Annotated in this window: 55 protein-coding genes and 3 pseudogenes (2 of these 58 running past the window's edge); 33 read left to right on the forward strand and 25 right to left on the reverse strand. The window is 38.5% G+C overall.

The genetic code is table 11. The annotated features are described in order from the left end of the window. From AB1K89_RS00880 to AB1K89_RS00900, 5 genes are all read left to right on the forward strand, one after another. A protein-coding gene (locus AB1K89_RS00880; protein ID WP_413052946.1) for a serine hydrolase domain-containing protein crosses the window boundary here: on the forward strand, positions 1 to 151 show its final stretch. Its footprint begins 872 nt before the window's first position; only the last 151 of its 1,023 coding nucleotides appear in the window; the start codon falls outside the window, past its left edge; its stop codon occupies positions 149 to 151. A gap of 347 nt (positions 152 to 498) precedes the next feature. Beyond that, the gene (locus tag AB1K89_RS00885) at positions 499 to 975 is read left to right on the forward strand and encodes a GNAT family N-acetyltransferase (protein WP_413052947.1); all 477 of its coding nucleotides are present in this window, start codon (positions 499 to 501) and stop codon (positions 973 to 975) included. Positions 976 to 1,243: 268 nt separating this feature from the next. Further along, the gene (locus AB1K89_RS00890; protein ID WP_413052948.1) at positions 1,244 to 2,041 is read left to right on the forward strand and encodes an abortive infection family protein; all 798 of its coding nucleotides are present in this window, start codon (positions 1,244 to 1,246) and stop codon (positions 2,039 to 2,041) included. Between the two features lie 694 nt (positions 2,042 to 2,735). Next, positions 2,736 to 2,951, forward strand: a complete 216-nt coding sequence (locus AB1K89_RS00895) for a DUF7695 domain-containing protein (RefSeq protein ID WP_413052949.1) — start codon at positions 2,736 to 2,738, stop codon at positions 2,949 to 2,951. 107 nt (positions 2,952 to 3,058) lie between these two features. Further along, positions 3,059 to 3,256, forward strand: coding sequence for a hypothetical protein (locus AB1K89_RS00900; RefSeq protein WP_413052950.1), 198 nt, complete (start codon positions 3,059 to 3,061; stop codon positions 3,254 to 3,256). 588 nt (positions 3,257 to 3,844) lie between these two features. On the opposite strand, the gene AB1K89_RS00905 is transcribed toward AB1K89_RS00900, so the two are convergent. Then, a complete protein-coding gene (locus AB1K89_RS00905) occupies positions 3,845 to 4,060 on the reverse strand; it encodes a hypothetical protein (protein ID WP_413052951.1) in 216 nt (71 codons plus the stop codon). A 183-nt stretch (positions 4,061 to 4,243) separates the two neighbouring features. Continuing rightward, positions 4,244 to 4,543 (reverse strand): hypothetical protein, encoded by a 300-nt coding sequence (locus AB1K89_RS00910; protein ID WP_413052952.1) that lies wholly within the window; start codon positions 4,541 to 4,543, stop codon positions 4,244 to 4,246. Between the two features lie 597 nt (positions 4,544 to 5,140). Between AB1K89_RS00910 and AB1K89_RS00915 the strand changes: the two genes are divergently transcribed. The 16 genes and pseudogenes from AB1K89_RS00915 (at position 5,141) to AB1K89_RS00990 (ending at position 18,601) form a co-directional block, all read left to right on the forward strand. Then, entirely contained in the window at positions 5,141 to 5,767 is a 627-nt protein-coding gene (locus AB1K89_RS00915; RefSeq protein ID WP_413052953.1) for a hypothetical protein, read from the forward strand. Between the two features lie 41 nt (positions 5,768 to 5,808). Then, entirely contained in the window at positions 5,809 to 6,726 is a 918-nt protein-coding gene (locus AB1K89_RS00920) for a ParB/RepB/Spo0J family partition protein (protein WP_413052954.1), read from the forward strand. Positions 6,727 to 6,738: 12 nt separating this feature from the next. After that, complete coding sequence (locus AB1K89_RS00925; RefSeq protein ID WP_413052955.1) at positions 6,739 to 7,659, forward strand: ParB/RepB/Spo0J family partition protein; 921 nt, start codon at positions 6,739 to 6,741, stop codon at positions 7,657 to 7,659. 1,014 nt (positions 7,660 to 8,673) lie between these two features. Continuing rightward, positions 8,674 to 8,898, forward strand: a pseudogene (locus AB1K89_RS00930) (YolD-like family protein); the annotation flags it as partial. A 163-nt stretch (positions 8,899 to 9,061) separates the two neighbouring features. Continuing rightward, positions 9,062 to 9,211 (forward strand): hypothetical protein, encoded by a 150-nt coding sequence (locus AB1K89_RS00935; RefSeq protein WP_413052956.1) that lies wholly within the window; start codon positions 9,062 to 9,064, stop codon positions 9,209 to 9,211. Positions 9,212 to 9,594: 383 nt separating this feature from the next. Then, positions 9,595 to 10,038: a GNAT family N-acetyltransferase gene (locus AB1K89_RS00940; RefSeq protein ID WP_413052957.1), complete on the forward strand. Its 444-nt coding sequence runs from the start codon at positions 9,595 to 9,597 to the stop codon at positions 10,036 to 10,038. Between the two features lie 279 nt (positions 10,039 to 10,317). After that, a complete protein-coding gene (locus tag AB1K89_RS00945; RefSeq protein ID WP_413052958.1) occupies positions 10,318 to 11,046 on the forward strand; it encodes a peptide arginase family protein in 729 nt (242 codons plus the stop codon). A 121-nt stretch (positions 11,047 to 11,167) separates the two neighbouring features. Then, on the forward strand, positions 11,168 to 11,815 hold the full coding sequence (locus tag AB1K89_RS00950) for a hypothetical protein (protein ID WP_413052959.1): 648 nt from the start codon (positions 11,168 to 11,170) through the stop codon (positions 11,813 to 11,815). A 320-nt stretch (positions 11,816 to 12,135) separates the two neighbouring features. After that, a complete protein-coding gene (locus tag AB1K89_RS00955) occupies positions 12,136 to 13,338 on the forward strand; it encodes an IS110 family RNA-guided transposase (RefSeq protein WP_413052960.1) in 1,203 nt (400 codons plus the stop codon). 387 nt (positions 13,339 to 13,725) lie between these two features. Then, the gene (locus AB1K89_RS00960; protein WP_413052961.1) at positions 13,726 to 14,226 is read left to right on the forward strand and encodes a GNAT family N-acetyltransferase; all 501 of its coding nucleotides are present in this window, start codon (positions 13,726 to 13,728) and stop codon (positions 14,224 to 14,226) included. A 372-nt stretch (positions 14,227 to 14,598) separates the two neighbouring features. Further along, positions 14,599 to 15,000: a nucleoside 2-deoxyribosyltransferase gene (locus tag AB1K89_RS00965; RefSeq protein WP_251701117.1), complete on the forward strand. Its 402-nt coding sequence runs from the start codon at positions 14,599 to 14,601 to the stop codon at positions 14,998 to 15,000. Positions 15,001 to 15,193: 193 nt separating this feature from the next. Further along, positions 15,194 to 15,664, forward strand: coding sequence for a GNAT family N-acetyltransferase (locus tag AB1K89_RS00970; RefSeq protein WP_413052962.1), 471 nt, complete (start codon positions 15,194 to 15,196; stop codon positions 15,662 to 15,664). A gap of 448 nt (positions 15,665 to 16,112) precedes the next feature. Beyond that, complete coding sequence (locus tag AB1K89_RS00975) at positions 16,113 to 17,069, forward strand: DUF2971 domain-containing protein (protein ID WP_413052963.1); 957 nt, start codon at positions 16,113 to 16,115, stop codon at positions 17,067 to 17,069. Between the two features lie 137 nt (positions 17,070 to 17,206). Beyond that, on the forward strand, positions 17,207 to 17,563 hold the full coding sequence (locus AB1K89_RS00980; RefSeq protein WP_413053423.1) for a cell division protein FtsK: 357 nt from the start codon (positions 17,207 to 17,209) through the stop codon (positions 17,561 to 17,563). Between the two features lie 340 nt (positions 17,564 to 17,903). Beyond that, positions 17,904 to 18,065, forward strand: coding sequence for a hypothetical protein (locus AB1K89_RS00985; RefSeq protein ID WP_413052964.1), 162 nt, complete (start codon positions 17,904 to 17,906; stop codon positions 18,063 to 18,065). Beyond that, the gene (locus AB1K89_RS00990; protein ID WP_413052965.1) at positions 18,062 to 18,601 is read left to right on the forward strand and encodes a GNAT family N-acetyltransferase; all 540 of its coding nucleotides are present in this window, start codon (positions 18,062 to 18,064) and stop codon (positions 18,599 to 18,601) included. Before AB1K89_RS00985 ends, AB1K89_RS00990 begins: the two co-directional genes overlap by 4 nt. Positions 18,602 to 18,938: 337 nt before the next feature. Here the strand turns inward: AB1K89_RS00990 and AB1K89_RS00995 are convergent, their stop codons facing one another. After that, entirely contained in the window at positions 18,939 to 19,181 is a 243-nt protein-coding gene (locus AB1K89_RS00995) for a helix-turn-helix domain-containing protein (RefSeq protein WP_413052966.1), read from the reverse strand. A gap of 164 nt (positions 19,182 to 19,345) precedes the next feature. Between AB1K89_RS00995 and AB1K89_RS01000 the strand changes: the two genes are divergently transcribed. From AB1K89_RS01000 to AB1K89_RS01035, 8 genes and pseudogenes are all read left to right on the forward strand, one after another. Next, on the forward strand, positions 19,346 to 19,648 hold the full coding sequence (locus AB1K89_RS01000) for a hypothetical protein (protein ID WP_413052967.1): 303 nt from the start codon (positions 19,346 to 19,348) through the stop codon (positions 19,646 to 19,648). Between the two features lie 889 nt (positions 19,649 to 20,537). Continuing rightward, complete coding sequence (locus AB1K89_RS01005) at positions 20,538 to 20,984, forward strand: ribbon-helix-helix domain-containing protein (RefSeq protein WP_413052968.1); 447 nt, start codon at positions 20,538 to 20,540, stop codon at positions 20,982 to 20,984. Between the two features lie 427 nt (positions 20,985 to 21,411). After that, complete coding sequence (locus tag AB1K89_RS01010) at positions 21,412 to 22,533, forward strand: ABC-three component system protein (RefSeq protein WP_413052969.1); 1,122 nt, start codon at positions 21,412 to 21,414, stop codon at positions 22,531 to 22,533. Next, the gene (locus tag AB1K89_RS01015) at positions 22,526 to 23,011 is read left to right on the forward strand and encodes an ABC-three component system middle component 2 (protein WP_413052970.1); all 486 of its coding nucleotides are present in this window, start codon (positions 22,526 to 22,528) and stop codon (positions 23,009 to 23,011) included. The genes AB1K89_RS01010 and AB1K89_RS01015 overlap by 8 nt, the downstream gene beginning before the upstream one ends. Next, positions 23,011 to 24,888 carry an AAA family ATPase gene (locus tag AB1K89_RS01020; RefSeq protein WP_413052971.1) on the forward strand — a complete coding sequence of 626 codons (1,878 nt, stop codon included), beginning with the start codon at positions 23,011 to 23,013 and terminating at the stop codon, positions 24,886 to 24,888. The genes AB1K89_RS01015 and AB1K89_RS01020 overlap by 1 nt, the downstream gene beginning before the upstream one ends. 298 nt (positions 24,889 to 25,186) lie before the next feature. Beyond that, positions 25,187 to 25,427: pseudogene (gene groEL / locus AB1K89_RS01025) on the forward strand (chaperonin GroEL); the annotation flags it as partial. Between the two features lie 998 nt (positions 25,428 to 26,425). Continuing rightward, positions 26,426 to 26,779, forward strand: coding sequence for a site-specific integrase (locus AB1K89_RS01030; protein ID WP_413052972.1), 354 nt, complete (start codon positions 26,426 to 26,428; stop codon positions 26,777 to 26,779). Between the two features lie 30 nt (positions 26,780 to 26,809). Next, positions 26,810 to 27,799 (forward strand): tyrosine-type recombinase/integrase, encoded by a 990-nt coding sequence (locus tag AB1K89_RS01035; protein ID WP_413052973.1) that lies wholly within the window; start codon positions 26,810 to 26,812, stop codon positions 27,797 to 27,799. Between the two features lie 160 nt (positions 27,800 to 27,959). Here AB1K89_RS01035 and AB1K89_RS01040 read toward each other — a convergent pair whose 3' ends face one another. The 5 genes from AB1K89_RS01040 to parE form a co-directional block, all read right to left on the reverse strand. Continuing rightward, the gene (locus AB1K89_RS01040; protein WP_413052974.1) at positions 27,960 to 28,400 is read right to left on the reverse strand and encodes a tyrosine-type recombinase/integrase; all 441 of its coding nucleotides are present in this window, start codon (positions 28,398 to 28,400) and stop codon (positions 27,960 to 27,962) included. After that, complete coding sequence (locus tag AB1K89_RS01045) at positions 28,367 to 28,744, reverse strand: site-specific integrase (protein ID WP_413052975.1); 378 nt, start codon at positions 28,742 to 28,744, stop codon at positions 28,367 to 28,369. The genes AB1K89_RS01040 and AB1K89_RS01045 overlap by 34 nt, the downstream gene beginning before the upstream one ends. A gap of 390 nt (positions 28,745 to 29,134) precedes the next feature. Beyond that, complete coding sequence (locus AB1K89_RS01050; RefSeq protein WP_413052976.1) at positions 29,135 to 30,361, reverse strand: MFS transporter; 1,227 nt, start codon at positions 30,359 to 30,361, stop codon at positions 29,135 to 29,137. A gap of 131 nt (positions 30,362 to 30,492) precedes the next feature. Beyond that, positions 30,493 to 32,925 carry a DNA topoisomerase IV subunit A gene (gene parC, locus AB1K89_RS01055; protein ID WP_413052977.1) on the reverse strand — a complete coding sequence of 811 codons (2,433 nt, stop codon included), beginning with the start codon at positions 32,923 to 32,925 and terminating at the stop codon, positions 30,493 to 30,495. Then, positions 32,922 to 34,892 carry a DNA topoisomerase IV subunit B gene (gene parE, locus AB1K89_RS01060; RefSeq protein ID WP_413052978.1) on the reverse strand — a complete coding sequence of 657 codons (1,971 nt, stop codon included), beginning with the start codon at positions 34,890 to 34,892 and terminating at the stop codon, positions 32,922 to 32,924. Before parE ends, parC begins: the two co-directional genes overlap by 4 nt. Positions 34,893 to 35,146: 254 nt before the next feature. On the opposite strand from parE, the gene plsY reads away from it, so the two are divergent. From plsY to AB1K89_RS01075, 3 genes are all read left to right on the forward strand, one after another. After that, positions 35,147 to 35,749: a glycerol-3-phosphate 1-O-acyltransferase PlsY gene (gene plsY, locus AB1K89_RS01065; RefSeq protein ID WP_413052979.1), complete on the forward strand. Its 603-nt coding sequence runs from the start codon at positions 35,147 to 35,149 to the stop codon at positions 35,747 to 35,749. A gap of 37 nt (positions 35,750 to 35,786) precedes the next feature. Further along, entirely contained in the window at positions 35,787 to 36,080 is a 294-nt protein-coding gene (locus AB1K89_RS01070) for a HesB/YadR/YfhF family protein (RefSeq protein WP_413052980.1), read from the forward strand. 451 nt (positions 36,081 to 36,531) lie between these two features. Further along, the gene (locus AB1K89_RS01075) at positions 36,532 to 37,935 is read left to right on the forward strand and encodes a C40 family peptidase (protein ID WP_413052981.1); all 1,404 of its coding nucleotides are present in this window, start codon (positions 36,532 to 36,534) and stop codon (positions 37,933 to 37,935) included. Positions 37,936 to 37,989: 54 nt separating this feature from the next. Here the strand turns inward: AB1K89_RS01075 and AB1K89_RS01080 are convergent, their stop codons facing one another. The 4 genes from AB1K89_RS01080 to AB1K89_RS01095 form a co-directional block, all read right to left on the reverse strand. Then, a complete protein-coding gene (locus AB1K89_RS01080) occupies positions 37,990 to 39,372 on the reverse strand; it encodes a UDP-N-acetylmuramoyl-tripeptide--D-alanyl-D-alanine ligase (RefSeq protein WP_413052982.1) in 1,383 nt (460 codons plus the stop codon). Between the two features lie 29 nt (positions 39,373 to 39,401). After that, positions 39,402 to 40,700 carry a YheC/YheD family protein gene (locus AB1K89_RS01085; protein WP_413052983.1) on the reverse strand — a complete coding sequence of 433 codons (1,299 nt, stop codon included), beginning with the start codon at positions 40,698 to 40,700 and terminating at the stop codon, positions 39,402 to 39,404. 72 nt (positions 40,701 to 40,772) lie between these two features. Beyond that, positions 40,773 to 41,216: a hypothetical protein gene (locus tag AB1K89_RS01090; RefSeq protein ID WP_413052984.1), complete on the reverse strand. Its 444-nt coding sequence runs from the start codon at positions 41,214 to 41,216 to the stop codon at positions 40,773 to 40,775. Positions 41,217 to 41,337: 121 nt separating this feature from the next. Beyond that, positions 41,338 to 42,711: a Mur ligase family protein gene (locus tag AB1K89_RS01095; RefSeq protein WP_413053424.1), complete on the reverse strand. Its 1,374-nt coding sequence runs from the start codon at positions 42,709 to 42,711 to the stop codon at positions 41,338 to 41,340. A 178-nt stretch (positions 42,712 to 42,889) separates the two neighbouring features. Between AB1K89_RS01095 and AB1K89_RS01100 the strand changes: the two genes are divergently transcribed. Next, complete coding sequence (locus AB1K89_RS01100; protein WP_413052985.1) at positions 42,890 to 44,107, forward strand: ATP-grasp domain-containing protein; 1,218 nt, start codon at positions 42,890 to 42,892, stop codon at positions 44,105 to 44,107. A gap of 38 nt (positions 44,108 to 44,145) precedes the next feature. Here AB1K89_RS01100 and AB1K89_RS01105 read toward each other — a convergent pair whose 3' ends face one another. The 13 genes and pseudogenes from AB1K89_RS01105 to AB1K89_RS01155 form a co-directional block, all read right to left on the reverse strand. Then, positions 44,146 to 46,311: a YheC/YheD family protein gene (locus tag AB1K89_RS01105; RefSeq protein ID WP_413052986.1), complete on the reverse strand. Its 2,166-nt coding sequence runs from the start codon at positions 46,309 to 46,311 to the stop codon at positions 44,146 to 44,148. Positions 46,312 to 46,415: 104 nt separating this feature from the next. Next, positions 46,416 to 46,820: a CotY/CotZ family spore coat protein gene (locus AB1K89_RS01110; protein WP_413053425.1), complete on the reverse strand. Its 405-nt coding sequence runs from the start codon at positions 46,818 to 46,820 to the stop codon at positions 46,416 to 46,418. 41 nt (positions 46,821 to 46,861) lie between these two features. Further along, positions 46,862 to 48,058, reverse strand: a complete 1,197-nt coding sequence (locus AB1K89_RS01115; RefSeq protein WP_413052987.1) for an ATP-grasp domain-containing protein — start codon at positions 48,056 to 48,058, stop codon at positions 46,862 to 46,864. Between the two features lie 90 nt (positions 48,059 to 48,148). Continuing rightward, on the reverse strand, positions 48,149 to 48,466 hold the full coding sequence (locus tag AB1K89_RS01120) for a hypothetical protein (RefSeq protein WP_413052988.1): 318 nt from the start codon (positions 48,464 to 48,466) through the stop codon (positions 48,149 to 48,151). Next, positions 48,466 to 48,891 (reverse strand): acyl-CoA thioesterase, encoded by a 426-nt coding sequence (locus AB1K89_RS01125; RefSeq protein ID WP_413052989.1) that lies wholly within the window; start codon positions 48,889 to 48,891, stop codon positions 48,466 to 48,468. Before AB1K89_RS01125 ends, AB1K89_RS01120 begins: the two co-directional genes overlap by 1 nt. A gap of 174 nt (positions 48,892 to 49,065) precedes the next feature. Then, a complete protein-coding gene (locus AB1K89_RS01130; protein ID WP_413052990.1) occupies positions 49,066 to 50,205 on the reverse strand; it encodes a DUF4362 domain-containing protein in 1,140 nt (379 codons plus the stop codon). 44 nt (positions 50,206 to 50,249) lie between these two features. Beyond that, a complete protein-coding gene (locus AB1K89_RS18265) occupies positions 50,250 to 50,438 on the reverse strand; it encodes a DUF2441 domain-containing protein (RefSeq protein WP_489686555.1) in 189 nt (62 codons plus the stop codon). A gap of 56 nt (positions 50,439 to 50,494) precedes the next feature. Next, positions 50,495 to 50,566, reverse strand: a pseudogene (locus AB1K89_RS18270) (DUF2441 domain-containing protein); the annotation flags it as partial. Between the two features lie 4 nt (positions 50,567 to 50,570). Continuing rightward, entirely contained in the window at positions 50,571 to 50,753 is a 183-nt protein-coding gene (locus AB1K89_RS18275; protein WP_489686558.1) for a DUF2441 domain-containing protein, read from the reverse strand. Then, positions 50,743 to 51,633 (reverse strand): alpha/beta fold hydrolase, encoded by an 891-nt coding sequence (locus AB1K89_RS01140; RefSeq protein WP_413052991.1) that lies wholly within the window; start codon positions 51,631 to 51,633, stop codon positions 50,743 to 50,745. Before AB1K89_RS01140 ends, AB1K89_RS18275 begins: the two co-directional genes overlap by 11 nt. A 129-nt stretch (positions 51,634 to 51,762) precedes the next feature. After that, complete coding sequence (thrS, locus tag AB1K89_RS01145; protein ID WP_413052992.1) at positions 51,763 to 52,953, reverse strand: threonine--tRNA ligase; 1,191 nt, start codon at positions 52,951 to 52,953, stop codon at positions 51,763 to 51,765. Between the two features lie 599 nt (positions 52,954 to 53,552). Then, positions 53,553 to 55,787: an S-layer homology domain-containing protein gene (locus AB1K89_RS01150; protein ID WP_413052993.1), complete on the reverse strand. Its 2,235-nt coding sequence runs from the start codon at positions 55,785 to 55,787 to the stop codon at positions 53,553 to 53,555. Between the two features lie 252 nt (positions 55,788 to 56,039). Then, positions 56,040 to 57,671: the 3' portion of an S-layer homology domain-containing protein gene (locus AB1K89_RS01155; RefSeq protein WP_413052994.1), read on the reverse strand. Its footprint extends 600 nt past the window's final position; 1,632 of the gene's 2,232 nt are visible here — the last part of the coding sequence; the start codon falls outside the window, past its right edge; its stop codon occupies positions 56,040 to 56,042.

Raw genomic sequence — 57,671 nt, forward strand, 5'->3', positions numbered from 1 at the left:
CGGATGTTCCTGTACTGTTATTCCCGAATATAATGCTGTGGCTGTTAGAATGTCCAATAGTTTAAATGCATCCGAGAACTTAGGTTTCGATTATATTAAAGATATACAAATGTTTGGAAACCTGGTAATTTCAAGTCTGAAAAATTCATAGTGGAGGGTTTCTGGGTTCTAATAAGAATCCATTCATTAGTAGATTCCATATTCCACTAACGGGTGCTTTACTTGAAGATCGTTGAGCTGCTGGGGTGATTAATTCTTATTGAACTAACGGTGCAGTTTAGTGAAGAGAGCTGTTTAACTTGTGTTCGGCCATCGGGCTATGTAATGGAATAATTTACGATAGCAAATGAGGGAATTTGATATAATGGTTTAAGCAAAAGCGTTGGTCTGTTATCTAATCACGCAGCATTGATTACGCTAATCGCTTGTCTTATAAGACAGGATCTAACAGGTCTTCTCAGTAACCAGTAATTTAGATAATGAAGGGAGAAGCCCCGCATGATTGAGCTTAGAAAAATTACGTTGGAAAACCGACGTGCCATATTTAACTTGGAAGTTTCAGATGAACAACGCCGCTTCGTTGCGTCCAATCTGTCAAGCATGGCTTCGTGTTATGTCCTTGCAACCAATGGGGGACATCCATTTCCGTTTGCCATTTACGCGGATGAGCAGCCGGTAGGTTTTGTTATGATGACTTATGGAATCACCGGATACGAACTCCCGTCAATCGCAGATGACAGCTATTGTATCTTGCGACTGATGATTGACAAGCAATATCAGAATCGGGGCTACGGTCGGGAAACCATGAAAAAAATCTTGGAATTTATTCGCACCTTTCCGGCCGGGCCTGCACGTTACTGTTGGATTCCATATGGGACCGATAACTTCGCCGCCAAAAAGCTTTATGAAAGCTTTGGTTTCCGTGACAATGGTGAAATCTGTGACAACGAGCCAATAACCGTATTGCGACTCTGATTTACTGTCACCACATGAAAGGGGAACCGTTAAATTTATTAATTTCTGTGTCCCTAGGATTGAACTAAAGGACGAGTCTGTAATATCGATAAAGCATAGGTAATGGAAACCGATCATCCATAAAAGGTCGCGATTGATAAATAATCGTCTCTTTTTCGTATTCAACTAAAGGGTGCTTTAGTTCAAGAAGGGTTTTGGAGAGTTGTGCTAATTCCTTTCGAATCGAAAGAAACCGTATAATGTAAGATAGAAAAAGGGGGATTGAACAATGAGCAATTTTACATATGAATTACCGTTTACAGAAGAAAAGTTACTCAGCGGAGTATTAGGGGAATTAAAAAGGGAAAACGAGTTAGAACTATATGGGTATCTACAAAAGGCGGACATTACGATTGATGATCTAGGTACTTCTTATTATGTTAATAAAAAAGGTAGATGGAATGCGAAAGGTGTAAACATTAAGTTTTCCGTAAACCCAGCTATTTTAAATAAATTAAATTCAGCTGCAGAAAGAAAGGTTGAAATTATTTGCGATAGACTTATCCCTGGTAACGTAGGTTTTGATATTAAAGGAGTCTTATTCATCCCCGACTTATCAAGAGATTTTGATACAGTCGAAGATTCGGAGGTTCTTTCACAGTTAAGCGTAGTTAATTCTGAAGCTATTCAAATATTATCGAGCGAAATTAGAAGTAAGCTTCAAGATGATCAACCGCAACTGGCACTAGATAGATTGCATACGTTCAGTATTCGTTTCTTCAGAGAGCTATGTAAAAGGCATAAATTAGAATATGTGAAGAAAGATTCGTTACATACATTGTTAGCCAAGTATCGAAAGCATGTCGAAGATAGTGGTGTTATTGAGTCGAACATGACATTACAAATTTTAAAGGCCAATACAAACCTCTTAAATAACTTCAACAACGTAAGAAATGACGAAAGCTACGCACACGATAATGTAATCTTAAATAAGAGTGAAAGTAAATTAATTTGCAATCACGTTATAGCACTCCTTAAATTTATTGATGAAATTGATGGGGACGTGTCTTTGTATTATTGGTTTTAAAAAAACGGGCAGTTCATGCTTTTTAAAGACTCTGGACATGGTATTTTGATTGCAACTAAGCGGTTGGGAGGAAGTTCATCTATTTTTTAAGAGAGTGGATTGAAGCCCAGTTCCCAGCAAGATTTTGAACAGTAGGGATATGAGAGTACAATTCCTTATTCAACTAATGGGTGTTTTAACAAAATAAGATTGTAACTATACGTAAAAACGCTCAGAAAAAGGAGGTTACCCCCGATCTGAGCGTTTTTTTATTAGCGGATTTCTGTTAGATAAGAAGAAATAAATGTTGCTCAAATAGTTGTTGAATGTAGTTACGAGATTTTTGAGAATAGCATGTTCAGGTACACCTTTATGTAAAAGGTTTAGCCTTTAGTATGGAGATTTTGTAAGATAGTATAGTTAGAATAAGACTATAATATCAAAAGTCGGATTCTAGTACGGAAATTATGTAAAAAGTTCTGTTCTCAACATGGTGCTGGCACAGGGTAGTTTTAAACTCCTACCTTCAACAAGGTATGGAGAGGATCCTTCCTGATATTCAAAACGGAATATAATGTTGGAAATGAAAATGCTGTTATTGATAAAAAAGATTATGCGCTGCGTATTAACACTGCTTACTAAAATAGCAGTAGGTATAAAATTGCGCCGAATTTATGTATCCCACATGTCGTAGACTGAATGAAGGAGTGATCATATGAAGAAAGTATTAGTAAACAAAGTACGTTGCAAAAAGTGCGATGATGTCATTGAATCAACACATAGCTATGATTTTAAGAGATGCAGTTGTGGAGCAATTTTCCTGGATGGAGGAACGGATTACCAGCGTTTTGGTTGGGGAATGGACCGAGGGGAAGGGGCAGAACTCGAAGATTATATTGATTTTAGTTATTCCGTTTATGAGGATAACTAAGGTGAATCAAAATTTCTAGCTATGTTGCTATGAATATGTAATTGAATTCAAGTGATGACTCAATCCGAATAATTGTAGAATATACGGTGAAATCGGCGGTGAATATTGTGTCAGACCATAGTGGAAAATCTAGTGGAAGAAAATTTGAGTGGATTGACAAATGGGTTAAGATGACTGGTGAACGGGCTAAAATTGATGCTAAAGCAAATAACACATATATTATTTACGACACCGAGAATGGTTGGGTGAGGGAGTATCCAGATGGAACCATTGTTCCGCATGATCGAGAAAAAGAAGATGTATGAAAAAATCTACGATGTATATATTTATGGGTAATAATGGGGATAGTTGCTCTTCGTTGTCTAATTAGAAAATGTTAAAGAATAAGTCGAAAAGAAACAATAAATGATAAACAAGAGTGCTGAAAGAACAATCATCGCACTCTGTCTATTTGTTCATTTCAGTTGCTTAACAATAATAAGTACAGTCAATGAAGTGTATCGTTATTTGATCAAAACACGTTAAACCTTGATTTTCATTACACTATTAAGTTGCCTCTATCGGCCATTATGTCGAAGAAGTTTAGTGTCACATTCAATTTTTAAATAGGCTTTAAATATAAATTTTGCTTTTTTTCCATGAACCAAAAGCTTCGAGGTAGTCTTGGCCTATCTGGAACATTGCAATGCGGTTTGTTGACTTAGATATAGTAAATCATCAAACGTCCTAGAGAAGCTTTATTCGTTACCTATACGGGTATAACATTTATACTCAGGAACAATAGCCTGTTCCCAACTCCCACCTTGATCGGTCGTATAGTAAACCTTTCCATTTGATAGTGCAGCTATATGGTTATTAATTGAAAAATCCATGTTCTCAATCCTCTGGTCTAGTTAAAGAATTTTCGTTCCTTTACTTTTTGATGTAATACCTGTCCATAATTCTTTTTCCGTTGCAGCATATAACTGATCATTCATATCAAACCAAGCCTGTGTTACAAAATCAATAGTTTGGAGTTCTGTCCATGATTCTCCATTGTTAAGGCTCCATTCAATAAACGGTTGTTTGGTTATACTAAATTGTGTTGGCTTTTTGTCTCCCCATCCCACTAAATTGTTCTTTCCAGCGACAACCCCTGTAATCCATTAAGTCTGGATATTAATCCTCCGCCGAACGGTAATTTGTGAATGTCACTGACCACATCTCCATTTTTGGCATTGGATGAAATTCGAGTAAATCGGTTATCTCGATCATTTTCTACCACATCTAGGATGGGTGTACCATCGATATTATCAAGCGTAAATGATATCCTGTTGCCCAACCTTTTTTCCCTGTTTTAGTCCGAATTTATCCTTTGCTAGTTGGAGAACATCAGAGCTATCCAACTTTATTTCATCGTAGGCTATTGTTGAACCCGGAGTTTGCTTACCTTTTCTAAAATGGATAATTCTCTTTTCTGAGATACCAATTAGTACATAATCATCTGTACCTGGAACGATAAAAATCATATTCCAATTAAAGCGTTTTCCTGTTTCTCCTCTCGAGCATCCCCTTCTATTCATCCACCACTGTTTACACTTAAAACATTCCATTCTCTTGCTCATTGCAATTCAATGGCAATCGCTTCTTTTAGCGTAACTTCACCATTTGAAGCGATTCCTTCACGACCAATTAAATTTACACGAACTAAAAATGACTAACAAACATGAGTTTTTTTAAAGAATCTCAAAATTACCACCATCCTATGCTTAATAGGCCTGTATAGGATGTAGTAAATACTTCGTCAAATACCCTCTTAGATCCTATATAAAAAACAAAATACCCCGGTTATTAGAGAATCCTTATTGAACTAACCTGCCATGTTAGTTCAATAAGAAAACAGAGCTACCTAAGAAGCCCTGTTGTCCAACAAGAACCCGTTAGTGAACAGTTCATGAAGGTGTATTCCATATAAAAGCCGTACTATAATTGGACCAATTTTGATGGCATAAAGTAAAGTATACAATTTTGCTTTTAAGGTAATGAATAGTAATCAAAGTGTAAAAAACAATAAAAAGCAAATTGAAAAGCACAAAGATCTTTATCTTATACTGCTTTAAGTAATTTTCGTCATTTGTATAAGTTCATTATAGAACTTTTCCTTAATAAAAATTATTCTAGTAAATAACCGGACAAAAGGCGGTGAAATTATGGATAATAACAATGAAATCTTTTACGAAGTATTAAAAATGGATTGGCATAATGTAGAACAAGTAAAAAACTTAGTAGATATAATTCCTAGTTCTAACGAAGCGTTTGCAGCAGATACATTTTACTTGTTACTTTACAAAGAATTGCATAATGATGAACAAAAATATTTCCCTAAGATCTCTTCACCTAAAAATCTTATAAGTATAATTTTGAAACATAAAGATACTTTAACTTGCTTAACAAATGAAATTAATTTGCTTTTAAAGAACTTCAATCCATCAAAAGAAGACTATCAACAATATATGTCTATAAGGAAAGTTGTGGAAAAAGAACTTAGAAATATAGAAGTGGAATTATTACATCCTGAACAAAAAAGGATATACCATTCGTATGTAAATCTTAAAAGTAATTCGATTAGAGAATATTTTTACGTTAATTTAAGTTTAATTCTATATTCTGGTGAAAAAATTTACCTTTGTACACATTGTAATGGAAACATTTACGCTCCTACAAAATCTCAAATTGCAATATTTAATCGTATCGGAACTATTTTACACGATGAATGTAGGGAAGCCCGTAAGAGAGCAAAGAATCTAGAACTTCATCATAATAAAAAAAGGAAATAAGCTGTTTTATTACAGGATTAAATAAATAGGAGTGATTAAAATTGAATAAACCTAGCTTAATTTGGGTTAAAACACGCTCTGTAATACCTAACCCAAAAAATCCCCGACAAGATGTCACTTACAAATCTGGAGAAATACAAAGGATATTAAAAACTAAAGGTTTTGAAGAGGCTATAGTTGCCTATAAAAAAGGGAATTTTTATGTCATCATTAGTGGTCATCGTCGTTGGAATGCTGCAGTAGAAATGGAATTAGATGAAGTACCTGTGTATGTAGTTCCAGAACCGAAAAATTCTTTAGAGGAATTGGAAAGACTTGGTGCTATTCAAGGAAATCAAAGTGATTGGAACGAATTAGAATGGTTAATTCATACATTAAATCTGTCTGATATAAATTCTCATCTTACAATTGAAAATTTAGCTCAGAAACTAAATACGTCTGTTGCAACTGTAAAAAAACGACTTTTTGTTGGAAAATTTTACACACAACAAGAATTAGAATCCAAACTGATGAATAATAATTTTTCAGTGAATATGCTTGACACTATCCGTTTATGGTGTTTAAGAATCAAGAAACTTCACCCTGATGTTTATAAGGATTTAGGCGAACAATATATAAAAGAAATCATGCTTCAAAAGTTAGAAAACAAATTTTTAAATAGCGAAATCTTAAAAGGTGAGTACTTAAATAAAACTACCGGCGAGGATGTTATCCGATTTTTGACTACACCAAATATGAAGATTAATGATTTCATAAAAGGAATTATGGCAGCTAATAAAGCGTTAACCAGCTATGATGTTAAAAAAAATATTACTACCCTAAAAAAAACCTCAGATAACGTTAAATCATTAAAATACGGGAAAAAAAATGAAGCTAACTTGATTTATGAAGAGCTTCTTTATTTAGAAAAAATGATTGATGAATTGAGTAAAAAAATCCAAGCTTCAAACGAAAATTAGGAGGTAAAAATTATGGAAAGATTAAATTTAGAATATGTTCTTATTGAAAAAATTGAGAATAACCCACTTAATCCTCGGCGGAATTTATTACAAGATACGGAAAGACTACAAGCTGTAATTAAAAAAAACGGTTTTGAAACTGCTATTACATGCTACAAAAAGGACGGCAAGTATATTATCTTATCTGGTCATAGAAGGGTTGCAGCAGCTTGTCAGATGGGCATTAAAATTATCCCTGTCTATGTAGTTCCAGCTCCTGAAACCGTGGAAGAAGAATTAGATCGTCTTTCCTCCGTACAGGGGGGGAAACAGGACTGGACGACATACGAATGGGGCAAGCATTTATTTAATTTATCAACAAATAATCATGAAAATTGGTCTATAAAAGAACTATCTTATAAGACTGGTAAAGGAGTTAAAGTTGTTAGAGAGGCCCTAAAAGTATTTAATTATTATCCTCATCAAGAAATCGAAAATCAATTGGCAACTGACAAGCTATCTATCACTATATTAGCCCGAATTGTTGATTTTATAAATGATTTGAAAGCTCAACACCCTAATGTCGTTAATGATCTTACAGAAGATTTGATTCGAGATAGTTTAGTTTACAAAGCCGAAAACAAGAAAATAACTACAACACAATTAAGATCCGACACATTACTTGAATCAGCAGATATCGAAACACTAAAACGTTTTTTTAGAACACCTAAAATGAAGTATTCAGATGCTACTAAAACAATTGGTATAGATGAAATAAACGTTGATTCAAAATTAAAACGATTTCTTAAAACTATTCAAACGAGAAGTAATGAAATATCTCAAATTGACTTTAATAACAATGAAGACTCATTACTATTAATGAAAGATTTGGAAGTTTTGAAAATTAATATCCAATTAAAAAAAGAAGAAATTGAAAATTTTATAAATAAATAAATACAATGATCCAAAAAGTCTGTACATGATATATTGGTTGTACAGACTTTATCTATGTAAATAATTTGTTTCTATAAATATGAGGATACTTATCCAGAAAAGTTGCCTGGATAAAGAGTGGGGGATATCACCAACCCACCTAAAGAACTTAGAAATATTGAACATTCTACTTTCGTTGAAAAGTTTTCAAATCTGTTATTGGAGCATGGGATGCATTACAAAGGAGGTAATTAGGCGATAAGTGCTTTAGAGTGCGAAAATATCCATTATCGCACTCTGAATTTCCCTTAATATCAACCCATTAGATGGATCGCTGCAGCAAGCTACTTTCTTAATGGCCGTTGGTCGGAATATGGAACAACCATTCCTGGTGTAATGAAGTGTTTAAACAACTGCTCGGACAGAATTCTGAGGCCGCCTTCTAAATGCAGTACACAATTTAAAAACTGTTACCGAAAGATGTGACAGCAATAGAAGCGGTTGAGGTTGAAAACTTATATAAACGAAAGTTCAATACAATTCAGTTCGGTTATAATCACAACTAAACAATTGCATGAACGGCCAGCGCCAATCTTAATTCTTCTTTCTATATAGCGTTAGCTTCTTTCTTTGACTTTCAATATCTAATTTCGCATGCGGACGCTCATTCTGTATAATAAATTAACGGAGGGAACATTTGTGCGTTGAACATTGAAGAAGTCATAATTTCGGCGGATTTCTAGATATGATGTACATGGCAGTGGTTGGGTCAATTTGCAAAAGACGAATCAAAGTTCTGCAGATGGGCGAGGTGTCATTTAGGGCATACTGCTTTCTTTAGAAATCCAAACGTACTTTTACGAACGAGAATGTTTGGCACTTGTTCCTGTGATCCAAGGAGAGGATGATTGGTTAATGAAGGTAGAAGGAGATATCAAAGACCGTGGTCGAATCAAATGGACAGCTATGATGCTGCCGGAACACCTAACTGAACTAAGAGACTGGCACGCTTAGGATGATTTAACTGCCCGACCGGAGCTGACTGAATGGGATTTGGCAGGCATTCAAGAAGAAATCGAAATAGCATATAAACGAAAATGCGAAACGTTAATAAAGACTTGGCGAGACAACAGCATAGTTGAAAACCTAGGTATTATCGAAGCAATCGACCTACATAACAAAGCCATCCTGCTGGCCGGGCCTTTTGGAGATTTGTGCATCTCAATAGAACAAATTATAACTGCACAAAGCATCGACTGATCACTCCTCGGAGTGGTCTATTTTTGTTGGAAGTACATAAAAACAAGGGGGTCTTTATTACCTTGTGTCGAGCATAGGCATTTAAGGGTAATAATGGTGAAAAGGTACTCGGTTTACGTCGAATTTTTAAACGGACAAGACATGCAATTTATGACGGAAACAAATGTTTTTAACAATAAAGCCAGTTCATGTGAATGGTGCAGAAATGATTATGACGCAGGATCAGCACGGTCTCAATTTAGTACAATTTATAAAGATGGAGGTTGTGGAAATCGGACGAGGGAAGATCGGTGAATTTGTGCATTTGAAATAAAAAAAGGGGGGCATTAGAATCCTCATTATTTTCACGAGAAAAAAAGGGCTTTATCATCCTATGTCGAATGTAAGAAATAATCATAGATTTATCAACGGCTTTTAAACTTAATAGCTTTTAACTTACGTGTAGGTAAGGTAGAAATATGGTTTGAGGTAATATGGCAGAATTCTATCTTGGTAAAGCTGGAGCAATAAAAATTGAAGTAAAAGAATAGGATTTCTTCTTCAACTAACGCAGCAGGTTAGTTGAAGAGTGTTGTTTAACTTGTGTTCAGCAATTGGGCGCAATTCTCGAACTCTGAATTGCGCTATGTCAACAAGAGGGCCATTTAGTTTGATATGAATAATCTTATTGCAAAAAAAGGGGAGAAACTTTGATCAATGTTGGTAGAATTAAGAACTATTAATGAAGATAATTACGAGGAGTGTTTGAATTTACGTGCATCGGTTACCAATGATGACTTTGTAGATTCTGTAGCGTGGTCTTTAGCGGAGGCGTGGGTGTTTTATGATGCTTCTCGTCCCTTTGCGATTTATGCCGGTGATGTGATGGTGGGCTATGTTCTAATGTATATTGGCGAAAATAACCCTCAAATCATTAATTTCATGATAGATAGCGATTTTCAAAAACAGGGTTATGGGGCGGCTGCTGCTAAGCTTTGTGTTAAATACCTGTGTAAAGAGTGCAACGCAAGTAAAATTTCTTTACCAGTTGAATGTGAAAATAGCGTTGCTCAAAGGTTTTGGAGTAAGGCAGGCTTTGAGATGACAGACGACATGGAGAACGGTTATCTCTTTATGCGGTTATACATACCGGAAAACTGAGCTTGAAGTTAAGTGCCGCTTTCAAAAGACATGACATACTTCCTTTTTGAGGTTGGACATATGCTTTTGTACATTGCAATTTTACAATCCTAATTTCACTTAAAAGTAATAGTTGATATTTTATTCCCAATCGGGAGCGAATGTTGAATATGCATCACTTTTCTTCTTCAACTAACGGATGCTTTACTTGAGGATCAAAGCCGCTTAGAAAGTTTTTTTCTTGGAACTAAACTTGGAACTAAAGGGGCAGGTAAAGGAAATAAAAAGGAGTGAGAAATTATGACGATTCCTAAAGATTTTAGGATTTGCTTCCCTGATAAGAAAATTTACATATCTGCTGATCATAATTGGGCATTTGCAGCTTGGGAACTGCACAAAAGGGCTGGGAAGATTAAACCAAATGCAACATTAATTCATGTAGATGCTCATTTGGATGATATTTGGGATGGTTTAGAAGTTGAAGGTTTGCATACTATTGAAAAATCTGAAGATGTTTTTGATGTCGCTGGAAAAATGAAAATAGAAAACTTTATCTGGCCTGCAGTTGGAACTGGTACTATTGATAAAGTGATTTATATATCTCAATACTCTCACATCGAAGATCCATTTGATTTTGAAGATTGGAATTTATTTCACCCTGAAATGAAGCCAGTGAAAGAAATATTAGAAAGAGGTAAATATGTTGGTTTGAGGTATTGGAATCTTGAAGAATTTCTTGGAAAGATAGATTCTCAAAATGTAAAGGTTTTAACAGAAAAACCAGATCTTATCTTAGATTTGGACTTAGATTATTTTGCTGAAGAAGATGCCGATACAGTTATGGTTAGTTTAATGGATGAACAAAAAATCATCGTTAATTTAACTTCTTTGAGGGACTTGTACACTTGGAGTTTGATAACTGTTTCTTTGTCTCCTTTTTACTGTGGTGGCAATGATAATGCTTTGTATTTATTTGGATTGTTTAGTAAAGTTTTTGGTTTGAAACAAGAAGATGCACTTGAATGGTAAAAATGAAAAAGGGCTATCAGGTGCTTTACTTGAGAATTGGAGCTGCTTAGAAGGCTTTTTTATTGTTGAACTAAGGGGCAGATTAATTGAAGAAGAAATTATAATATAAGGAGCTATTAAAATGAATAAAAAAGAAGTTAGTTATGCAATCGTTAAAGGTGCGGTAGGTTCTGTTCCTATAGCAGGAGGAGTTTTATCAGAACTTTTTGGAGTTGCTTTTGCTGACCCGGCAAGTAAAAGAAGAGAAGAAGTATTAATGGAAATGGATAATAGATTAACAATGCTTGAAGAGGAAGGGTATGACATAAATAAATTAGCTGAAAGTGATGAATTCCTATCTATTGCTATGAAAGCTTATTCTATTGCATTAAAGACACATCAAGAAGAAAAAAGAGCTGCTTTAATGAATGCGATTTCAAATACACCAAAGTTAAGTTTAGATGAAAACGAAAAGTTAATGTTTTTGAACTATATAGATCAATATAATGAATGGCACATAAGAATTTTGTCGTTTTTAAATTCTCCGGAAAACTATTTTACAGATATTAGTAGGCCGAATATATCAATGGGAGGAAAGTCATCCTTATTAGTTAGTGCGTTCCCTGAATTAGAGAATAGAAGAACATTTTATGATCAAATAGTAAAAGACTTGAAAGATAGAGGTCTAATTGTTTACGATACCCTTCATACGAGTATGTCAGAACATGGTTTATGGCAATCAGGTACAACAGATACTGGGAAATCATTTTTAAGATTTATTTCTGAATAACATTTTGAAATTCGTTATCTTATTCGAAAATGAAAGCAAGTAAAATTAATCACCTTATTTGCACTAACGGGTGCTTTCGTATTATAAGGTCAACCAGTTTTTACTGGTTGACCTTATTTTTATAGGATTTAATATATCAGTAGCCAGGGTAGGACGTACGGGTGCGTGGGACGATGATCCCGTGAACTAAACTGTCCACCCCCTACTTGTAGAAACATGTTTGAGGCTGGTTGGGACGTAGATCTCGTATAACAAGCGAAGCTATGATACTGCATGGAGGATTAGGGGTACTGGCGAGTGAGTCAAGAGGAGGAAGCAAAATGAATCCAGTAGTTGGTTTGGATGTGGCAAAAGGAGAGAGCCAAGTTCAGGCATTTTTAGATAAATCGAAGCCGTTCGGAAAGAGCTTTTCGATGAAGCATACAAGAGAAGAGTTAGATCGTTTTATATACTTTTTAAATGAGATTGAAGTGATGACTGGGCAAATGCCTATGGTCATTTTAGAATCTACAGGTCATTATCATTCTCCTGTTATTCAATACTTGGAGGAGCACGGGGTTTTGTATATCTTGCTTAATCCTATTATTTCTTATCAGGCTAAGAGATCCAGTTTACGAAAGGTGAAAACAGACGCAATTGATGCGTATCAGTTGTGTGTACTTTATTACAAAGAAGATTTTGAAACTCATAAAAACAGAGGAATTCAACTATTAAATCTTAGAAATCTTTCAAGACAACAGGAGATTATGACGAATATGTATGTGGAGGCTAAGCTGCAGTTTCACACTATTCTAGATCAAGTGTTTCCTGAATACCGTAAGGTTTTTGGTGATCTTTATTCGAAGGTTTCTTTAATGATGTTAAAGAAATATCCTACTTCAGAAGATGTAATAGCGGCTGGTGAAAGTAAGCTAGCGGAGTGTATTATGGAGTTTTGTCCAAGTAGATCTAGTCTATGGGCGTTGGATAAAGCAAAAAAATTAATGGAGTCAGCATCTCGAAATCCATTTCAAAAAGTGGTGTATGACAGTCATTTAATCAATCTTCAAATGTATATTGAGTTGCTTTTTCAATACCAAGGACTTCTTTCGGAGTTGGAAAATCGTATTGTGTCTTTGGCAAGTGAATTGGAAGAATACAAAGTTGTACAATCGATTCCTGGAATCGGAGAAAAAATCGCTGCAACGATTATCTCCGAAATTGGGGAAATCGATCGGTTTAGTCATCCGAAAAAGCTGGTTGCCTTTGCAGGAGTGGATCCTAGTGTCCACTCATCAGGAAAGTTTACTGCCACAACCAATCGTATTACTAAAAGAGGTTCAAGTAGATTACGCCATGCTTTGTATCTTGCCGTATTGTGCGGTATCAGAAGTTCAAGAAACAAAAAGCTGAAAGAATTCTATGATAAGAAGAAATCAGAAGGTAAGCCTGCCAAAGTAGCGATAGTAGCCTGCATTAACAAACTGCTTCATTGGATTTATGCTTTATTAAATAGAAAAGAATCTTTCCTGGATATAGCGTAATTAACGGTTGTAAGTAATAAAGAGAAAACCTTCCAAAAGGTTTTTGGAGGGCTATTTATCATGCTCAAAATAGTATAACATAAGGTTAATTAGATTTTTAGAGAAAAATATTGACATCCTATTAGCTGGTTAGTTCAATAAGGATAATTAATATCAACGCTCAGATTTCTGAGCGATAGCGAAGAATACGAGAAAGATTTTCTTTGAGCGCAGCGAAGATACCAGAGAAGGTTTTTTGAGGAATTGGATATCTTACGGTAAGATAAATTTAAATATTGTGAAAGGTGTCACTTAAACTAACGGAGCAAATTAGTTGAACAAGGTTTTTACAGAAGAATGAAGAATTACATAGTTAAACAGTATTCAAATAAATTTGGGGGATGAATTATGGTAATAAGAGAGATGGAATTATCAGATGTTGAAAGAGTTAGGGCTATTGCAGTTGCTACGTGGAGGAATACATATAGTCGGTTTATTCCAGAAGATATACAAGATAAAGTTTTAAAGGATGCTTATTCTACTGAGGCTATGAATAATCGGTTTAGTTCCTCTCTAAATTTGGTAGCTGAAAATGGTGAAGAGATTATGGGGTATGCTTTTTTCTCAGGAAATCTATCCGATAAAGATGTATTCTTAGAGTCCTTATATATTCATCCTAATCATCAAGGAAAAGGACTTGGAAAGTTACTATTGCTAACAGGACTTGAGAAATTCAAAGAACCCGCTACTTTATCTTTAACAGTGTATAAAGGAAATCCCAATATTTCCTTTTATGAAAGAGAAGGCTTTGAGGTAGTGAAAGAAAATAAGGGTGAATTTTATGGACATCCAGTAGTTTTTACTCTGATGAAAAAGAATTTGGATAACCTTGTAAAGGAATGTACTTAATCTAACGGAGTTTTATTCAACTAACGGAGCAGTTTAGTTAAATAAGAAGTTTTTTATTTAAACTAAAATATGATCATGATTATACTTATTTAAGGGGGGATTTGCATGGGGATAGGCTTAATAATTCTGGGTGTTTTAATATTTCTTTTTGGCTTCCTTACTCCCGTAAACGATTTTTTTACTTTACCGATTTCAATACTTGTTCTCGTCGTTGGAATAAATCGCTTATTAAAAAGAAAAAATTAAAGTTGTTAACGGGTGCGTAACTTGAAAAACGTTGAGCTACTAAAACGTCAATGTTCTTGAACTAACGGAGCAGTTTAGTTGAAGAAGGGGTTAGTAAAATAATTGATAATATTAAGGAGAGAAATTATGAAATTTTATATTGCATCAAGCTTAAAAAATATAGAACAGGTTAGATATGTTAGCAAAAGGTTAAAAGATAAAGGATTTATCCATACATATGACTGGACTGTAAATGAGAACGTAAGAACATTGGAAGAACTAAAGGCAATAGGACAAAAGGAGAAAAAGGCTGTGATAGAAGCGGATTTTGTTGTTGTTTTATTACCAGCAGGAAAAGGAAGCCATATTGAATTAGGTATTGCTATGGGGAACGACAAAAAAATTTATCTTTATTCAACGAACAAAGAGGTAGATAACATTGAAACAACCAGTACATTTTATCATTTACCTGAAATCGAAAAATGCTTTGGAACAATAGATGAGTTAGTAGATATTATAGACTTAGAATCAAAAAGTTTTTTAAGCTAACGGGTAGCTTTACTTGAAGATCATTGAGCTGCTTGACGGCTTTCTTGTTATCCTGCTATCGAGCGCTTTAACGGCATAAAGAAGCACCGTTTTTCATTATCGGGCCATATTGTTGAGATTTACTCAACAATGAGGGAGACGATTTTATGACTTTACGCTGATATGTAGTAAAAAACAAGGAGGAATAACATCTATGGAAACGCTGGATTACGTTGAGTTAAAACATTTTTTGAGTGAACATTCAGAGGGATTAAATTCCTTTGAACTTCCTGAAGAGCAAGCGCAGTTTACTTCATTACCAAACAAGTTTTTTGAGGTGACTGAAGGGCAAAATCGAATTGTTATCTTGAGTGAGAATGAACCTGTAGGTTTCTTTTTGTTACATTCGACTGAACGTATAAAGGAGTACTCAAATAATCCCAATGCAATATTGTTAACTTCTGTTAATCAAGCTAAGCAAGGAAAAGGATATGCTAAACAAGCTATGCTCTTACTGAGTGATTTTGTTAAATCCGAATTTCCTAACTGTGACGAAATTGTATTAGCTGTTAATCATAGAAACATTCCTGCTAAGCGACTGTACTCAAGTGTAGGTTTCAAAGATACGGGACAAAGAAAAATTGGTCCCATTGGTGAACAGTTTATTATGAGTTTACCATTGTAAAATACGTAATTCTTCCACAATAGGGTTCAATTCTGGAACAAGGACTTGCGCCCGTTCAACAATAGGGCGGATTAAGAAAAGGGGTTTCATAAATTTAAGCAAACGGTGATGATTGAATAGGTCTATACAGCCATATTAAGGCTACGGTTTGCTGGAGTATATTTTCAACTAACGGGTGCTTAATTAAGGTCATTGGGTAGGGTGCTTAGGCTACTCTTTTTTCTTTTGAACTTAGTTTAAGAAGAGGTTTGCCAAAGGAAACTGGGGGAAATGTTTGCGTAACTATTAGCATTGTTATAGTTATTGTTGTTGGAATATATGTTTATTTTTAATCAATCAAAGAAATTATTCCTCAGATAATCCTTCTGTAAGCCTTTAAGTATAGAGTTAATTACCAGATCCTATGTTAATGTTTTTATTTAAATTTTGTAAGGAGGGACAAAAACCATTGTACGATACTACTTCAAAAGATAAGTTTTTTGAAATTTTGTTTAGCCAGGAAGAAAAAGAGAATCACTTAGCACTCTTAACATTAGCTAAACTTGATATTCTACCGCCGAAATTATATAGATATCGACCAATCAACGAACACTTAGCTGATACACTAAATAATGATACTGCTTTTTTAAGCCCTGCGTATAACTTTAACGACCCTTATGATTCTGGTTTAACAGTCGATTATGAAATTCATTTAAATAGAATTAGAGAAAAGGTGTTATTAGATTTCAGCACAAGTTTTTTTCATCTTTATCCAAACCGAAATCTCGAAGATTTTTTCGGCGAAATAAAAAACCTTTTTAAAGATGTTCCGTTAAAGGACTTAGGACGGTTGTTAGGGAATTCACTAAACCAAGACGAACTAACTATCCAAGACTTAAATTCAAAAATTAAATATATGACTGAACAAACAAAGGAAACTTATGAGGATTACATAAAAAGCCTAAGCGAATTGTATCAGTCAACTGTATATGTAGCGTGTTTCACTGAAACTCATGACAACATTCTTATGTGGAGTCACTATGCCCAAAACCATGAAGGTATTTGCATTGAATATGACTTCTCTAGTCTTGATTATACGAGTAGAACAATACAATCACTTTCACCTGTTAAATATACAAATAAGTTGTTTGATACAAATGACTATTCGAATAGAACTCCTATAGATGAAATTCAACTAGCTGCCCTAAGTAAATTTGATAGTTGGGAATACGAAAATGAATGGCGGTTAATATCTTTTATAAAAGAAGAACAACGTTTTCAATTGATTAAGCCTACAGCTGTAATTTTCGGAACTAAAACTTTAAAAGAAAATAAAGAGTGGATTTCAAAGATATGTGAAGAACGTGGAATTCATACAAAACAAGCAGAATTAAGCCGTACAGAGTACAAATTACATATAATATAGGCTGTTTTGAAAAGGTTGTTGCTATTCAACTAACGTGGCAGGTTAGTTTAAAAGTGTTGTTTAACTTGTGTTTAACAATCGGCCAGATTGCGAAAGATCGTAATTAATTTATGGAGGCTGGATTAACGGGAAAGCAGGTGCGGTTTTTGAAGGCATTTAAAAAAACAATCGAATTTCTAAATAGAATGAAAGTCATCGACATATGGGGGGACAGAAACGAGGGCTTATCCAATGATGACAAAGAATACATAGGCAGAAAACCAACTCAAAATTCTTATGGGCTTATAGGTATGATAATGGGTGGAATTGCCTTCACATTTGGAGACCGATATGGCTTTATTCCTGTTATTGCTCTTATCTTTTGCATAGTTACCTTTTTTACTTTTGACAAAGAAAAAGAAGATAATCCTTGGCCATTTTATGTAGGTATAATACTTTCTCTGATCGGATTATATCTGTTTATTACGGGACAAGTTCATTCTCTGATAATCTAATACTTTTCCTTGAAAGGCTTCTCCAACTTGTAACACCTGTAAGACTTGCCTTCCTAATTGTCGGCTACTTGTTGCGTTAATAATTTATTGAACTAACGGGTAGCTTTACTCGAAGATCGTAGCTGTTTAGACGGCTCTTTCTTATTTAACTAAAGGGGGCAGTTTAGTTGAAGAGTGTTGTTCAGCAATCGGGCCATTTCGTTGAATACTAACAGGCGAGAAATAAAACGAGTGCAATTGTTAAATTAGGCGGCAACCTTTCTGCTAACGGGTCAGGATACTTGAATAACAAAGGGCGAATAATAGAATAAACAAGATTTGATTATTGGAGTTGAAATGTGTGAGCCTCTCGCCTAGCGTTCCGCATGGCATCGGGCGGGCAGCAGCCGGACAGGACACGCCGCCTGTCGGCGCTGCGCTTCACCCTTGTCCTTGGGGACGGGAACGGCGTTACGGGCAGATGCAGCGAATTTATATTTTCGGAAGTAGGGAAGAAAAATGATTGAATTAAGAAAGATTACCCACGATAATTTTGAGGCAGTGTTGAAGTTAAGCATAACAGACGATCAGAAAGGAAATGTGGATTCCAGCATATATTGTTTGGCTAAAGCCTATGTAAAGATACTCAACGACGAAAAACCTCCTATAATCTTCGCTATATGCAACAATGATGAAGTCATTGGATATGTCGATATTGGATTTTACGAACTGGCGGAAGGTTCACTTTTATGTGAAAAATATGGAGATAAATCTACTTATGGACTTAATCGCTTTATGATTGATAAAAAGCATCAAGGCAAAGGATTTGGCAAACAAGCAATGATGAAAGTTATTGATTATATAAAGTCGTTTCCACAAGGAAAAGCCGATGCAGTTGCTACATCATATTGGATGGTAAACGAAGCCGTCCGGAAGTTGTTTGCGTCTGTCGGTTTCGTTGAAACAGGAGCGATATGGGACGGACAAACAGGGGGTAATTGGAATGCAGAAAGAAAAGATATAGAGTATGCAGAAGTAGGTGCCAGACTCGGATTATAAAGCTAACAATTTGAATAGTGCATCGTACAGTATAAGACCAACTATGCGAAGTCAATAGCAAAAATGCAAAAAGAAAGCACAACATTAGCCGTGCAAAAAAGTGCACGCTTCCGCGAACCGTAATGTAGAGCAGTTTACTTCAATAACAATCTTCAGCAATCGGGTGCTTTAGTGAAAATATTACAAGTAAATATACGTCAAAAAAACGCTCTGGAATGAGCGTTTTTAAATACTATTTATATTGTAATTTGCTGTTGAAATACATGCCGATTAGATTAATACTGTCAATAATTCCTGCCCTTAACTGAACTGTTAAATAAATTATTGGATTTAAGGTTCAATCAATCTCTGTTGCATTTTCTAAAAGTTGCTCTACTTCTTCTATCAAATTTGAAGCTGAAATGTTTAAGTTTTCAGCAATAATAAAAAGCGTTGAAATTGTTGGCTGTCTTTCGCCTCTCTCAAGCATTCCGACGTAAGTGCGATCAAGGTTACATTTCAATGCTAGTTTTTCTTGAGACAACTTTGCCTCTGTACGATGCTTCTTTAAAACAATCCCATAGGCCTCAATTACATTCATTTTATCACCTCTCAATTTATTAACAGATAAATTGAAGGTTTATTCGACCGACTATAGTCATCTAAAATGGAAAGTGGTACAATAGATTTGAGTGGGAGCCGCTTATTGCTAATTACTAAGAGGATGATGGTAAACCGAAAATGAAATTAAAGGAGTAGGGAACTTTGAATGAAACCACTTATCATTTTTCATTAAATTATAATATTAATCATTTAGGCACCGAAGTTATAGAAACGCGTACTATTAAGAGGGAATATAAGAGTGATACATCTAATTCTTTACAATATCTTAAATCAGATATGAAAACATATTCCGTTGACGAGGCAGATGAACGAATTGTAGAAATGCTTGTTCCTGAGTCGTCTCTGGGATTATCAAAAAAAATTACATCTGATCAATTCGAAATGTTTATGTACAAGTATTATGACTTATTCTCGGTTGATATTGCTGAGCTGAAGTTGGGTTAAGAAATGAAGTTTAGAGCAATGATTATTATTTCTCGCTTTCTAGAAGTTTCGTAAAAGAAACTTCTTTTTTTATTGCTGTGCATCAATAAAAGTACTTACATAGTTATCTGAACTTCTTTCATCTTTTAAAATGAAGCTGCAAAAACATTTAAAAGTTAGACTAAATTAAGGGCTACAAGAGGGTATTAGTCGTCACGGAGGCATTTAAAACGATTGTGAAAAACCAGGTATATCAAAGGTTTGAAGGATTCAGGCCTATGAAGTCGTTCATACCCAAAACTGGGTATATCTATAATAGACCCACTTGTAGGTATGAAGCTAAAGGATACACCATGGTAACGATTAACCGTGACTAATGATAGGTACTTGATGATGAAGCATATTTAAGTTAGCAAAACAGAATAATATCAACGTTGCGTCATGGTATCTATAAATAGTATCTACTTCTGAGAGATAGATAAATCTCCCGAATAACTGCTGTATAAGTGTATTACTCCGTATATTGGTATCTTTTAAACGTATCGGTTAATCCAAACGAATAGGGAAACACCTTGAAAATTAGAGGGAAACTATAGTAAATATGTTTACATGGCATTTGTACATGGTATCTGTTATTGGTAACGGATAAAGGAAACTCCTTTCTTTGATGTATTCAGCTATTAATAGTGGTGACTCACTTGCTATTCAAACTTGTAGGTGTTTCGTGTCAATTTGCATCACTATGTAACTGTGCTTCTCCGTATTGTTCCATTGCAATACATTAAAGCATCACTTTGATTAAAAAGATCATTAGGTCTTCGAATATAAGAGTTGGTCAAGTATATTGTTTATGTAAAACGAAAATATATTTTCAATATCTGATGACTTTTTGATGAAAGGTAGATGACAAATGAAGACAGCAGGAGAGGTTATTAATTATTTGAATGAAACGGGTGCGAATGTATATGAAGTTAGTGAGCAGTTAGGATTAGGGACCAGTACTTTGCGAACCAGGTTGATTAGATTAGGATTTAAAGAGCAAGAGGGGAAATGGGGGTACACAGGTGATTCAGATAAGGAACCAAAAGACATAGACGTCGTTTCCAAAAAGCGAATGACAACAGCGAAAAAAATCTCAACAGTGACTCGAGAATCGAATATTTCTAAAGACCATTCTATTCATGAAGCATTAATGCAATTAAATCTTACGAATAAAGCTGCTGTTAGAACAACGGTTACTTTACAGTCTGATTATATTGAAGAAATGAAAGTGCTTGCTACTAAAACCCGTTTACGACTTTCAGATCTGTATACATTGGCTATACATGAATTACTGAATAAGTACCGTGCAAATTAAATAAAGAAAGGGTAGGGGTGTTTTATGGCACTCGTACCCTTTTTATATTTTGTATACTAGGCTCAGGTTTTATTGAATTAAGCCAATTAAGGAAGGCTTGCGCTTTTAGAAAGGCTTCAGAAAAGATTAACCCTTCATGTAATCCCTTTACTCGCTGCACTTTATATTCCAAATTAAAGCTACAGCATGAACAATCATTTTAGGGGCATGAAAATAGGTATATAAAAATCGCCCTAAAAGTATGGGAGAGATTGGTATATATATCTGCAACATGCCCGCCTCTACATGAGACAGTGCTAGTAATTGTCTTGTGAAGTCTTTTGAAGATTGATAGAATAGTATCAATATTATTAGGAAGAAATTTGTAATTTTGACTTTCACTATAAGAAGTGGAATTTATATTATTTAATTCTATAGGAGGAGTTTTATGGCTGAATTCATTAAATATGAGATGTTGGATATTAGTGCGCCAGAGGTCACTCATCAGTTAACTAACCAACAGTTAATACTCGGTACATTAATCGCTCCAATTGATAAAATTAAGACTTTTTCTGATAAACAATTTGAAGATATTATCAGAGAATGGGCAGACGGTTATTTGAAGACAAAATATAATAAAGTATATAGATGTGGCGGCGCAGGAGATATGGGGAGGGATGTTATCGGTTATAAAAACTATCGAGAAGAAAAGGAAAATTTAATATGGGATAACTATCAGTGTAAACATTATAAAAATGCTTTAAACCCTTCGGATATTTGGTTGGAGATTGGGAAGTTATGTTATTACACATATATTAAGGCTTATAACGTTCCGCAAAATTATTATTTTGTATGTGCTAACAGTGTATCTATAGCGCTACATGACTTGTTAAATGACCCAGAAGAATTAAAAAGGCAATTCATTGAAAATTGGGAGAATAGTGTTAAGAAGAAGATCACTAACACAAAGCATATCGAGTTAGATAAAGATTTGTTATTGCACATCGACACCAATATTGACTTTGGTATCTTCACATATTTAGATCCTCATGAATTAATTGAACAACACAGACAGACACCGTATTTTTCTTATAGATTTGGCGGGGGGCTTCATAAGCCAAGACCTAAACCTTTAGCACCTCCAGAAGAAGTGCATGAACGTGAACTTACATACGTTAATAAACTTTTTAGGGCATATGAGGATTATACAAAAAGTAGCATAACTAAAGAAGAAGAACTAGGATCATTAATCGGTCATTTTCAAAGACAACGGACTCATTTTTATCAAGCCGATTCATTGATGAAATTTGAAAGGGATACTATTCCTCCAAATGTAAATGCCTTTAAAGAATTAAAAGATGAACTATTTTATGGAATCGTTGATACCGTCGAAGATAGAAGTTTTTCAAGTGGATATGAAAGAGTGAAAAGTGTAACTGAAAAAGCTAGACTAATGAATTTAACGAACAATAATCCTCTAAATTCAGTTTTAACGAAAAATGATCAGCATGGAATGTGTCATCATTTGGCCAATGAAAATAAAATAGACTGGGTGACTTCTAATGAGTGAAATTAAATTAATCAATACCCCACTCGAAATAGGGTTAAGAACATTAATAATATTGGATGCAATAAGCCCCGACGTAATAGACCTAGACAGGCTAGTGATCTATGATTACTTGATATTACATACAGGAGATGTTCTAAAATGTGAAGATAGCTTACATCCCCCTACGCCACATAGATCGGGTGAATTATTTGTAAGAAGACAACTAATTCAAGATGGACTGGAATTAATGGAAAGTAGAGAGCTTTTAAAGAAAAGTTTTGAAGAAGAAGGGATAGTTTATTCTGCTAATACTCTTACCGGTCCGTTTTTAAGATACTTTGAAACGGATTACTCGCATAAACTAAAATCAAAATCAAACTGGGTGAAATTACATTTTAAAGATTACTCTAATAATCAGTTGAAAGAGTATATTCGAAATAACGTAGATAGATGGGGAGGAGAATTCGTAAACGAATCTTTCTTAAGGAGGGAGATTTAATGGGTGGTTTTACTATAAACAAATTGATGCTGATCGGTCCGATGGTTAAACCAGTATTTGTTGGATTTGAGAAAGGATTAAATATAATAACTGGACCTTCAGATAGTGGTAAAACATATATATTTGAGTGTATAAATTTTCTGTTAGGATCGAGTGAAAAGCCTAAAAGTATTCCAGAAGGGAAAGGATATGAAACTGCTCTATTGGAAATCACTACAAATGGCAAGATTGTAACATTAGAGCGACAACTTCAAGGAGGAGTCATTAACCTTTATTTGAGTGATATTAATGAAATAGGTTCAGTAAAACCTAAGTTACTATTTGAATCTCACGTAGCGGGGAAGACTAATAACATATCAGGCTATCTCTTAAGTTTATCAGGGTTTACAAAAACAAATTGGATTAAGAAAAATGGGAATAATAAGAAGATTTCCTTGAGTTTCAGACATTTAAGAAATTACATTACTATTAGTGAGGAAAGAATAATTTCAAAAAAATCTCCAATTCACTCAGGACAATACGCTGATGCCACGCTGGAGAAATCAGTTTTGAAACTACTTCTAACCGGAGAAGACGATAGTCAATTAGACGAAACGGAAAAACCTGAAATAATAAAAGCTAAGGTATTTGCTAAGCTGGAAATTTTGGATGAAATGATTGAGAATACAAGGACTGAGCTGAATAGTTTTAATACGAAGGAGGAAATCCAAGATGATGCTATCTTGGAAATAAAATTGTTAAAAGAGGAATTTAGTGTTATCAATCAAAATATTGATAACCTAAATATAAAAAGACAAGAAAGTTTAGAGGACATTAAATTTAGAGAATCTAGATCTATTGTAATAAATGCATTGTTAGTACGTTTTAATCTATTGGAAGAACAATATAATGCAGATATTAAGCGATTAGAATTTATTAACGAAGGCACCCATTATTTTTCCCAACTCAATACGGTAAGTTGTCCGTTTTGTGGAACGCCTATTGAGAATGATAAGTGTCAAACTTCAAAAGAATTTGATGTGGAAAGTGTTAATATGTCTTGTCTGGCAGAAATAGATAAAATTCAACTTAATATTAGAGATCTAAAAAAGTCTTCCTCTGATTTAAAAAAGGAGCTAGAAGAAATTAATAACGTCTTGTATAAAAAAAGACGGGAATATGAAAAAATTGAAAGTGATATAAGTGAAGTTCTAAGACCAAAGTCGGAAGAAATTAAAGAGAAAATTGATGAGGTATTAAAATTCAATCAAACCTTTATTGAAGTAAAGGCATTAAAAGATAAATTAGATGACTTCCTAATCTTGCGTGAGACTTTAAGTAATCAAAAAGATACAAAGAATATAAATAAAACAAATGCGGTTGAACTAGTAAGTGTACTTAATGATTTAGATTTTAAGGATTACATATCAAATATTTTAGAGGGATGGGCTTTCGATAATAAGCAGGAAATTGAAGTTGAATTGGAGGAAGTTTTAGTTGGAAGAAATAGGGTTATAGAGCTTTTGATATCAGATAAGCAACGCTCCGATTTTGGTAAGGGATATAGGGCATTGTTATACAGTGCTTTTGTTATTGGGTTATTACGCTTTTGCAAGAATAAGAATCTTCCACATCCTGGTTTTGTAATTCTAGATTCTCCTGTTACTACATTCAAAGAAGCAAAACAAAAAAGTAAAGATAATGATGATGAAATAGTTCCGAATAATATCCAACAATCGTTCTTTGAAGACCTTGCGAAAAATTACAAAGATACTCAAATTATTCTCTTTGAAAATAAAGTACCACCCATAAATATCAATAAGGATATTAATCTCATTGAGTTTACTAAAGACCATACTCAAGGTAGATTTGGATTTTATAATGTTTCGAAATCTTAACCCTTGAAGAAAGAGTCGTCTAGAACATATAATAGGTGACTTTTATTAGTGAATTCACAAAATAGGAGGATCTACATTTATATGAGCTGTTTTTTCAAGGTTTTTGTAAACAAAGATAAAAAAGCTATATTATAAGTGAGTAAAAATTAATAACTCAAAGTTGTATTCAACTGAAGAACTCTATTATTTAGTAGCTGGAGAATTTAATATTTATGCATGTGTTGTTATATTCAAAATAATGATGTCCCGCCCTTATTGAATCAGGAATTGGATAAGTTTGATGTAAGGCCATTTCTTCATAATTATCAATTGCTTGAAACGCGAAGAAGTCAAGCATCGGCTTCTTCGCAGTAGAAGGCGAGTGGTTCAACATGATGCAAGCGGATATCGTCGACCCAACAAAAGTTACACGCTCCGCACTTCAAAACGCTACAACCGTGGCGGCAATGTCTTTTCTGCGGATGCAGTCGTTGCAGATCTCCCAGAAGCGAGCTGGTGCAGGCGGCGGCAAGCCTGGCATGGGCCGTATGATGATGTAATAAAGGATAGAGAAATTGTTCATTCAGATCGATACTAATTCTTCTTCAACTCGTCATAGATCCAATCGACATTCCCAGCGACGATCTGCACTTCCGAGACGTCGCTGACGTGGCATCATCTCACTGTCCAACCGACATCAATTCGGCCTGTGCGACCTCCGAAGGCTCAGCGACGAGGCCTATCGGTATTCATGAGTTGATCCATTCCTCGTACCGCGGCTCCTTCTCGATGTTCGCGCGCAGCTTCGTGTGTTCAATGCGCCAGGGGTTATGGCGTGGACGCGGATCACTTGTTTGCCTTATTCCAGTACAACGTTCTTGATTAACCCAGCAATACCGTTCTTTGAAGCGATATACGCAGGAATCGTTTTGTCACTGCGCACGTTAGCAATAGTGACTATCGAGCCGCCGCCACGCTCAAGCATTGGTAGATGTTAGAGGGGAAGCCGCAATTAATTTACGACAGGGACTGGAGAAATAAATTAGATGATAATTTTTTACCTACAATCCATAAGCGGAATTATGAATAGGATTACAAGGATAACTTAACAGTCTACGTTCGTGCGTAAGGACCTTAGAAGAGCTTAGGGGCATATTTACCTCGATTAAAAGGATAAGGCGCACACACGGCATTTTGGAAACATTAGATGCAATTGGTCTCATGCAATATAATTACATTAATTTGAATGATTTGGGATGGTAAAAGCGGATAGTACCTAAAAAAGAAACACAATTGCAGCCGTGAGTTTTGGATAAATTAGAACCATTACTGATTGGCAATAAATTTAAATTAGGAGCATAATCTAAGTTCTCTAGAATTATGTTAAAAAACTATTGACTTAGTGCAAAGTTATGTTAAGATGTTAATAAATTATACGACAATCCAATATTCGGAAAAGGGAAAACCCCAATTTTAATTGCTTGTTGAAGCGGAGCCACGCATTCAATAGGTTATTAGAATTGGGGTTTTTGTCGTTTGAAAAAGGAGATAGTTAATTATGAACAACTTATCAATCAATGAAAACAGCACCATATTGGAGTGTTATGCACATTTTAATGAGCATCACAATCATTCAGAGAACACGAAAGCCGCTTATCACAAAAATATATATGCATTCCAAGAGTTTATGGAAGCTGAGCAAGTTGATCCGAGTGTGAAAAACATCAACTTCTTATTAGCCAAAGCATGGACAACTGAGCTGCGTGAAGAGGGATATAGCGAGAGAACAATTAAACAACGGGTAGCTAGCCTTAAATCTCTTAATAGTTACCTTATAAACCTTGGCATTTTGAAAGCAAATGTTTTCATAGAAGTTGATAAAGGTGTTGTTAATAGTAATGGTCATCACTAACGAGCATTATCTCTAAAGGAACTTTATGAGGTGTACAAAGCTGCTTTTAAGCTAAATCAGGAAGGGAAAAATGTACTAATGCCAACATTAATCGCCATGTATACCGGTTTACGTAATTCCTCTTTATGTAAGCTACTGGTTAAATCTGTAACGGCGGAAGGGCGTTTGGAGTTTAGTCATAAGGCGGCGGATACAAACTCGAAAAACAAAGACTTTATTTTGCCTTTGCCTCCAAAATTGTTTGCGATGCTGCAGAAGTACATTAAAGATTGCAACTTAGATTCTAATGAACAGCTATTGTATGGGATGCGTGGCAAGCCATTAGAGAATAAACAATTTAATGCAATCACAAGAAATTTATGCATTTCTCTTGGTTGGATCACGGTGCGGGATTGCAAGCCAGGGGAAGTGGCGGCTGATAAAAATTCAGTCATTGAAGGTAGAAAGTTATATACAAATACAGAGAAATATTTTACCCCACACGGATTCCGATATTCTATATCGACAATATTTAGTGAGATGGGTGTTATGCATGATAGTATCAAGTATTTATTGAATCACTCCGATTTTGAGAAGGGGAACCTCAAGAGCTATATTTTAAGCGATCAAAAATATATAAAAGAAATTCAAACTGGACAATTAATTATCGAAACTCTCTTTGAAACAGCGTTAAACTTAGAACGAAAAAATAATATCACTTTAGATATTGAACGAATTGAACACGATCTCCCTAATGTATTTGCATTTGTTAAGAGAGATGAAAATGAAATTCATCAATTCCAAAACTATATAATCAATTTTGCATTCACACAAGCTCAGCAGCAACTTGCAAACACTCGCATGATAGAAAAGAATATTCCATTTGAACAATTTGGATATCCGCAACCGCAATTGATGGAATATCAGACACCATACCAAGTAAATCCGTATCAGCAGCAACAAAGTTATGGTTATAGGCAAGAAAGACCTGCGTATAGCTATGGATCACATTATCCTAGCTTTTATAATCCTTTGAAATAATGTCTATAAAGCATTATAAACCACTAACCACTAACCGCTTTTTAGCGGTTAGTGGTTTATAATAATATTATGTCTACTATTAAAATCTGTGAAATTGAAAAGTAAACTGATTTTGGAACGTATAAATCCTATATAGTTCATTTAGACCTTATTTATTTTTTTATAGCACAAAAGAATCGATTGCTTTCTTTTTTTGTTCAAAGTCTACATGAGTGTACATCTGAGTTGTAGCTAGGCTTTCATGGCCAAGTAGTTCTTGAACAATACGAAGATCCACGTTTTCTTTATTTTCCTGTAGCAGCAAGGTAGCAAAAGTATGACGTAAATGATGTAATGAAAAGCGTTGTGGCGGCAAACCTGCTTTTTCAAGTATTTCTTTAAATATCTTATGTAATCCGCGGGGATCTAGGGCGTTTCCATTTTTATTTAGAAATACAGGCTGAGAAGGGTGTATCTGATGCTCTAAACGACTCATATGATACTTTTCAAACAATGGGATCGTAATTGGATGGAGGGGAACTAAGCGCTCTTTTTTCCCTTTACCATATATCGTTACTGTTTTGCTATCTAAGTTAATCTGTTCCCATATGAGACCGACCAATTCAGAACGTCGCATACCTGATGTAGCAAGAAACTAAGTGCAAAGCGACTTGTGTTTTGATCTAGATATCCAAAGAGTTTGCGTAGTTCAGGTAACGTCATATACACAGGAAGTTTATCATCGACTTTTGGTCTCTCAATACCAATCATGAAGTCATTATCTAAAAAGTTTTCTTGCGTGCAATATTTTGTAAAAGATTTAAGACTAGAGATTTTCCGATGTAGAGTACGTGGTTTCAGTTGATCTTTTGCAACTTTTTCTTGGATAAAGCGGCGTACAATCGTTTTATTTATATCGTTCAGATGTAGAGAACGCTCGTGCGCAATTAGAAAATCGTGAAACATTTTCAAATCTAAAGAGTAACTGGAAACCGTATTTTTCGAGTAATTTTTTCAATCTCGATGTAAAGGATAAACTCATCAATAGCATCTTGCAGCAACATAGTAACAAGCACCTCCAAATGATGTGAATGAACGATAATAAATAATGTGTACGGAAGAAGGGAATTATCGTTCGGTAAGGCAATTATGGTTCAATATTATTATGAGGAACTTATGAAAAACAGGTTCCTAATAACCGATATTATGGGGAGTTCAGGGGGCAAACCCTTATATTACGCAAAAATAGTTTAGTTTACATAATATATATTATAGGAAGATGAATATCACAATGAAGTATACTTATAACAGTGAGACGAAACCGATTTTTTTATGAAACAAAAAACCTGCCGCGGATTATAAAATAACTTCAGCTGCAGGTTCTGTTTGTTTCTCTTCTAAAACAATATTTCTTCTTTTCATTTGAATGAAAAACAACAACGTCAAACTTAAGCTGATCACTCCAAAAATAATGACCATCGTCTGTAGCCCAACGATATCTAAAAATGCCCCTGCGCTTAACAATACTACTTGGAACATGATTCGCTCCAACATATTTCGGAATGAGAAAAAACGTCCATGGTACGCTTTCGGCATCTGTTTCTGAAATACGACCATTGCTGTTGGGAAAAAACATCCTAATGCAAAGCCCAATACAGCAAATGCAGCCAATGTTAATACGATATTATGTGCAAAAAATAGCATGAACTCAGCAACTGCCACCATTGATGCAAAGAAGAATAAAATGACCGTCGTCTTCCATTTCCGTGTAATGAACTTTACTGCAAATGACCCGATCATGAAGGCAATCCCTTCAAACGTATAAATCAATCCTTTAATCGATGCGGAATCTTGAATTTCACTAATATTGATAACAATGAGATTGAATGACCCGATAAATAACAAAGGGATCATCGTCATAATTAGTGTCATGCCGACTGCAGGATATGCTTTCAAAACGGGAAAAACTTCCATGAACCCGCCTTTGTCTCCATCTTTCCGTTGGGAGCGCCCACTCCCCTTCCCTTCATCGATCTTCAGCATCATCGTGAAGCCCAACAGTGCCAGATACGCAATCATCGATACCCAATATAATGATGCCAACGACCAGTAAACGAGCATGACGCCTGCGAGAGCTGTACCGATGACACGTGCTATTGTAGCAACGTTCATATGCATTCCGTTCATCGTCAGCAAATCTTTATCTTTAACGACAAGAGGGATAGCTGACTGTAATGCCGGAAAATAAAAAGTTGCAGATAATTGGATGGAGATGATAAATGCAACCATCCACCAGACAGATCCAGTTGCAATGGCTAGCAACATGAATAGAACACTGACGAGCCTTCCCATACCCGCTACAATCAATACAGTCTTTTTCCTCGACTGATCAATGATCCGACCTGCTGTCGGACCTGCAATGATGCCGGCCAATAATCCGATGGATAAAATCATCGCCTTTACGAAATCAGATGGGATCTTCTCTTGTAGAAACTCCAGATTACCAATGATTCCTGTCCACAATCCGAGTCCGGCAATCATTTCTCCCGCAAGAATGATCCAAACGTTACGGTTTTTCCACATGCGCATTCCCCATTATTCTTTTTTGTTTTATTTCGACTTTCGAACTATTATACGTTAAAACCTTCCAAATGTCACTACATCTTTAGACGTACTAAAACGCCTGCCGACATCTTGCCAGCAGGCGCTTTTCATCAAGCTTTCGTTTCAGCTTTCACTTCTTTATATAGAGCAGTCACTTTTCCTTCTTTGCTTTCGTCAACCATCGAACTTCCATTCGAATAGCGATCGACGAGCCGCAATGATCCGGCATCGACAGCAACTTTATTATCTTTGCTAGTCGATAGGATGATCGTGTCGCTAGGTTTGACAAATTGAGTGCCAATAATCCGATGCGGATTCGTTTTCAACTCTTTCAACACAACTACGCCCCGCTGAGCCCTAGAGGCGACCTCCAATTCCTTCAAAGCCATCCTCTTGACTGATCCTCTATGTGTGGCAATTAGGATTGACTCAGCTTCGTCACGTACGACGAGCATGGAAGCAAGCTTGTCATCCGTCCTCAAATTGAGGCCTCGTACACCAGCAGTCCGTACACCCGTCACTGACAACTCAGTGAGTGAAAACCGCAACGCGAATGCCTGTTCGCTGAATAGGATTATATCTTCTTCACCCGATACGAGTTGCACATCGACTAACCGGTCGCCTTTTTTCAAATTCATCGCCTTGAATGTTCGAGAATAGCGTTGCACTTGGAAATCGGATAGCTTCGACATCTTGACGTTTCCGTTATCTGCAGCTGTCAATACTAATGTTTGTTCGTCAAAGCTTTCAATTCCGATTGCCGAGATGATTTCCTCATTCGGTTCAAGAGAAATGATACTTGATATGTGTTGACCGAGATCCCGCCAGCGGATATCCGGCAATTCATGCACGGGTTGATATAGATAATTTCCGAGAGAAGTGAATAATAGCAAATGGTGCTGCGTATTCATGACCGATTCCAACAGACTATAATCGGATTCCTTCATCTCTTGGCCGGTGCCGTTAGATGCACTGTACGAACGTATGCTCGTCCGTTTCACATAGCCGTCTTTTGTCACCGATACGACGACTTCTTCGCTCGGAACAAGGATGTCGAGGTCTACTTTGATGTTTTCGATCTTCTCTTCGATGACAGACCTTCTTTGTTCAGAGAATTGCTTACGGACCTCAAGTAACTCCTTCTTAATGACTGTGGAAAGCTTTTTATCGCTTTTCAGAATAGCATCCAACTGATCGATCAGCTTCCTTAATTCTGCATCCTCTTTTTTCAACTCAGTAATATCCGTATTCGTCAATCGATATAACTGGAGAGATACGATTGCTTCTGCTTGAACTTCGGTAAATCCGAATTTTTCAATAATATTATTCTTCGCATCCCGCTTGTCTTTTGAAGCCCTGATCGCCTTGATCACCTCATCAAGGATCGATAAAGCTTTCATCAAACCTTCCACGATATGCAGTCGGTCTTTCGCTTTCTGGATATCGTACTCGGAGCGTCTCGTAACGACATCTTTTTGGTGGTCGATGTATGCATCTAATAGCATCGGCAACGACATAAGCGTCGGTCTTCTATTCGAGATAGCGACCATATTAAAGTTATACGTTACTTGAAGATCGGTATTTTTCAATAAGTATTGCAAAATTGCATTGCCGTCTATATCTTTCTTCAATTCCACAACAATTCGCAGCCCAGTACGGTCTGATTCGTCTCGCACATCTGCAATGCCATCTAGTTTTCGATCCAACCGGAGTTCGTCCATCTTTTTCACTAAATTCGCTTTATTGACATCATACGGAATTTCAGTGATGACAATTTGCGATTTACCTGCTTTTAACGATTCGATTTCTGATTTTGCGCGGATGATGAAACGGCCTCTGCCTGTTTCATACGCAGTCTTGATTCCATCTGTCCCTTGAATGATTGCACCAGTCGGGAAGTCAGGCCCTTTCAATACAGTCATCAACTGCTCTACGGACACGTTAGGTTCATCCATTCTCATCAGTACTGCATCGATAACTTCGTGTAAAGCATGGGGTGGAATATCTGTAGCATATCCAGCGGAAATCCCGGTAGATCCATTGACGAGCAAATTCGGGAAGCGGGAAGGCAAAACGGTCGGCTCGGGTTCTGTATCATCGAAGTTTGGAATGAACTCCACTGTGTTCTTACCAATGTCACGTAGCATTTCCGAAGCAATTGCAGATAGCCTTGCCTCCGTATATCGCATTGCAGCTGCCGGATCGCCATCTACAGAACCGTTGTTCCCGTGCATTTCAATCATGAGATGGCGGAGTTTCCATTCCTGGCTCATCCGGACCATCGCGTCATATACGGAAGTGTCTCCATGTGGATGGTAGTTGCCGATGACATTCCCGACTGTTTTTGCTGATTTCCTGAATGCCTTCTCATGGGTGTTCCCTTCATGGAACATCGCGTACAGAATCCTTCTTTGTACAGGTTTTAAACCATCCCTTGCGTCCGGAAGGGCCCTGTCCTGAATGATGTATTTACTATATCGTCCAAAACGGTCGCCAATTACCTCTTCCAAAGGCAAGTCTTGGAATCGCTCGGTTGAAGTCATTCAAAATCCCCCTCAACATGCAAAAATTCATTTTCTAAAATATTATGATCTTCGGTGCCGAAATCGACGTTCGACTCAATCCATTTTCTTCGCGGCTCTACCTTGTCCCCCATTAGAGTAGTGACACGACGTTCCGATTGCGCACCATCCTCGATTGTCACACGGATCAGTGTACGGGTTTCCGGATTCATCGTCGTCTCCCATAATTGATCTGCATTCATTTCACCGAGACCTTTGTAACGCTGCAGCATATAGCCACGGCCGATTTTTTTGATCGCATCGTCAAGATTGGCTTCCGTCCATGCATACTCTACTTGCTCTTTCTTGCCAGCGCCTTTTGAAACTTTGTAAAGTGGCGGTAGTGCGATAAACACCTTCCCCGCCTCGATCAATGGCTTCATATATCGATAGAAGAATGTCAGGAGAAGCACTTGGATATGCGCCCCATCAGTATCTGCGTCTGTCATAATGATCACTTTGTCGTAAGCGATATCATCAATTTGGAAATCAGCACCGACTCCTCCACCGATTGCATGGATAATCGTGTTGATCTCTTCGTTTTTCATAATATCCTCTAATTTAGCCTTTTCGGTATTGATTACTTTACCGCGCAGAGGCAAAATTGCCTGGAATGTCCTGTCCCGCCCTTGTTTCGCTGAACCGCCGGCGGAATCCCCTTCGACTAGGTACAACTCATTTTTCGCAGCATTCCTCGACTGTGCTGGTGTCAGCTTTCCTGTAAGGAGAGTATCCGAGCGCCGACGTTTTTTACCTGAACGCGCATCTTCACGCGCCTTGCGTGCGGCCTCTCTCGCCTGTTGGGCACGGATTGCTTTACGGATCAGGTTGCCGCTCAGCTCTGCATTCTCTTCTAGGAAATACAGCAGCTGCTGTGAGACGATTGCATCGGTTGCCGTTCTCGCTTCGCTCGTCCCTAATTTCCCCTTCGTCTGTCCTTCGAATTGGAGGATTTCTTCAGGAATGCGGACCGAAACAATTGCTGAAATGCCTTCCCGTATATCAGAACCGTCTAGGTTTTTATCTTTTTCCTTCAATATTCCAGTTTTTCTCGCATACTCATTGAATACGCGTGTCATTGCAGTCTTCGCACCCGTTTCGTGTGTGCCGCCATCCTTCGTCCGCACATTATTGACGAATGAAAGAATCGTTTCGGAATAGCCATCGCTGAATTGAAACGCAAATTCCACTTCAATCCCTTCTGCTACCCCTTCAAGGTATGCAACATCATGAAGGACGTCTTTCTCTTCATTCAAGTATGAGATGAACGCTTCGATACCAGTTTCGTAATGGAAGACATCATGCTTCTCGGTGCCTTCTTCTTTTAGGTCAATTTTCAAGCCTTTTAACAGGAAAGCTGATTCCCGTAAACGCTCCGACAGCAATTCATATTGATATTTAATCGTTGAAAAAATTGCTGGATCCGGTTTGAAATGGATCAAAGTACCTTTTTCTCGTGTCGTTCCGATCTCTTCTAATGTAGTGACCGGCTTTCCACCATTTTCGAACCGTTGCCTATATTTCTTCCCATCACGAAAAATCGTCACTTCCAGCCACTCGGAAAGGGCATTGACAACTGATGCGCCTACACCGTGTAGGCCGCCACTCGTCTTATAACCTCCTTGCCCAAACTTTCCGCCAGCGTGAAGGACGGTCAAAATAACTTCTACCGTCGGCTTTCCCGTCTTATGCATTCCCGTAGGCATCCCACGTCCGTAGTCCCGTACGCCAATGCTGCCGTCTTTGTGTATCGTAACGTCAATTTCAGAACCATATCCTGCTAGCGCTTCGTCAACTGCGTTATCGACGATTTCATAGACAAGATGATGAAGCCCCCTGGAATCCGTGGAACCGATATACATTCCCGGCCGTTTCCTTACAGCATCAAGGCCTTCCAGCACTTGAATCGAATCATCATCATATGTGTAAATTTCTTCCTTCTTCGTCAAATCGCAACCCCCATCAAACGAATGTTCTCTTTTTATTTATATACTATCGTATCGCTTCCTGTAAAGCTTGTCAAATCAACGTTTCAAGAAGCTCGCTCAATTAATTGTATAGAAGAAACCGGCTGATTGCAATGAGATGAGGAAAATCTAGACAATTGGCTTATTACATTACTTGACACATTCCATTGTCGGCATTCATCTGTTCTGCTAAACTTGAAACACATATATACTCATTACTGATAAAGGGGAACATCATGGAAATTATCATTCTTATACTAATTGCTTATGTACTCGGCTCCATTCCATCTGCATTGTGGGTCGGCAAACTTTTTTATAGTACAGATGTCCGACAGCATGGAAGCGGGAATCTAGGTGCCACGAACACTTTCAGGGTTCTAGGAAAAACGGCAGGTCTGATCGTCACTATTCTTGATATTTTAAAAGGGACAGCTGCCGTGCTGCTTCCACTATTGCCTTATTTCAGTTCAGCAGGGATTCACCCGCTTCTACTCGGAGTAGTCGCTGTAATTGGCCATATGTTTCCTGTCTTTGCAAAGTTCAAAGGAGGCAAAGCTGTTGCTACTTCAGGCGGTGTTTTACTTGGATATAACTGGCCGATTTTCATTATCGTCCTCCTTACGTTCCTCATCGCTTTGAAGTTAACAAAAATGGTATCCCTCTCCTCTATGATCGTGGCAGTTGTCGGATTCATTTACTGTCTCGCCTTCTATATTTGGTCGGGTGATTTCTATCTAATGATCATTGTCGGTTTAATGGGCGTATTCATCTTCTATAGGCACAGGGCAAATATTGCTAGGATTAAAGCGGGAACCGAGCCAAAAGTGAAGTGGTTATAATACAATGGAAGCAGCGACCGAAAGGCGGGATACTGAAATGAAAATCGTTTTATCGGATGATGCACTAAATTGGTTTATAGAAGAGATGGAAGCCGAAACAGGCGATTATATAAAATTTTTCGCCCGGTATGGCGGTTCCAGCCCGTTGCACGATGGTTTTTCACTAGGAATCATGAAAGAGAAGCCTGACGAATTGGCGGTCGAAACGGAAATCAACGGTGTTCATTTTTATATCGAAGACAGGGACTACTGGTTTTTCGATGAACATGATCTCCATGTAGATGTCAATCCCAAATTGAATGAACTTGTTTATACGTACGAAAAAGCGTGATGGCCTAGCCACACGCTTTTTTTACGTCTAGACTCCGGACGCTAAGCGGATGCCTTAATTTCTGCAAAAACCGCATAAATACGGCAAATCGAACCCTTCGCCGTTCGATTGTCTCGGGGTCATAAGTCAAAGCTACTCTGTGGCAAAGACCGCCACGCCGTATCTTTGTCTTATGCCTGAGGCCGGCAGGATGCCGGTCATGCAGTCGTTGCCGCAGGAAGCGTCGAATCTAGACTGCGAACCTTTCCTATCAAGCGCCCTCCGCTTTTGTTATTCCGCAATTTCCCAATTTTACGCTGTAATCTATTTGTAAAGAAGTGGGATAAGTCTTCTGCTGGCTTGCAGTCTCGCAAACCGGCTTTTCCTTAGGTAAATATTCCCTCGAATTAACTCCCTTTTTCCATGCTACTATCGTTCACAGGTAAGACATTACAAATCCCAGGAGGCAAATATGAAACGAAAACTACTCTCAGCAGCATTAATCACTTGTGTCAGTGTCAGCTCACTCGCCATTCCATCATACGATCAAACTCAAACAGTCTCTGCCGCCACTATAACATCTCAAGCATCGCAACAGGCAGTTGCAGCAAAAGCGGAGCAATTGATCCAAACGGCAAAGAGCTTAATTGGAAAATCTACATATAGTACGGCAGTATACAAGCCTACATATCCGTATAAGTTTTCTTGCGCCACTTTCCTAATGTATATTTTTGATAAAAATGGCGTTGACCTAGCAACATACAATGAAGACTACATGATGCAGCAAGGCACCCCCGTTGCAAAAGGCCAATGGCAAAAGGGGGATCTACTCTTCTTCAGTAGTAAGGCATCGAAGGTCCCAGATCATGTCGCTATGTATATCGGTGATAATAAGGTCATCCACATGGCAGATCCCAAACAGAACATCATTATCGCCGACTTAAATAGCAAACCGTATTATACAGAAAGCTATATCGGTGCACGCCGTGTACTCCCTAGTTTAATGTCGGCCAATCCAGCAACGAAAGGCGATAAAATCGTCAGCCTTGCCTATGATTTGAAAGATAAGGCGACAATTGGATCTGTGAACAATGAAAGCACTAAAAAGTTCACGAGTACTGGTTTTGTTAATTATGTTTACAAAAACAACGGTATTACATTGAATGCAACGAGCCTTAAAGCACTTCAAAGCAAGGGTACGACTGTTTCCCGCTCCAACTTGAGGAAAGGAGATCTTGTTTTCTTCAATAGCGTGAAAGGGTCAACGAATCCTAGCTTGGTTGCCATTTATGCAGGCGATCATCGTCTCATCCTCCCGAATTCGGGTGGTGTTGTGACAAGGGTTATGCTTGTAGACTACTATAAAGATCATTATATTACGGCAAAAAGGGTTGTTACAGACAACACGGCAGTGGCACCTTCCGTATCCAAGCCGGCAACTACAACGACTGCGCCAACCGTGTCTAAACCGACAACAACGACTGCAACAACATCTGCGGATAAGATTGTCAACTTCGCACAAAGCCTTACGGACAAAGCTAAATTCGGCTATGTATACAATGAAAGTACATTGACATTCACAGGTGCTGGCTTTACTTATTATGTATATAACAAGCAAGGAATTGATTTGAAAAGCAAAATGGCTAGCCAGCAATCTCAAGTCGGGACTGCCGTTCTTAAATCCAATCTTAAAAAAGGAGATCTTCTCTTCTTCTCATTGGATAATAAAAGAACTCGCATCAGCCAAACGGGCATTTATATCGGCGGCAATCAATTTATTAGCCTTTCCACTTCTGGCAAGGTTGTAACGCAAAGCTTATCCTCTACATGGGCAACGCAAAACTTTATGAATGCGCGTCGCGTCCTTTCAAACTGAATAAGAATAGAAGAAGCATCTCAACGTCGTAACGTTGGATGCTTCTTTTTCATTTTACTGTTTCAACGACCTAGCAAATTCTATCATTCCGCGACTCGACATCGGTCCTTTTATCAGCACAATCGACTGATTATCGAATAAATGATCCAATCGATTTCCGATGTCACTCACATCCTTGAACATTCTTATATTCGCGGTGCTTCCATCCCTCATTGCTTGTCTTGCAATTTCTTCCGCTTTTTCCCCTATTGTAATCAGTGCATGGATGTTCCTTGCCGCGACCATGCTACCAATTTCCCTGTGGTATTTCTTTTCAAAATTCCCTAACCTTTTGATATCCCCTAGTATGAGAATGATTTTTTTTCCTTTTCCAACTTTGTCTAGCACCTTCAACGCCGCTTCCACGGACGTCGGGTTGTTCGTCCACGTATCATCAATAATTGTACATCCGTTTTTTCCGTTCGAAAACTCCAAATGCCTTTCCATGTTTTTATACGTATTCAGACGGGAAATTGCGTCTTTTAAATCCATTCCCATTTCATGAACCGCGGCCAATGCTGCAAGTGCATTGCTCACTTGATGCTCCCCGTACCCCTGAACAAAGACTTTATATTCCTTACGGTCGGCGTGGAGGACGAAATCCATCCCGCCTTTCCCATAAGTTATTCGAGAAGCCCTGTAATCCGATTTTGCATCTGTTCCAAAATAGATGATCTTTCCCGTGAATCCATGGATTCTCAGTTTTTTACTGTTCTGATCATCTGCATTTAAGATTAAGGTACCGCCATCTTTGATGCCACCGATAATTTCTTCTTTTGCTTTTATATACCCTTCTAAATTTACACACCCGTCCAAATGATGTGCGCCGATATTTGTGATGATTCCGATCGTCGGCTGATAAATCATGCACTGATGTTTAATATTTCCTGAATTACCGAGACCGTGCTCGAAGACTGCAGCTTCTGTATGTTCATCAATTCCCATCAAATAAGGAAATGACCGTCTTGGCTCGTTTTTACTACTTTCCGATGCATGCACGTTCCACGTAACAGAGAGCATATGTTTGATCATATCTTTCGTTGTTGTCTTCCCGCAAGTTCCTGTTATCGTCACTACCGGTATTTGAAATTGATTCCGATAATAATTGATAAATTTCCAATAGCTTTGGACCACGCTCGCTACTTGCATAACGGTAGTATTCGGCAATACATCTTTCACATTTATTGAGGACTTATCTGTGATGACAAGGGAATGGCCTTTTTTATCGATTGCTACCCAATTGATTGCATCCCCCCTATTTGCAAAAAGAAGGGAATTTCGTTTTGTGTGATCATGTCGTGTGTAATAGATGGCATCTTCCACTTTCCAATTTACTGGTCCGGTGATAATTTTTCCTTCGAGTAGTTTCCTGATGTCATTGACAGCTATCGGCTTCATTGCATTTCCTCCCTTCCACCGTAATTTGATCAGTCACTCTTTTTATGTTTTCTTATATAGTAAGAAATCCTCTGGTGGATTTCATTGTTGCCAAACATGTAAAACATAGAAAGGGATGGGGCATAATTCCCTTCGATCACCCATATCTTTCCTTTGCCATCAATTCCAATGTCAAATCCAATAATCGAAATTTTACCGGAATCTTTCCAAAGTCTCTTTGAAGCTTTTTTGCATACCTTTTCAATTCTTTTAGCGCAATGTTCAAGTGAAATTTCACTTTCCGATTCAGAAAGGGCGTTTTCCAACGTGAGCAATTTGCTTGCTCGGTTCGATACGAAATAATCTTTAGCGGCAACTTTTACGACTTGCCCTGTCACAATCCAGTTGCCTTCATCAAGTTGAGTGATGACACGCACATCGAATGGGTTCCCATTGATTTCTTTAAGAGATATCCTTCGCTGAACAATATAATCTTTTTGTGAAAGGTACTTCTCAAGTAAATAACGGAACAGCTGATCAAAGTCTTCTATGAACTTTCTGTTTCGCCTCTCATGCACCTCGAAAGTCATATCTCTAGTTGTTGCTATTTTAACGATTCCTCTTCCCTGTTGACCTACACATGGCTTGATGATTACCTCTGGATAGGCATTCAAAAATGCAAGCAATGTTTTTTTTGTACATAAATCCGTAGCTGGCAAGAATGCTCGTAAAGACTTTTTCAGATGAAGTGAATGGTATTGGCTCCATTTGCTATTACGTTCATGTAATATCGTGTCAGAAAGCCAAAACTTACCGGCTACATCTTTCGAGACCTCGACGACGATTGTATGGCAGCCGGGATAAGAGGCACCTAGCTTTTTCGCTGCAGTGGTCATTAAATTGTTCAGCTTCCACATATGGAATAGATCATAATAAGGATCGCTAGTTTCATCTACTAATGTGCTATGGACAATTTTCCAGTTTGCTTTAGAGGATCTTCTGTGAAGAGTAAAACGGCACTGGTATAGATTTGATGGATTTGTCGGGGCAGCTTGAATAATATAATGCTTTTTAGTGCAAATCTGCTTCGTCAAATATTCGAATGCTTCTTCTTTACTTAAAAAACGGAAGACCTCAATCTCGGTTGCCAATTCGAGCGCTTCATCATTTACCGAAATGCAGACTTGTTGCGGTCCCACTAGCGGTTTGATGATAAAGAAGTTATACCTCTCTAAAAAGGTGTAAAATGTCGCTTCTGATAAGAGTTTCGTTTCCAACAGATGCATTGATAAACTAACATTAGAATCCAAAATTCTTTGTTGACCAAAACGGCCCCGAATGCCCTTCACAGACTATCCTCCTCTGTTTATTTTCGTTAGAAGGAGAACCCCCCGACTCGCCAGTCGGGAGTTCAAGCATTGTCAATCATCCTCACAGCCAAGTGCTATAATGGAACCTTGTGCAACCGGCGCTGCACCATTTTGATCGAAGAAGCCGGTTATGACAAAGCTTCGTACAATATCCACGTTTGCCGAGGCTACCTGGTCCCTGAAGATTGCTTCGAATGGAAATTGAACACTGTTGACGATTCCAGTCCCAGTGACTGTCACTTCACAATTTTGCCCTTCCCTATTGCATTCAACAGAAGTAATAGAATTAGCGACAAAAGTAAAGCTGTTCTTACCGCCCATTGTCTCCGTATCTGTAAAATGAAGGGTCAATGTAGAAGCAGCTAAAGTCGTAACACATACGTTTGCCATGTAAGTCAAGTCACCTTCGACCGTTCCCATCTGCCCATTAAAACGGACATTGTTATTTCTAGAAACTGCATTGACCAATACACCACAAGGACATTCCATACCCATAATGATATCCCCCCTTTCTATTTTGAACTACTTCTACTATATTGATAAAACAAATGAGGCGGCTTGGTGTTTGTCCTAATTTGAGTAGATAAATATATTTCGTAATTACTTGTCAATCAACCTATTTTCTCAGTAGGGTAGCGAGCTTCTTGATCGATTCGCTCAACATGTCACCTTTAATAAGCACTATCGTATCCTCTGTTGTAATTTTTTTCAGCAACTCATATGCAAGGATATGGTTATTGAATGAATGGACCTCTATCCTGGCACTTATTTGGGAAACAGTGTCCGCCATTATTTTTGCATGTTCTCCTATTGTGACAAGTACATCAATTTTACTTTGCTCGAGGATTTCTCCTGCCCGCTGATGGATTGCATATCCCCACGATCCGAGGTCGGTTATCGTTCCGATGACAGCAATCTTTCTTTTACCAGGATCAATTGCCTGCAACACTTGCATTGCCGCATGCAAGGATGTTGTTGTAATGCTCCATGTGTCATCGATAATCGTTGCGCCGTTCAACCCTTCCAGTAGTTGCAATTGCTTTTTGAGCGGTTGAAAAGTCCTGAAGTGGAGCGCAACATCGGTAAGGTCCATGCCAATCTGATGAACCGCTGCAATAGCAGCGAGTGCGTTATATATTTGGTGTTCCCCGAGACCCGGAACAAGTATTCTGTATTTCTTTTTCATATGTTCAACAGTCATGAACATCCCTTCAGATGAAAAACAGATATCCGTTGCTTTAAAATCACATTTTGAGTGGATGCCGACTGTAACAATTTTTCCGGTAAAGCTTTTCAAATCCAGCTTTTTCGTGTTCTGGTCGTCCGCGTTTATGATGAGAACCCCATTTGGTTGAAGAGCGTTGCACATTTCCCCTTTCGCAGCGATATAGCCTTCCAATGTCTTGCAGTAATTGAGGTGATGTTCACCGATGTTTGTAATGATTCCAATTGTCGGTTTCAAATAGGCAGCCGCATTTGAAATATCTCCCGGTGCACCGACCGCCGTTTCGAAAACTGCCACTTCCGTTGTGTCATCTATCCCGAGCAGGTAGGACAAATGTGCCGTACGAGAGTTATTTGTACTGTTTGTATGTGCCACTTTCCGATTGATTGATAACAGATGACGGATCATCTCCTTTGTCGTCGTTTTACCAGATGTACCCGTCACGGCGATTACAGGGATATTAATAGAAGCCCGGTAGTGGTTAATAAACTTCCAATAAGAATCTTGCAGATTTTCAACTCTTATGATCGTTAACTCTTCGGTTCGCCCGCTTACTTCCATTTCTCGATCTGTCACGATCGCTATCGGGAAATAGGGCTTCAGTCTATCCCATTTAATAATATTCCGTTTTAAAAATAATATCGTATGGGAATGCCTCACTTGTTTAAGACGATAGGCGCCATGATGTATTAGAAGATCATCTGTTCCATGTACTAATTTACCGGATATGATTTGCCGGATATATCCTGTCGTTAGAGGTTTCATTTGTTTCACTCCCTTCCCCCTTTCCTATCGTATGCCCCGTCCTCTTGAAGAGCCTGTACGAAAACCCTGAGTATGCCAAATCTGCGATAGTTACTTACCTATATGATGTATAACCATGTCGAAAAGCGATTCCTTCATAACCTATATAGAGTTGTCTTATATGAAGGAGTTGGGCTAGTTGAAAACGATCATCTTTATCGGAACAAATAAATCTGGTTCAAGTAGGGAAGCCATCAGAGCTGGAGAACGGCTCGGTTACTTCACGGTGTTATTCACAAATAACGAAAAACAGATTAAGCAAAGGAAAGAATATGTAGATGTCCACGAAATGATATTCGTTGACACGACTAATCTGGAAGCAATGAAAAAAGAAATTCGTTCTTTAAAATCCAAGGGACATGAAATCATAACAATTGCCAGTTTTGTCGACTCCAATGTCGCCAACTCCTTGAAACTATGTGAGGATTTCTGTCCTAATGGCACATCTGCCGAAGCAGTAAAACTTATGGAAAACAAAGCAGGGACAAGGGCTTCATTAAACGGACTTTCGTATTCACCAAAGTTTCTAACCCTATCCTCAAATTCGAAGCTCGATTCGACGACGGTAGAGACTTTGCCCGATTTTCCCCTAATTGTAAAATCTGCGTTCTCCACAGGTTCAAAGGATGTTTTGCAGGCAAACGATTTGGAGCAACTGAAGCGCCATATCCGGAAACTGAATGAAAAGGCTCCCGACGAGTCGATCATTATCGAGGAATTCATCGAAGGGGATCAATACTTAGTGGAGGCGATTGTCCATGATAGGAAAATTCATATCGCCGGGGTCATCCAGCAGGAAATCACATTTGGTAAAAGGTTCATCATCACCGGGTATGGGGTGCTTGCATTTGTGCCGAGACAATTGATTGACAGCATTATGGAAGTGTTGGAATCAATTGTTGAGAAGTTCAACATCCGAAACGGTGCGCTCCATGTCGAAATGCGTCTGACGGACAACGGCTTGCGGCTAATAGAAATCAATCCGAGGATTTCTGGCGGTGCGATGAACAATATGCTAAAAGCCGCTTTCGGTTTTGACTTGGTCGAAGAAACACTGAAATTATACGTAGGTGAGAAACCTTCCTTAGTTCAGAAACATAAACATTTTGTATTCACCCAATATGTCATCATCGATCAAAAAGGGATCCTCGAAAAAGTGACCGGTAAGAAAAGGGCGAGAAAATCGCCTGGTGTCGTAGAAGTCTATGTCAAGCCGAAAAAAGGGACGCAGCTCATGCCGCCACTGTCGATGGGACATCGGTATGCATATGTCATCGCCCAAGGCAGGACGATGGAAATTGCAAAGTCGTTGGCCAAAAAGGCCGCTGCAGAAATCCAATTTCACTTGAAACAATAAAAAAGAGGACTCCCACATATCGGGGTCCTCTTTGTTGTTCAACTATAATTTTGATCAATGAACTTGACCGTTTCGAACATGTTTGTTTTGCTAGCTCCTTTAATAAGGATTGTATCGTCTTTACGAATAAGTGTTGACAGTAATGCATGCAGTTTCTCCCGATCCGTGAAATGGTGGATTTTGTCCGCAGCCATTCCTTTTTTCAGTGCTCGGGCTCCGATTTCCTCTGTCCGAAAACCGTACGTGATCAACAGATCAATTCCTTGCTGCTGGACATAGTCCCCAACTTTTTGGTATTCCTTCTCACGCAGATCACCGAGTTCCCTCATTTGTCCTATGATAGCGATTTTCCGGTGCTTTGCAAGGTTAACGAGGACATCGATCGCTGCACGGACCCCTTCTGGATGGGAGTGGACCGTATCGTCAATGAGTGTAATATTGTCTTTGCAATTGTAAATCGTCAATCGGCGTGGCGGTTTTTTGAACAGCAGACCAGTCTTAATTTCCATCGGTGAAAACCCTAGTTGGTCGGCGATCGCAATTGCGGACAATGCGTTATACACATGATGCTCCCCGAAAATTGGGATGAACAGTTCGACTTCCTCATTCTGAAGCTTCAATTTAAAGCTCATGCCCTGTTCCGTATATTGAACATCGTATGCACGATAATCAGCAGGTTTGTGAATGCCGATCGTAATCGTCTCACCTTTAAAATTCTGAGTTTCTAAAAATCGGGAATTGTCATTATCCTTGTTCAAGCAAAGTACTCCATATTGATCCATTCCATGTATCAATTCGGACTTTGCTTTCGCAACCCCTCTTGGATCGCCGTTGAAATTTCCGACATGGGCCAACCCGACATTTGTAACGATTGACATATTGGGCTTGATGATCCGGCAGTGCTCGGTGATGACCCCTGGATAGGCCATTCCGTATTCGAGAACAACTGCCTGATGGGATGAATTGATCTCAGCTGCATGTTTTTTCGTATGTTCCGTCGTATTCCAATAGTCCTTCGATTCGAAGACATTCCATTTCTTCGATAGAATGGAAGAAAGAAAAGCTTTTGTCGTCGTTTTACCAGCGCTTCCTGTAATGGCGATGATTGGCGTTTCTTGCTTTTCGGAAGACCTTTTTCGCTTTGCTTCCTTAATTTTCAGTTGGATAGTGTTTTGATTTTTCGCTACATACATGGCGTATTTAATCGTATTTTTAACAACGTCCAATTCCAAGTAAAATGCCGGAGGACAGCCTGGACGCCAGTTCACTTCATAAATCCATAGCTTTCGTTGTTCATCCATTCCGATGTCCACTCCGATTTCATCGATTACTTCGCCGAATTTCTCCATTTGGAGCTCATCCAAATGCTTCGCTAGCGACAATGAAAAGAATTCCAACTTTTTTCGTATATTGAACGCCTCATCCTTGAACTCCTGCTCCAAAAAAGGATCCAAATAGTTTGTATAGCCGCCACTGTTAATATTCGCAATAATGGACCCATGCGGCGCAATCCTCGGATAGATTGTTGTTATGACCCATTCGCCTTTCCCATCTTTCTGCACGTGCAGCCTGAAGTCGAAAACTTGCCCTGTCTTCGTTACCGATTGGATGTACGGTTGAACGATGAAAGTCTCTTTCGATAATTTCTGTTTAATAAAGCCGTTTAATTGGGAGCTTCCATATATTCTGTTCGTCCCTTCTCCTTTCACGGAATAACGTCCCTCTTCTTGCACAATAAAAAAAATCCCTTTCCCTTTACGGCCATCTATCGGTTTGAAGACCACTTTCTCAAATGCTGAAAGAAATTTGAAGAAATGATTCGTATTCTTCACGACTTCAGTAGGTATCAAATAGCTCGCAAAATCTTTTGCTTCTTTCAATCGGCGGTTCACACTCCATTTATTGCCGATTGAATATGTCGTAAAAGGAATCTCTTTTTTCAATTTGTCGATTGTTTCCTTCGACTTCGATAATTTTTCCGGACTCCCTGCATTATAGATGACATTCGGAAAGGGCATGATTTTCGTCTTCCATTCCCCTTTTTCGTATACTTGTCCCTTGATTGTACGATTTGTAAAATTCACTTCTCCGGGTGAAAAATAGTAAAACTTCGCTCCTTCCGCTTCCGCGACAGCCGCAAATGCATAAGCTTTCATGACAGTTTCCGGATCTTTCCGATGATGCAACATGCCTATGATCGTCATGAACATTCTCCTTTACTCTTTTTGACGGTTCTCTCTAGTACATTCATGCGAACTTGAAATGATAAGGACAAGAGTTTACAAGCAGGAGATTTAGTTTTCCATCTCTATTTTTTCGATTCGATGATTGGCAATGGACGGCCGACAAGTTCGTGAGAAAGAGGGCTAATAGTAGAAAATCCGCAAAGGTTTACGAGGATGCAATGTGACGTCTTTTTTAAAGCGTAAAGGTCTTGGTCAGTAAGAGCAGGGTGCCCTTTCAAATCGACCGGTTGAAGCAAGGATAACTGTGCAATACAGCTTTCCTTTTCGATTTTCTCCAATCTGAAATAAGGGGAGGAACTTCCATTACTAATGGCAGTAAAAGGGGCGGATTGCATTGAGGAATGCAGCATGAAGGGGATTGTGTCAATTGAATCTGCCACATGAATGAAACGCAATCCTTTTCCGAACTCCGCAAGCAATTGTTGCTCCTTCCATAATTCTTGCATCTCTTCGCATAGTCGGCACATCTTCACTGCTTCCACCTCCCTTTTTGTTTTGTTCCTTCACGTTACAACGGCTCGATGTAGAACTTTATCAATTTGGCAGCATATTCCGCCCGTTCCTTTGCCTCTTTTGTTGACTCTCCGACCGCCATCACATATCCGTACCGATGCCCCATCGATAATGGCGGTATCATTATCGTACCGATTGACGGCTTCACGAAGACGTCCGCTACTCCAGGGCAATTCACAGCCTCATTGACTCCTTCTACCTCCAATAAATAACCAGTGCTATTGATCGTAATATAAGAGGTATGGACATACTGCTGTTTTTTTCTAATCAAGTCAGGCTCTTCACCGAGATAGAATTTGATCGTCTCTTGGACGAGATTTATGCCGAAAGCTTCTTCAATCATCCGATTCATTGCTCCGCCGGAAATTCGGGGATTCAGTTCGATCAGTTTCCAACCATTTGGGGAATGGCGCATTTCAATATGGCAAGAACCATTTTGAAGGCCAATTTCGCGCATGAGTGAAGTAACGGTTTTCCATAGACTTCGGTAGTGTGCCTCATCCATATCAACGACTACATCATAGGCGGTTACGATGAACGTGTAATCTCTCATGATTTCCTGCTGGATGACCGCCACAATGATCGGTAGAGCTTCTATGACAACGACTTCAATAATGTATTGGGGGCCTTCGATGAATTCTTCTATAAGGAACTGCTGTCCGGGCAAACGTTTTGTAAGTCGCTTTACGGCAATTTTGTATTTCTTTTCATCTTCAATATAATAAACATCTTTAGACCCGTTTGAGATCGGATTTTTCATGATGAATGGATACGTAATACTAGATGGCTTAATTTGATTTGTAGTAATCATTTCAAATTTGCATGACGCCCGGTTGTTTCGCAATGCAAGGCGAGTCGTCAATTTATCCTCCATGAGTTGCAATACGTCGTAGGAAATGACGGACCCACAAAATTCATTGGAAAGTTTCGCAGCCATGGAAACATACGGATCGACAAAACTGATAATTGCTTGAATGTCGTGACCGGATTGTATGAGTTGGACAAGTTGCTTCCGGATAATTCCTTCTTCCAATAACTTCATATAAATGAGTTGAGCATCTTCAGGTTGCCTTCGCAAAAATGCTTTACGATCCGTCAACAAAATGGCAGCACAGCCTAACCGAATAACAGCCGCCAAGGCATCCATGCTCGATCCTGTCGTAGATGATCCGATAAACACAATTGCCCTCATTCCTTCATCCTTCCATGAAGACAATCCTCTTCTTTCAATTGTATGCGGATGCACCATGCTGCGTTAGGCAAATAAAATAAGCATGAAGGGCTATCCTTCATGCTTATTGAGCAAGTTAAAACGATTCACTTGTTCGATCAAACCGGCATCCAGCAATGCTTGCAACTCAGTCTTACCGAAAAGATCAAAATGAGGATAATCTTCACGATGATCAATCCATTCAGGCTTTAACCCGTATCTTTTTCCCCATTCGATTAATGTAGTGAGATCTGCACAACCCACCTTTGTAACGGTTTTACAGTCTGGAAAACGATCATCGAGCCAGTAGTGGGTAAGAAATGCGATTTCCCCGGCACGGACAGCTTCTTTCCACGCTTTCAATTCCGAACGGTTGATGCCGAATGCCATCAGTCAGCCACCCGGCAAATTTCTAAGTATTTCGCGTCCCATTCTGGATTGATTTTCCGTAATGAAACCGGTCTAAAGCTGTCTCTATTCACTAAAATATGTTCAGATGTGGCGGTTGCCGCAACCGTCCCGTCTTCATGTAGGATTTCATAACCGTACACTGTCCGAAGTTTCCCATGGGACTCGACCCATGTCCGTACAGTCGCTTTCTGTCCGTATCTCATGGCCGCCTTATACTGAATCGACAGGTCAATAACAGGGGAAAGATATCCTTCCGCCTCGAGACCGGCGTATGTAAAGCCGAGATCTTGAATTAGGCTCGTTCTGCCAATTTCCATCCATACTAAATAATTGGCATGATAGACGACTCCCATTTGGTCCGTCTCCGCATACCGGATTTCCACTTCTTTTTCACTGACAAACACTATCATCACCTCTGTTGTCCATTATACAAAAGAGGGAGGAATATTGCTGTTTGTGTAACTTGTAATGAATAGTTCTAATAATGTTGATTTCCGCCGGCAGGAGTCGGCGCCTTACGCATCAACCAACGAAGCTTGCTAACTAATGTTATTTTTTCATTTCGAGTGTTTGTTTAGTTAGTTCGTTATATACAGTTTCTTTATACCCTTCACTTGTGCTCTTCCCGGGTTTGAACCTGTTATGCTTCCTTTTATAGTTGCCTCAATTTTATCGCCGATCCTGAACTCATCTGTCTTAACACCTTCCAAGCTAATAAAGTCAAATACGTATGCGCTAAGATTTATATGCTGTATTTCATCTTTAAGCGATTCATAATCCAAAATATTCAAATCTACTCCGATTAATAGCGTGTCATCTTTCATTTGAAGTATATACCCTTGAATCTCGGTTTCGGAATTTGCAGCTTGCTTTATTTCAGCTTGCTGAATTATATATTCCGCAATTCCGGTGAAATTTTTACCATCAGAGCTTCGATCACAGTTTGACCAATGATAGTCGCGCTGTGCACCATTAATATACACTTTTAGGTAATAATTCATGGCTTCATTAGAATCACAAGTGGCCTTTAAATCTTTTACTTCGAGGTAATTTGTCATGACTAATTTTTTGTATACTTCTTGCTTCACATGCGATGCCAATACAAAATCACTTATTACCTCAGTTTCCATTGTATTGAGTACTTTTTTCACTTTGTTTGTTTTCGTATTCACTTCGTTATCCAAATTAACCCCGTACTTCAGTTCAAATTCGAAGAGATCTTGCTTTTTCATATTGTAGTTGATAACCAATATGCTGTCCTTTCCATAAATTCCCTCATCACAATCGGTAGCGATATAGGAAGTGTTCGTAGGATTTACTTCTTCTATCATATTGCTACAGTTTATTTTACTTATCCGTCCATTTCCAAAATTGTCCCTGGTGGTGTCATATTGCACTTGTAACGAGTCTCCATTGTAGGTCAGATCCTTAACCATAGGATCTCCTTCTTCAGTGTATTGGACAATTCGTAATTCAGATGAAATACCATTCTGCACATTATGATAGAAGTTCTGCATTCTCTCCAACCCCTCGATGCTTCCGTGAGTATTTACTACATCAACATTTCTTACACCCTTCACAGACGGTTTGGCATTATCTTTACTTGTTGCAACGGTCTCTTCTTTATCAATTGGATTTTTTTCTTCATCACTTGCATTGCAGGCGGTTAAAGCGAAAAGAAATATTAATAACAAAATTGAGCAGCCCATTTTCTTCATCTACTTTTCACGTCCCATCTAATCATTTCTAGATCCGGGTTAACTTATGAAAAATCATCAATAATTTCTATGACTTCAATTTCACCATTAATTAATAGCTCCGGAAGCTCATTATTCACATTACCTTTCCAATACTCTTTTGCCTGAGCAATTTTTCGAGAGAAAGGCACACCATCTTCTTTTGGTAGAAGGTTTGCATCTTCATATGTTTTGGCGGCATATAAGCACGACACGACAATCTTGAAGGTAAATGGGAATAGTCTTGTAATCTCACCATTTCAGTTATTACTTCTCGAATGGCTCTGATCGTTTGACCCATATACCTACTAACTACTTCGGCATCTTCCTTATCCAAATGCAAGCCATCATTTGTATGGTGACTTTGTAAAACTTGAATAGAGTCCGTCTCCTTTAGAATTCACTAGTTCCTTTTCAAAAAAGAAGCGATACAAAGTGTTGTGTTGACCGTCGTCAAAGTAGATGATCTGTCCTAGTTCCATTTTTTTATTCGTAATGATATCGTATGCAAACAGTTCATTATCTTTCATCTTTTGCACCTGTCAGCTGCCCCGATGTAGTAACTCCCTCAACACTATTCAAAGTACTTCTTACAAACGCATCGAATTCTTCCTCTTCTTCAAAAAATGGATAGTGGTTACTATTTAGAAACGAAGTGAATTGAGCGTTAGGAAGGCATTCCGCTATTTCAACACCGAATTTATGTGGGCATTGTGCATCGTATTTACCAGCATATATATAAGCCGGTAAGTCAATTTTCTTTAAATCTTCCCTGACATCAAACGTCTTGCAGTCCACTTTTCTGAAATATGTCAATCGATCCCCGACAGTCTTGCCGCTATTCGGCTTCTGAAAAGCCGACTCCATTTTCTCCTCAGAATGAAAAGACATCAAATTCCATTCACGGCCTAAAGCTCGTCTTTCCTCCAATGCTATATCTGGTGTATCCAGTCGATTCATTATTTCAACAATGCGTTCGAAGTTCGGATTTTCCCGGCAATAAATACTACCTGAATCCGCACTATACTCGACGCTTGCTGCAGCGCCTCCAGCAATGATTTTCGTTAAAGATTCTTCTCTCATGACAGCATACACAAGAGCTAACATGCCACCGGTCGAGTGTCCTCCAAATCCCCATTTCGGTAATTGGAGCTCTTCCCGTATCGCTTCTAAATCCAAAACGGACTCATTCATGCTATATTGCTCTTCGGATTGGGCAGCTTCTGATTTTCCTGCTCCACGCAAGTTGATGAGGTAGACATGATAATGCTCAGTAAACGGATTCGCGAATGCATTTCCCCTTTCATCAAATTCACTGTATAGATGAGTGACGGCTAATGGTTCGCCTTGCCCTTTTTCAAAAATCTCGAAAGTTCCTCGCGTCGTGTCGATAATCCGTTGTATCCACATAACAAAGCCCCCGCAATTCTATATTTTCTTAATTATAACTCTATTAATTTTGAAAAGAAATAAAGAAAGGACTAAGCGGTTTGTTCGCTTAGCCCTTGTTCACTTCATCTATCTTGCAGTTGATTCCGGTCATTTAAGTACATCCAACATTTCCTCCAACTTCACTTGACCGAGATCTCCCTCTTTCCGCTTCCGAACGGAAACCATTTGCTGCTCGACTTCCTGGTCACCGACGATCATCATGTAAGGAACTTTCTGCTTCTCTGATTCCCAAATCTTCAACCCCATTTTCTCTACACGGTCATCCACTTTCACGCGATATCCCTTTGCAGAAAGCTCCTTCCTTACTTCTTCAGCGTAAGATATATGCTTATCGGCAATTGGAATGATTCTTACTTGGTCAGGTGCGAGCCACAACGGAAATTCTCCCGCGTAATGCTCAACAAGGATGGCAAGGAATCTTTCGACGGAACCGAAAATGGCGCGATGGATGATAATCGGGTATTCGGGTTCATTTTGTTCATTAATATACCGACAATTGAACTTTTCGGGCATTTGGAAATCCAGTTGAACTGTCCCGCACTGCCAGCTCCGTCCTAACGAATCCAAAATGTGAAAATCAATTTTCGGGCCATAAAAAGCGCCGTCCTCTTCGTTAATACGATAAGCCATTCCTCGCTCTTTAAGCACTGCTTCCAACGATTGTTCCGCTTCATTCCATAAATCGACGGATCCCATATAATTTTCTGGCCTTGTCGATAATTCGACTTCATAGCTGAAACCGAACTCCGAATAGATGTCGTCAATCAAATCCAACACTCGATCAATTTCCCCTTCAATTTGGTCTTTCCGGACGAATAGATGCGCATCATCTTGTGTAAACGCCCGAACCCGTAAAAGTCCGTTCAATGAGCCGGATAACTCATGGCGATGGACTAATCCCAATTCCGCATATCGAATCGGTAATTCCCGATAGCTTCTACGTTTGTGATTAAAGATGAGCATCGCACCCGGGCAATTCATCGGCTTCAACGCATATTGCTGTTTATCTACATCGGAGAAGTACATATTCTCATGATAGTGATCCCAATGCCCGGATTGCTCCCATAACTCCTGCTTCATCATGATCGGAGTCTTAATCTCCTCATACCCCGCCTCCTGATGCTTTCGTTTCCAAAATTCCTCCAATTCGTTTCGTATAATCATCCCCTTCGGCAAATAGAATGGCATGCCTGGCGATTCCTCTGACGACATGAACAATTCAAGCTCCTGGCCTAATTTTCGATGATTCCTTTTTTCAATATCCATTTGTCCTGACATTTCAATTCCTCCTATGTTGTATAAAAATAAAAAACCGCACTCCTCCCTCGTAAAGGGACGAATGCGGTCGTGGTGCCACCCTGATTCCGGCATGGTTAAATCATGCGCGCTCAAACGATATAACGGTCTCCCGATCGTAGTTTTCTGCAATAGCAGTCCTCTACGATAGCTCAAAGGCGGTAAATCATTTCCTCCGCTACAGGACTTCCAGCCAGGGTCCTGTTCTCTGGCAAAGCTTCCGAAATGATTCATGTCCTTCTCAACGCTTTGTATGAAAATAAAAAAGCCGCATTCATCCCTAGTAAAGGGACGAATGCGGTCGTGGTGCCACCCTGATTTCGCCATGTTTAAATATGGCGCTCAATCGATAACGGTCTCCCGATCATAGTTTTCCGCTAGCCGCAGTCCTCTATGATAGCTCAAAGGTGGTTAATCATCTTTTCCGCTACAGGACTTTCAGCCGTGGTCCTGTTCTCTGGCAGAGCATTCGAAATGATTCATGTCCTTCTCAACGCTTGTTAATTGATAATTAATTGTATTGTAGTATATGCGACCATTCCGTCTATGTCAATGGGGAATAATCCGATATCGTTTGTCGGTTAATAATACCGAAGATTTCTTCCACTTTCAGCGATTGCATGCGCTAGTCGAATCGTTGACACCGCCAGCTCTGCATACGTCACTTCACGCTTAGGATTGAATGCGTTTTGCTCCTCTTTTACCAAGCCTAGTGAATTTGCCAAGGCTACATAACCTGCATTCGCAGATTGCACCTTATCGGCATCAGCAAAGCCTAATTTAAAGATGCTGCTATCTTTCGCGGCCTGCTCCAGACCTAAAACGCGGATCATCCAAACCGAAAGTTCTTCTCTTGTGATCGGCTTATCGACGTCAAAGTTCTCACGATCCGCTTTGATGATACCCAATTCAACCGCACGCTCAATTTGCTGATATAATGGATGTTTTGAATCGATATTATCAAACGATTGGTTCATGTTTTCTTCTCCGAAGTAATAACCGCCACGATAGAAATAGGTGAGCGAGTTCATAACCACTTTCAATGCTTCCCCTTTTGAAATGGCAGCATCGGGGTTAAAGCTCTTTCCATCTTTCACATCCAACACTTTGGCGTTAATGAGATAATTGAGCTCCTCTTCCGCCCAAGGATGTGAAACGGTGACTGAATTTCTGCCGCTAAACAAGTTATTCCATTCTCCTGTATGAGCATCCACATAACCATACGGTTCCTCGTTAAATACAGGCAAATAGACGAGATCATAATGATTTTCCTTACCACTTTTCGCATGCTTCATATATGTGAGCTTAAGGCTAAGCGCCTCTTCGATTAATGCTTTTGCCTCTTGCTCGGAAATTACGTCATCGCTCGATGGCCAGCTTTCCATCTCTTGATAATCAACGTTCAGACCGTTTAAAGAACCGTCAGCCGCTATCGATACATAAATCTGATCTCCATTGACGATAATCCCGTTTACGACTCTTGGGAATGTGAAATGATACGAACCTACTCGTTCGTCAACATAAGGTTCTCCTACAGGCATTGCATAGTTATGCAAATAGGAAGGGACCCATTCCTTTAGAAACTTCACAGCTTGGTTAAGTGCCTCCTGTTGGGAAAGGCCATCCTCGTTTTTAGAATCCTCTCCGAAGTCCGATAGTAGGTGATCCTTCATATTGTGGTAGTTGACAATTTCGCCTGTATATTTATTGATTTCTAAACTTGATCCACTTCCTCCATTTCTATACTGATACATATATTGGACTGAAATAACTGGCATTCCATTGTAGTTTTCTCTTTCCTGAACTGAATCGATCGTTAATTTTATTTTATCAGAATCAATCGCAAGTAATTGTTCGGCGATCTTCTTCGCTTCTTCTACTGTGATTCCGTCCTGTTTTGCCGGAAGTGGATTTGCTGCAATCTTTTCAATTTTTGTCTTACCTGGAAATTCTGACGTGTAGCCATTTGCAGTCATCCACTTCCCTGTTGCCGCTTCAACGCCTTGCAATTGTGCAGACGGTCGGTAGACAAGCTCTACAGTGCGGTCGCTCGTTTGGTAATCGTAGTTAATTTGATAATTCAATTCTACAGAAAGATTTTCTTTTACTTTCTTTACTAACTCATTCTTATCTTTTATTTGTGTAACATCGTCAAAGGAGGATGATGCAGCTTGTGGAGACATCTTGTGAAAACCAACGATCTCACCATTCCCTAGAACAGATACCTCCAATCTTTGGTCAGCAATCGAGACCTGATTTTTTGTACGTGCAAAAGTAAATGAGTAACGAATCGGCTCTGTTAAGATCTGTTGTGGATAATAGTTGAAAGTATTCGTTTCTAATTGATATTCTTTTTCGTCAAGAAATTTCTTCATAAAATCTTCTGCTATTTTTGTTGCTTCTTCTTTTGAGACTTTTGGAGGGAACAAAGCATCCTTCACATTAGAAGGTTGATAGGAAAAATACTCAATTTCCGGTTCCTCTCCAACAAACCCTATATTCCCGTATACCTGCTTCCCATTAATGGTCTTTGTAAAAAATAGATCATGCCGTATCGTGTCATCTTCCGGATAAATATGCGAACTTCTCACTTGGAAATCATTATTTGTTAAAAAGTCAAACTGACTCGGGAACATTTCCCGAAACGTCTTGATCAATTCTTCTTTCGTGACAACAATATCAGTGGCAGCAACTTGGATCCGTACTTTTTCAGGTTGTCCATTTACTGCAGTTGAAGCATCTGCTAGCGATGAAAACATGCCAAGAGACAAAACAGATGAAGTTAAAATCATACCTACTTTTTTAAATCTCGCCATAATAATCCCCCTAAGTTTGTGTAATGTTGGAATCTTTTTTATTTAGCCCTCCACTTCTTATATTTTGTAATTCATATTATTTTAAATTACAAAATATATAAATTATTAATAATTATGTCTATTGTAGCTGTTAAATACTGTTATGTAAAGTTAAATTATGTATTTTATGAAGACATAAAAAAAGCCCGCATTCCCCCCAATATAGGGACGAATGCGGTCCTAGCGCCACTCAATATCTAAATGCCTATTGGACTAATACCGCAACCCTCTTCCATTTTCAGCAATTGCATGAGCTAGGCGAATTGTTGACACTGCCAATTCTGCATAGGACACTTCTCGATCAGGGTTGAACCGTTTTTGCTCTTCCTTAAATAAGCCCAAGGAGTTTGCTATAGCTACATAACCTGTATTTTTGGATTGAACCTTATCTGCGTCTTCGAAACCGAGTTTGAAAATATTGCTATCCTTTGCCGCCTGCTCTAGCCCCAACACCCGGATCATCCAAACCGATAGTTCTTCCCTTGTGACGGGTGCATCGACATCGAAGTTCTTTCCATCCGCTTTAATGATACCTGCTTCAACTGCACGTTCAATCTCCTGGTATAACGGGTGTTTTGGATTTATGTTATCAAATGTTTGGTTCAATTCTTCCTGGCCGAAGTAATATCCGCCATAATAGAAATAGGTGAGTGAGTTCATGAGCACTTTCAATGCTTCCCCTTTTGAAATGGCAGCATCACCGTTAAAGCTTTTAGCATCCTTCACATCCAACACTTTGGCGTTAATAAGATAATTGAGCTCTTCTTCTGCCCAGGCATGTGATACGGTTATTGAATCTTTTCCGTTAAATAGGTTATTCCATTCCCCTGTGTCGGCATTCAAATAACTAAATGGGTCATCGTTGAATACTGGTACATAGACGAGGTCATAGTGATTTTCTTTTTCACTTTTCGCATGTTTCATATACGTAAGCTTCAGGTTAAGTGCCTCTTCCAAAATCTTTTTAGCCTCTTGCTCGGAAATAACACCGTCGCTCGATGGCCAGTTTTCGATTTCTTGATAATTGACACTTAAGCTGTTCAAAGAACCGTCAGCCGCTATCCCGACATGAATTTGATCGCCGTTGACGACAATTCCATTTACAACTCTAGGGAAGGAAAACTGATACGTACCCAATACTTCGTCAAAATAAGGTTCTTCTATCGGCATTGCATAGTTATGAAGATAGGAAGGGACCCATTGTTTCAAATGCTTAACAGCTTGGCTGAGTGCCTCTTGTTTGGAAAGGCTTTTCTCTTTTTTAGGATTCTCTCCAATTTCCTTCATCAGGTGATCTTTCATATTATAGTAGTGAATAATTTCACCTGTATTTTTATTGAGTTCTAAACTTCCCCCTGATCCGCCATTTGCATACTGATACATGTATTGTACGTAAATGACTGGAACTCCATTATAGTTCTCCATTTCATGAATTGACTCGATCCTTAATGTAAATTTATCAGAATCGACAGCAAGAAATTGTTCGGCAATCTTTTTCGCTTCTTCTACAGTAATTCCATCCTTCTTTGCAGGAATCGGATTTGCTGTGATCTTTTCAATTTTCGTCTTGCTCGGAAGGTCTGCTGAGTAGCCGTTTGCAGTCATCCACTTCCCTGTTGCCGCTTCAACGCCTTGCAATTTTGCCGTTGGCCGGTAAACGAGCTGTACGTTGCGGTCGCTCGTTCGGTAATCGTAGTTGATTTGATAATTCAATTCTACAGACAGATTATCTTTTACTTTCTTCACCATTTCATTCTTATCTTTAATTTTTGTGGCATCATCAAAAGTCGATGATTTAGACCGTGGGAACATCTTATAAAAACTGACGACTTCACCGTTACCTAA

The organism is Sporosarcina pasadenensis, assembly GCF_047228845.1.
In the GTDB taxonomy this organism is placed as follows: Bacteria; Bacillota; Bacilli; order Bacillales_A; family Planococcaceae; genus Sporosarcina.

Coding starts and splice junctions, on each gene's coding strand:
- AB1K89_RS01110 (WP_413053425.1), bottom strand. CDS start 46,820: ATGTGCCGACTATGCGAAGAGATGCAAGAATTATGGAAGGAGCAACAA.
- AB1K89_RS00915 (WP_413052953.1), top strand. CDS start 5,141: ATGGATAATAACAATGAAATCTTTTACGAAGTATTAAAAATGGATTGG.
- AB1K89_RS00955 (WP_413052960.1), top strand. CDS start 12,136: ATGAATCCAGTAGTTGGTTTGGATGTGGCAAAAGGAGAGAGCCAAGTT.
- AB1K89_RS00990 (WP_413052965.1), top strand. CDS start 18,062: ATGATTGAATTAAGAAAGATTACCCACGATAATTTTGAGGCAGTGTTG.
- AB1K89_RS01120 (WP_413052988.1), bottom strand. CDS start 48,466: ATGGCATTCGGCATCAACCGTTCGGAATTGAAAGCGTGGAAAGAAGCT.
- AB1K89_RS01005 (WP_413052968.1), top strand. CDS start 20,538: ATGAAGACAGCAGGAGAGGTTATTAATTATTTGAATGAAACGGGTGCG.
- AB1K89_RS00910 (WP_413052952.1), bottom strand. CDS start 4,543: ATGGAATGTTTTAAGTGTAAACAGTGGTGGATGAATAGAAGGGGATGC.
- AB1K89_RS00960 (WP_413052961.1), top strand. CDS start 13,726: ATGGTAATAAGAGAGATGGAATTATCAGATGTTGAAAGAGTTAGGGCT.
- AB1K89_RS01010 (WP_413052969.1), top strand. CDS start 21,412: ATGGCTGAATTCATTAAATATGAGATGTTGGATATTAGTGCGCCAGAG.
- AB1K89_RS00970 (WP_413052962.1), top strand. CDS start 15,194: ATGGAAACGCTGGATTACGTTGAGTTAAAACATTTTTTGAGTGAACAT.
- AB1K89_RS01090 (WP_413052984.1), bottom strand. CDS start 41,216: ATGGGTATGGAATGTCCTTGTGGTGTATTGGTCAATGCAGTTTCTAGA.
- AB1K89_RS01095 (WP_413053424.1), bottom strand. CDS start 42,711: ATGAAACCTCTAACGACAGGATATATCCGGCAAATCATATCCGGTAAA.
- plsY (WP_413052979.1), top strand. CDS start 35,147: ATGGAAATTATCATTCTTATACTAATTGCTTATGTACTCGGCTCCATT.
- AB1K89_RS01015 (WP_413052970.1), top strand. CDS start 22,526: ATGAGTGAAATTAAATTAATCAATACCCCACTCGAAATAGGGTTAAGA.
- AB1K89_RS01045 (WP_413052975.1), bottom strand. CDS start 28,744: ATGTTTCACGATTTTCTAATTGCGCACGAGCGTTCTCTACATCTGAAC.
- AB1K89_RS00890 (WP_413052948.1), top strand. CDS start 1,244: ATGAGCAATTTTACATATGAATTACCGTTTACAGAAGAAAAGTTACTC.
- AB1K89_RS01130 (WP_413052990.1), bottom strand. CDS start 50,205: ATGAAGAAAATGGGCTGCTCAATTTTGTTATTAATATTTCTTTTCGCT.
- AB1K89_RS00885 (WP_413052947.1), top strand. CDS start 499: ATGATTGAGCTTAGAAAAATTACGTTGGAAAACCGACGTGCCATATTT.
- AB1K89_RS01050 (WP_413052976.1), bottom strand. CDS start 30,361: ATGTGGAAAAACCGTAACGTTTGGATCATTCTTGCGGGAGAAATGATT.
- AB1K89_RS00935 (WP_413052956.1), top strand. CDS start 9,062: ATGTTTTTAACAATAAAGCCAGTTCATGTGAATGGTGCAGAAATGATT.
- thrS (WP_413052992.1), bottom strand. CDS start 52,953: ATGTCAGGACAAATGGATATTGAAAAAAGGAATCATCGAAAATTAGGC.
- AB1K89_RS00965 (WP_251701117.1), top strand. CDS start 14,599: ATGAAATTTTATATTGCATCAAGCTTAAAAAATATAGAACAGGTTAGA.
- AB1K89_RS01140 (WP_413052991.1), bottom strand. CDS start 51,633: ATGTGGATACAACGGATTATCGACACGACGCGAGGAACTTTCGAGATT.
- AB1K89_RS01070 (WP_413052980.1), top strand. CDS start 35,787: ATGAAAATCGTTTTATCGGATGATGCACTAAATTGGTTTATAGAAGAG.
- AB1K89_RS00945 (WP_413052958.1), top strand. CDS start 10,318: ATGACGATTCCTAAAGATTTTAGGATTTGCTTCCCTGATAAGAAAATT.
- AB1K89_RS00995 (WP_413052966.1), bottom strand. CDS start 19,181: ATGAATGTAATTGAGGCCTATGGGATTGTTTTAAAGAAGCATCGTACA.
- AB1K89_RS00925 (WP_413052955.1), top strand. CDS start 6,739: ATGGAAAGATTAAATTTAGAATATGTTCTTATTGAAAAAATTGAGAAT.
- AB1K89_RS00895 (WP_413052949.1), top strand. CDS start 2,736: ATGAAGAAAGTATTAGTAAACAAAGTACGTTGCAAAAAGTGCGATGAT.
- AB1K89_RS18275 (WP_489686558.1), bottom strand. CDS start 50,753: ATGAAAGATAATGAACTGTTTGCATACGATATCATTACGAATAAAAAA.
- AB1K89_RS01030 (WP_413052972.1), top strand. CDS start 26,426: ATGAACAACTTATCAATCAATGAAAACAGCACCATATTGGAGTGTTAT.
- AB1K89_RS01150 (WP_413052993.1), bottom strand. CDS start 55,787: ATGGCGAGATTTAAAAAAGTAGGTATGATTTTAACTTCATCTGTTTTG.
- AB1K89_RS00940 (WP_413052957.1), top strand. CDS start 9,595: ATGTTGGTAGAATTAAGAACTATTAATGAAGATAATTACGAGGAGTGT.
- AB1K89_RS01080 (WP_413052982.1), bottom strand. CDS start 39,372: ATGAAGCCGATAGCTGTCAATGACATCAGGAAACTACTCGAAGGAAAA.
- parC (WP_413052977.1), bottom strand. CDS start 32,925: ATGACTTCAACCGAGCGATTCCAAGACTTGCCTTTGGAAGAGGTAATT.
- AB1K89_RS01105 (WP_413052986.1), bottom strand. CDS start 46,311: ATGACGATCATAGGCATGTTGCATCATCGGAAAGATCCGGAAACTGTC.
- AB1K89_RS01020 (WP_413052971.1), top strand. CDS start 23,011: ATGGGTGGTTTTACTATAAACAAATTGATGCTGATCGGTCCGATGGTT.
- AB1K89_RS01075 (WP_413052981.1), top strand. CDS start 36,532: ATGAAACGAAAACTACTCTCAGCAGCATTAATCACTTGTGTCAGTGTC.
- AB1K89_RS00950 (WP_413052959.1), top strand. CDS start 11,168: ATGAATAAAAAAGAAGTTAGTTATGCAATCGTTAAAGGTGCGGTAGGT.
- AB1K89_RS01115 (WP_413052987.1), bottom strand. CDS start 48,058: ATGAGGGCAATTGTGTTTATCGGATCATCTACGACAGGATCGAGCATG.